Raw genomic sequence first — 45,030 nt, 5'->3', positions numbered from 1 at the left:
CGATGCCAAGCAGGCGGCACCGCAATCGGTTATATCGTGTTGTTTAATGGCTATTTGTTTCATTTGACTTATTTACCGCGTGTTGCTAAAAAAGGATATTATCCGGCGGGGTCGATCCAATCGCTCACGTCGTCATATAGTTAGTAGTTGAAAAAGTGTTCGACGAGCCACCAGAAAGCGGGCCTGGACACCCATCCCCTTCTTAAGCGTGCCTTCGTATCCATTAGGCAGATGCAGTTTTTTGGTATCAAGCTGACATTTGACGAGGAAAACAGGCACCCCATTTTCAGAAATATAAACATCATTGGATATATCGACGATGTTTCCCTGCGCAAAGCCCCAGATATTGTGGTTAAAGGCATCCACCTGGAACCGCGCTTGCATTCCGGTCCGAAGTAATCCGATGTCGCGCGGCGGCACGTGTATTTCTGCTACAAGACCAGAATCCGGGGAAATTTCTCCCAACACTTCGCCCTGGGTTACGAAACTGCCTGGGCGAACACCGCTTAGCTCCCGCACCGTTCCGTCGACTCCAGCGGCTACGGTGTAGAAGGCTTCTTTCCGGTTAGCATCTTGCTGTTGTTGTGCATGGAGTTCACGTATCTTTTCTTCCACCGTATACAAAGCTTCCTGCCAGGCGCTAAGCTGTTCGTCATACAGCAGCTGCAACTGATTCCGGGCATTTCGGAGATCATACCTCGATTGATCGAATTCGGCGGACGAGACAACTTTTTTGTCGAAAAGCTGTTTTTGCCGATTATATCGGGTTTGCTCGTTGGCAAAGGTCAGTTGAGCCTGATCGATCCGCTGACGGTATACATGATATTGTTGCCGGTACAATGGGGTACGTAGACGGGATGCTGCCGGCGTGCCGGTCGTACCGTTCACGGCCGTTGCGTTCGCTAACGTTCCGCCGTCGTATTCGGAAGCTCCTGCAGTTGGCGTGAAAGTGATCGTCAGCAGTTGGCGCAAATCATCTGCCTGCTGGTCGAGTTCCCGCCGACGCGAGGCAAGATAATCCAATTGCTGTTCCAATTCATCGGCCTGCAACGTGACCAATATATCTCCCGTGGCGACCCGCTGGTTCTCGGTAACAAAAACCTCTTTCACTTGACCGCTAACCGGTGTTTTTACGATGTTGCGTTCGGTTGCAGCGGTCAGCATGCCCATACTGTTTACGCTGACATCCACCTGTATAAAGAACAAAGAAATAAGGCTAGTGATAAAAAATACCAAGACCGTGAGGTAAATGATCTTGCTCGTCGTATGGCGCTGCTGGTAATGCAGCTCCACACTGTATTTCACGATATCCGCAGGAAAGATTCTTTTACTTGTCATTTACGGACCAAGGTAGCGCAATCCCTTCCGGCCATCAATCCCCGAAATCCACCATTTTCCTACCTCTTATAATGATTTGGGAACAGTGTACAAGAATGTGGTGTATGCTAATTTGGAAGTGGAATATGTGCCTTTCATAATTAAAGGCTCTTCACCCATACGTTAGGTTACCAGTTTTTATCATGAAAGCCGACATTATATGGTGGTGTTTGGTTTTGTTTTTTGTTCGAGTGCGTTAAATCAATTGATAATACCGTATCAAAGCGGAGCTTTTCTTCCATTTCTGCAAATTACCGTTGCAAATAAGTGCTATTATTGGTTTTTTTAAACTATTTTTTATATTTGGCACTGTAAATGAAACGCTTATTGCTAAAGCTAGCGTGTATTGTGCCGATGGTTGTTGCAATGAGTGGTCCGCTGGACGCTCAAATCAAAGATATCACCGCACTGAAGGCGCGCATCCCGGCTCTACGTGACAGTGTGGAGCAAGTAGCGATATATGCGCGATTGGGTATGCTGTACTCCAACCGATCGTTGGATTCTTGCTATTACTTCGGCGCACGCGCCCTCGACCTCGCCAAGCGCATCAACGATAAAGCGGGTGAGGCGGAAGCGCTCAATGTCCTCGCCTTCTATTACCAGGAAAAAGCAAACCCTTATCTTGCCTATAAATACATCAACGAGTCCCTAACGATTTTCAAACGGTTGGGAAACAAACCGAAGATCTGTGAAGTGACCATGAATATTGGTGTATTGTTGAGTTATGAAGGCAAGCTCGACCAATCACTCGCGCAGTACCGGAAAGCCTATGAATTGAGTGGCAGCCTTGTACAAGACTCAATCAGGCCGCTGGTGCTGCTAAACCTTGCGCTGGCCCAGTCTTTCACGCCGCAGCCACCGGACGTAACGCCCTTGATCGATGAAGCGGAAGGGTTGGCTGAAAAGCAGGGAAACCAGCGTTTTCTGATCATCGCGCGGCTAGCGCGTAATGCCACGCGCTTCCGAAGCGGGATACCTGCCCGTGAGATCATCCCGCGGCAACACGCCGTCATCGCGGAAACGAAAGAGGCGGGCTATGAATATTTTACAGCGCTGGCATATATGGAGCTGGCCAATATGTTCCTACCCATGGCTGTCGATAGTGCCATCCATTACTTTGATCAGGCTATCGAACTGGCCGACAGGACGGGTTATGAGGGCCTGCATTTCCAAACCATGGCCCAAGCCTACCAGGTATTGTCGCAGGTGCAGCCTTTACCGGTCCAGGCTAATGTGTATAGCCGGAAACTATTGGAGCTTCGCCGGGATAAGGAGCTCGAAAACCAAAAGACGGGAATGGATTTTCTCCAGCTGGCCCTTAAGGAACAGGAGGTAGCCGCAGATGAAGCACGGTTGCGATCCCGTAGGACGCTGGGTATATCATTGGGGGTGATCTGTCTGCTGGCCGTGGGCTTTTCATTGCTCGTGTTCCGCTTATATCGCAATAAACGCCGATTGGCTAAGCGCCAAAGGGAAATCAACGCCCGACTCGAAGAACAATATAAGCAACTTGAAGACAATAATGCCTTCCACCAAAAACTCATTTCCATCATTTCGCACGACCTCCGGCAGCCGCTATCATCGATGCTGATGCTCGGTGAGGCTGGTATGGTTGATCAGATGAGCGATTCCCAGCGACAATACGTGTTCGATCAGGTGAGTCTTAATGCCCGTACGAGTCTGCAGGCAATGGATGGGTTGGTGCACTGGATGAAATTGAACACCGTGGGTCTGGCCTATACGCCATCAACGGTGAACTTAAAGGAAGTTATATTGGGTGCCCTTGCATACAATCAATTGGTGGCCGACCAGAAAGGTATCGTGGTAATGGATTTCATCCCGGCGGCGATGGATGTCCTTGCCCAAAGTGAAATGCTTTTGTTTGTCAACCGTAACATTCTCAGCAATGCACTACGCCATACACCCAATGGGGGGCGGATCGTGATTTCCGTTGTCAAAGAGGAAGAGAGTAATCATGCGATGGTGCGCGTTGCAGATTCGGGAAGTGGGATCCCGCCAAACTTATTGCCCCGCTTATTCGATAAGGAGCAGTCCGAACGGGCAACTGGTGGCTCCGGTCTGGCGTTGATTATCTGCCATGAAATGATCGAAAGGATGAACGGCCGGATATGGGCGACGAATAACCCCGAGGGTGGTGCTTCGTTTTGCTATAGCCTGCCGTTGGCGGCCCCGCCGATTGTAGATGCCCCTCCATCGCCCCGCATTAGCAAAAACTTGAACGCAATCGATTGATTGATGGTAAAAATGCTATTTTTGCCCCGTTGCTTAACCAGCGGTAGTACCTCTTAGGTGCTCGCCGATGCATGGGCACATAAGCATATAAATAAGTTGCCGACAATGACACCGAGACGAAAATCACTACATACCTTGGGGTATGACTTTATTCCAGTCGAATACCTGCCGGAAGGGAAAGATGAGTATGATTTACGCGACCAGCAGCAGTTGACCAGCTACGCCTACCGACCGCTCAATGCCCCCGAGATCGATTTACTTGTGCGTAACGGAAACTATGCGCCCAATTGGGCGGATGTATGGGTAACCGACCGATTTATTCCGGAGCAGGTACAGTGGTCTAAGTTTTACGGGCGTGTACGTATCGGCGACATGGAAGCTAGTTTTCTCGACTATCGCGATCTGCATCTCCCCATTGGCATCTACAATAGTGTGGTAGTGAGTAGCGACATCGGTGGATATAACGCTATCCATAATGTACATTATATGGCGCACTTTATCCTAGGTGACGAAGTTGTTTTATTCAACATCAATGAAATGGAGACCAGCAGCAATGCTAAATTCGGCAACGGGATCCTCAAGGATGGTGACCCCGAGAGCAGCCTCATTGCATTGGAACTCTGCAATGAGAACGGTGGCCGCGCCGTGCTTCCATTTGATGGGATGCAGGCTTCGGATGTGTATCTATGGACACGAAATCGACATGACGGGCAACTCCAAAAGCGGTTCCGTGAAATGACACTCGCCCGGTTTGATACCCGCCGTGGGTATTACAGTACCATCGGCCACCGTACGGTGGTTAAGAACTCAGATACCCTCAAGGATGTCAGGATCGGGACGGATGCCTACATCAAGGGCGTGAATAAGCTGAAAAATGTGACCGTCAATTCCATCGCCGGGGCTTATACACAGATCGGTGAAGGCTGTGAACTGGTGAATGGGATTGTGGGCCATGGATGCCGCATCTTCTATGGGGTGAAGGCGGTGCGGTTTATACTCTCTGCCTTTTCGCAGTTGAAGTATGGTGCGCGACTCATCAATTCATTTTTGGGCGACAATAGTACTATCTCCTGTTGTGAGGTGCTCAACTCACTCATCTTCCCGGCGCATGAGCAGCACCACAACAATTCTTTCTTATGCGCCGCATTGGTGATGGGACAGAGTAATATGGCCGCGGGCGCTACCGTAGGGTCGAACCACAACTCGCGGGCTGCCGACGGCGAGATCGTAGCCGGCCGGGGCTTCTGGCCTGGCCTCTGCGTGAGCCTCAAACACAATTCGCGTTTCGCTTCGTATACACTCATTGCCAAAGGCGATTTCATGCACGAATTGGATATCAGGCTACCCTTTGCCATGGTAAGTAACGATGTGACGAATGATCGGCTAGTCGTTTTACCTGCCTACTGGTTTCTATACAACATGTATGCGCTGATGCGCAACAACACCAAGTTTCTGAACCGTGACCGCCGCTCGCTGAAGAACCAATATTTCGAATATGCCGTGTTGGCACCCGACACCGTTAATGAGATGTTCGCTGCCCTGCGCGAAATAGAATTGGCCGTCGGCCAATCGTTCTTTCCGGAGATTGCGGAAACGGAGGAGTGTATCCAGCGTGGCCGTGAAATACTCGGTGATGACAGCATTGATTTACACGCCCATGAAATTAACTTGTCAGGGGTGGAAAATTCCAAACGCCGTGTTGTGCTTATCAAAGTACGCGAGGGCTACCAAATCTACCGGCGGATGATTGTCTATTATGGGGCTACGCAGCTGAAGCGATATTTCGATGCGCACACATTTGCCCAATTCAATGAGGAATACCCTGTGGACGACCCGCTTTGCCGGCGGGAGCAATTTGAAGATGTGGGTGGGCAGCTTGTCCGAAAGCACGATCTGTATGTGCTGCTCGACGAAATCCGCGCGGGTAAACTGAACGACTGGGGAGCGGTGCATCAATGCTACCATCGGCTAAGCAGCCATTACCCGGCCCATAAGTTTGGACATGCATTGGCGTCGCTGCTTGAGATAAAGGGTATGCAACGCAGCGATGTAACACCTGTGTTCGCCCAACAAGTGATTGACGAAAGTGTCTTGACAAAGCAGTGGATTTGTGAAGAGATCTATAAAACGCGGGCGAAGGACTACCAGAACAGGTTCCGCCGGATGGTTTATGAAAATGAGGCGGAGCGCGATGCGGTGGTAGGCTCATTGTTAGGCAACACTTTCATCCACCAGCAGCAGGCGGAATACGAGCAGTATGCCGTATCCATCCCCACCGTAAAATAGACACCCTCATTTTCAACCCGCGGGTATCATTTTTTTGTGTTTATTTGTGGTGATGAATACTGTACGCGTGCGTTATCTGATCTTGTTTTCCATTACGCTGGGCTTGTCGTTGTTTTTCACCGCTTGTCAGTTTACGGATGGTGGGGAGCTTGGTGGAGCGGTGGCCCCACGGCCGTCGGCGGACGACTCCGTGGCACATAACGATGGAGCCCCCCTCCAACGCGTAGCAGAGGGCGAGGCGGCTTACAGGTCGAAACTCCTCGCGCTTGCCGAAGGCGATACAACGGGACGCTGGCCCGTAGCCAACCAGCCAATGCCGTTGCCTGGGGCCATTTTACCATACAAACGGATCGTCGCCTTTTATGGCAATCTTTATTCGGCTAGAATGGGTATTTTGGGAGAACTGCCGCCGGACAGCATGTTGGGCAGGCTCGACGAGGAGGTGGCCAACTGGAATGCCGCTGATACAACCACGGAAGCTATTCCGGCGTTGCATTATATTGCGGTTACCGCACAGGGAAATGCCGGCCGTGACGGTAAGTACCGCGCACGCATGCCGTTCAGCCAGATCGACTCCATCCTTCGGATTGCGGAAAAGCGCGACGCACTCGTATTCCTCGATATCCAAGTGGGATTCAGCACCTTGGAGGCCGAACTTCCGCGCTTAGACACGTTTCTGCGTATGTCGCATGTGCATTTGGGCATAGACCCCGAGTTTTCTATGAAGGATGATGTGCCCCCCGGCAAACGCATAGGCCACTTCACGGCAGCTGATATCAATGCTGCTGCGACACACCTTGCCGAACTGGTACGCGCACACAACCTGCCACCGAAGGTGCTCGTGGTACACCGGTTTACACAGGGGATGATAAAAGATTACAACCAGATTAAACTGCATCCTGAAGTACAGCTGCTCATCCACATGGACGGTTGGGGGGCACCGGCCTTGAAGAAAGACACCTATCGGCGCTATGTCTCCAACGAACCGGTCCAATTTACCGGGTTTAAATTTTTCTATAAAAACGACTTGAAGCCTCCGCCCCACCGCATGATGACATTGGCCGAAGTGTTAGCGCTTACGCCGAAGCCGATATATATCCAATATCAATAGTTAAGGTAAAGGTTATAAAGCACGCAGATATCGTCCTCTGTTAGTATGGCATTCACCTCGTGTTGGATGAAGTGTAGCTTAAACGCCCGTATAGCCGCATCGAGGTTGCTGGTGTCATAGCCGATAATACGCAACGCGTCCACCGGGTTGAAGTGCTCGGGCGGTACGGCCAATGAATCGCCCGGCCAGTAGCCGAAACCATGTTCTGCCAGCCGTTTCCAGGGGAACAAGGCGCTGGGATCGACCTTCCGTGTGGGAGCAATATCCGAATGGCCGATGAAGTTAGCTGTGGGGATATTGTATTTCTTTTTCAGCGTATCGAGTACATGGAGCAGGCTATGGATCTGCGCTTCGGAAAATGGTTCACTTCCGTTGTTGTCGAGCTCGATGCCCAACGACACCGAGTTCAAGTCGGTTACACTGCCCCATTTCCCGCTCCCAGCGTGCCAACCCCTTACGTAATCGTTGAGCATCTGGTACACCTCACCATCACGCCCGATGACATAGTGGGAACTCACTTGGGCGTGTGGCACCGTAAATGTACGCAAGGTTTGCTGGAGGCTATCTTGGGCTGTGTGGTGGATAATCACATAGTTGGGCTTGCGTAGATTGAAATGGATGGCTCCTACCCAGCTCGAACGTTCTTCCGTTGCCCCGGGGTCTTCCGATACCACGGGCATTCCCATGCTATCGTATGTGGTAATCAGACGGGGCGTAGCATAGGGCAATGGTTCCCGCATTTGCTTGGTGAGTGTTTTCAATTGTTTTTGATATACGCGGTTGGTCTTCGCGTACCGGTTGGTACCGCACGTCGATAGCATAAAGGCCAGCCCGGTGAGCAGCACAATCGTTAAGCTGTGTGTGCGCAAGTGCATTGTTCGCATGGGTTATCTCGGTAACTTATAAAGCAAGCCCAATGCCAGCGTTTGGCTCGTTTGGATATTTTCATGCAGCCGGCTGTCATACAGTAATATGCCGCTGAGCGTTACGTTGATTAGCCGGGTAACGGAGGCGGTAAGGGTAGCATCCAACCGATGAGAAGGATCGCCGAGCTCTTCGTAATTGGCAAATAGGTTGTAGCGACTTTTGAGGTTAAGGTTGCGTGCGATGTTACGGTCCAAGTTTGCCGTGATCTGAAAAGCGAGGTCGTTGCGGAAACGTCGATCGGATTCTACACCAAAACGTGTTTCGCCATTTCGGGGTATCAATTGCTCGTCCAAAATGAAAGTTTGACGGGCGGTACCGGTACCGATCCTTAACGAAAATGTATTGTCGGGCTTATATTCAATCCCCAGTGACTCGGTTAAGTAACCGGGGGCCATGAAGTTGGAAACGGTATCCGTGATCTCATTGTCATTGCCGTACTTTAAACCCATGTCAAATTGACTTTCGAAAGTAAGCGACATGAACAGCGACCAATTGTTGGATACTTTTAACGAAAGCTTGTTGTCCCAAAACATACGGTCGTTGTTTTTACGGGGCTGTTGGTCTTTGTTTTTCTGCTTCCCATATTGCAGCATCAGCTCGGTAACAAAATTCGTGTTGTCGCGCGTAAAGTCCGATTTGTGGTTGAGCAAAAGACCGACCGAAATGGAATTGACCCCCCCCCCGGTCCAGTTATCGCTGAATGACGATTGATTGGCATTGATACCGAATGACGACCAGTGCCGCCAATAGATGACCCTTAAGTCCAATGCAGACATGGGCAACTTAACCGGTTGGATTTCGAGCTCGGGTATTTCCACCTTCAAGCTGTTGGAGTCGGGCTTGCGCCGCAACTCATCGATATCATAGGTCTGGGCACCTGCCCACGACGCCCAACCCAATAGGGTAATCACGAAAAAGTAAAACTGTGGTCTCATAGCTGGCGCTAAATTAACAAATATCATGCTGTTTTTACTTAAGCGTGCTTATTTCTCGACAGTTGGCAATGGAGGGAGCCTACGAGCGGCCGGGTTTTGTCGATAGCGCACTAACGAAGAACGAATGTAAAATGCCAGGTTATAATCGTTCGAGCTTAGTATAAAGAAATATGAGGGGCGGTACTGCCGCATGAAATCGATAAGGATTTCGCCGCGCAGACCGGTTACACTACTCACCAATTCGGGGGTGAACCGATAATCGATCACAGACTCCCGGTAGTCGCGCTCGATGATTTCTTGGAGTCTGCGTGAGTTTTTTCCTTCGCGGCTGATCAACTTATACAATGCATCGATACTCAACCCCGCCCCCGTGGGGCCTGTTGAGAAAATAGAGCCCGCGTTGCCTTTCATATATGCGGTACTATATTCGCGCTTGTTCGCTTCGAGGCGCTCCTCGGGGCTGCGCCGGGCAATCACAGAGACCTCATCAAGCCATATCGTCGAACGAGCCATATGGAAGAGGACAACCTTCTTGTCGGATACAACCAGCGTGTCAGGATAATACCCTTTGGCGGCAGCGATCAGGATATCGCCGGGCGATGCATCCATGCGGAATTCGCCCCGTGTATTATTGTACGCCCCGTAGTCGTTTGCCGTATTGTAAATGTATACCTGCGAAATGCGCTGTTGGGTATGGGTGTCAAATACAATCCCTTCAATGGTTGTTTGCGCGGTTGCAAAATGGGCCAAAGTACATAGCAGTAGTCCGCAGAAATAAACACCTACACTTTTCACTGTCGTAAAACTACAGCTAAGTTTGCACTCGGCGAAAAATTTAACATCATTTAGCAAGTGCGAAACGTTATTGTGACACCAAGATAAGCTGGCCGATGAAGAGCGATTCCGTTTTGAGGCCGTTGAGATCCATCAGCTCTGCCGTTTCCATTCCGTATTTTCGGGCGATAGCGGCCAGCGTATCCCCTTGTTTGACTTCATGGATATCAATGCGTACCGAGGCCTTGGTTTCGGTTGCCGCTGTTTCCCCAGCCTTATTTTCAACGATTTCCGTTTGCACGATGGCCTCTCTGTGGCTTTTCTGGTCCTTTGTTTCCGGGCGGTCATACTGATACAGCTGATACCGCTCAATCAGGCTAATCAACAAATCCGCATACCGCGGGTTGGTGGCATAGCCCGCAGCTTTAAGCCCGCGTGCCCACCCCTTGTAGTCGTCCTTGTCGAGCTCAAACAAGGCAGCGTAGCGTTTCCGTAAGAGGAACTGCGAGTGGTCATGGAAAGAATCCTCAGGCCGTTTGTACACACGGAAACAATCATTGCGCCGGTCATCGTCATGATAGGTTGTCCCGCCCGTCCACTCGGGCGTACATTTGATGCCGAAATGGTTGTTGGCTTCGCGGGCAAGCGTACTATTGCCATTGCCCGATTCAAGCAGGGCCTGGGCAAGCTTGATACTGGCTGGGATACCATATTCTTCCATCTCGGCAATGGCGATATCTTTGTACCGTTCAATATACGCCAAACCCGATAGGCTGGTAGCGGGTTTGGTTGCTTTTGGGGTCCCGTTACCAGGTTTCGTGGCTTGTGGTGGTTTATGCGGACGATGCACGGGCTGCCCCCGCTTGGCTACGCGTGGTTTTTGGAGAACATCCTGCTTGGAAAGGCACGAGGTAAGTGATAATATGGCCAATAATGCGTATAAGTACTGCTTCATTATAGCATCAATTGTTGGCCGATGCGCAACCGCGATCCGGTGAGTCCGTTTTCTCGTTGGATAGTACGTACGGTGGTACCATGCTCGCGCGCAAGGTCATATAACGTATCCCCCTCTTTTACCGTATACCAAGTAACATCATCCCCCGCCTCGGCGGCAGCCACCACTACCCCTCCTTCAGGTTTTTTGTCCAGTTCGTGTAGGCGGTATTTACGGATCATGCCGATGACCTTCGATGACCACGAGGTGCTTTGGGCGTAGCCCGACCGCGCGATGCCCTGTACCCATTTCCGATACTCGTGCGGCTCGTATAGATCGAATAGCTCTTTGGTACTCTTCCTCCGCTGGAGGAAATCGATAAAATCCCGGTACGACTCTTCCACCGATCCATACCCTTTGTATGCCGAGCGGATTTCCGTACTGTTGTTGGGGCCTTTGATCCCGAAGTGGTTGTTAAGGTACCGGGCGATTTTGCTGTTTCCATGGGCACTTTCGTGCATGGCGACGGCAAGGATGATGCTGGCGGGGCACCCATATTCTTCCATATACTGGATAGCGGCAGCCTTATGTTGTTCGATATACGCCTGGGGCGTGATTCGTTGGGCAATGGTTTTCACCGTCGAAACGGCGATCAGCAAGGAGGTTAGGCATAGGGCGATTGCAGTGGTATTGTTCGGTACGCTCATTCCTCATTTTTTTGTCCTTCATCGTTTACGCAACAGGAAAAGCCCGTCGCGAACGGGGAGGATTAGTTTTTCTATGCGTTCATCGTTGGCAAGTTGATGGTTTAGCGTTGTAATTTGTTGGGTTTGGCTGTCGTTGGCCTCCGAAACGACTTTTCCCTTCCAAAGCACATTATCGATAAGGATTAACCCACCGCGCCGGCTTTTCTCAAGGGCAAGTTCGTAGTAGGTGCCATTGTTTTTCTTGTCGGCATCGATAAAGACCAAATCGAGTGGCCCGGCAATCGTCGGGATGATGGCCGCCGCATCGCCTATGTGATAATGGATATTAGTGTTATAAGCGGACTGGCCGAAGTATTCACGTACCCGGTCTTCCAGCTCGATGTTATTATCAATGGTATGGATTTCGCCCCCTTGGGCAAGACCTTCCGCTAAGCACAACGTGGCATAGCCGGTAAAAGTACCCACTTCAAGGATTCTGGTGGGCGATACCAATTTACTCAGGAAAGCCAATAACCGACCTTGAAAATGACCCGAGAGCATATGTGGGGAGGTTTCCTTTAAATAGGTCTCCCTATTGATGTGCTGTAACAGGGCAGGCTCCCGATCGCAAGTCTTTTCCAGGTACGCCGTTAATAGGTCATCAAACATATCCATTGCCGACAAAAGTACGGAACATGCACCAAAGTGCAAAACCCCCGGTTTCGTCCCGCGATTGGGCGCTTTCGTCCCTAATTGTCGTCAGCTCATCCCACTCCACTTATTTTTGTGGCCATGGCAAGGCGATGCGTAACAATTTGGCTTTCAGGTTGTCTTAAGCTTATATAGCGAAATTGGGGGAGCAAATGGAAAAACTGACGCAATTTTTCTGGTGGTGTAGTGGAGCACATCAGTCCGTATTGGCCAAATACCCTGCCGAGCATAACAAATATGTAGGCATTGGCGCAACGATTTTTTTCACCGGGCTTTTTGCCGCCCTATCGGGTGGGTATGCCCTGTATTTCGTATTCAGCGGCGATGGCGGTGCCATCGGATATGCCGTACTTTTCGGGCTGCTGTGGGGGCTGGCCATCTTCAATATGGACCGTTATATTGTCTCGAGTATCAACAAGAACGCATCCGGGGTCAGACAATTCCTGCAAGCCACCCCGCGTATTCTATTAGCGGTCCTTATCGGTATCGTTATCGCCCGTCCGTTGGAGATCAAAGTGCTCGATAAGGAAATCCGCGACCAGTTGAGGATTACCTATCTCAATCGGCAGCGTGCCGGTATCGATACGCTCAACCGTGCCTTTGATAGCAAATACGCTATTGAAATGGCCAAGATTACCGAATTGAAAACGGAGCGGGACTCGGTGGAGGCCACGCTCAAGGCGGACCGTGTAAAGCTCAAAATGGAAACTTTCGGTGAAAAGAGTGTGGAAACCTCAGGGATTGTCGGGTATGGCCCTTACGCCAAGCAGCGACAGGCCGACTTGGATAAACAGGAGCAGTACCTCGATACATTGCGCTCGACTATTGCGGCGCAGGAGGCGTTCATCCAGCAACGCAAGCAATTCGAAGGGTTGATGGATGCGCAATTATTGACCGGAGCACAAATGGATAGCGTAGTAAACAGGGCAGGGTTTGCAGACCGGAACGCAGCCTTGGGCGACCTGAAGTATTATCCCGATGGTCGCGTGAATAGTTCCAATTATTGGTCAATCACGTTCATCATGTTGCTTTTCATTTTCTTCGAATGCCTGCCCGTGTTTGTCAAGTTGATGAGCGACCGTGATGCTTACGACATGGCTTTGAAAGATCAACAATCCGTAGATATCTACCGTTCAGGGAAGGACCGCGATGCGGAAATCGCTATAGTTGATGGCGTATATGGCACCAAAGTAAGCGAGGGCATCGACCGGCAAAAGGCTAGTCTTTGGGACTAAAAGAAGCGTGGGTTGAGCAATATTGTATAAATCTGCTTAATTTGGGCGATTATTTTATTGTTCATTTAATGATTTTTCAATGAGAGCCGGTTTATTATTGTCAATTGCTATTTGTTTGTGCATAGGGTCGGCCCAAGCCCGCGATTTTTATCAACTGAAAATATACCATCTTGCGAATACCCAACAGTCTATCCAGTTGGATGAGTTCTTACGAGATGCGTACCTGCCTGCCCTGCATCGCGCAGGTATCCCAAATGTCGGTGTATTCAAGCCGATTGTTGACTCACAAAGCAATGACAAACAGCAGGTTTATGTATTTATTCCCTATGCTTCCTACGATCAATTTTCGGCATTGGATGGGGTGTTAGCACGGGATAAGTTGTATCAAAAGGCAGGCGAAGCCTACATAAGGGCACTCTACGACACCCCGCCTTACGAGCGGATAGAAACGATTTTATTGAATGCGTTTATTGGTAGCCCCCATGCCCAGCTTCCCAATCTTACTTCCCCTAAATCCGAGCGGGTATATGAACTCAGGAGTTACGAAGGCCCCACCGAATCTTATTATCGCAATAAAGTGGATATGTTCAATAGCGGTGACGAAGTCGGCCTGTTTAAGCGTCTGGGGTTTAACGCTATCTTTTATGGAGAGGTCATCGCCGGGAGCCGTATGCCGAACTTGATGTACCTTACCACCTTTGAAAATAGGAAGTCACGGGATGAACATTGGGAGGCATTCGGAAAGGACGACTATTGGAAAACACTCTCGGCGAAACCCGAATACCAAAATAATGTGTCGCGCAACCAGCAGATTTTCCTATACCCCACGGAATATTCAGATTTTTAACGGCTCGACCTATAGTAAGCTGCGGATTTCATCACAGCAGTCGGCTATTTCACCCCATTTGATTGCTAGCCTTTGAATGATTGGCGTGTTTTGCTGGAAAATAATTCGTTATGAAGCTGAATCGTATTGAAACCATCTTGGCCACGGGCATTTACCTCTTTGCGCTCGTGCTCATCTTTAGCAATCAGGGACGTGCCGGGGTTACCCGTAACGTCGTTTCGTTGATCGGGTATGCTACTGTAATCTATGGCGGGTACCTCGCATTTGCGCAATGGGTTTCGCCCGTATTTTTCAAGGAACGCAAAATCGATCTGGGCATTGCCTTTACCCTATTGCTCTTCTTTCTGGTTTGGTTGGGCCTCACGATGTGCATATGGGTGCGCGATTACCATTGGGAAGACGGCCATTTTGTTGTCCATCTCACACGCGGCGGGGCGTTGGGAGGTGCATTGCTCGTGTTCTTGCTATTATTTGTCTATGAAGGTATTAAGCGGCTGATCCGTTACTTGCAGCAAACGCAGAATACCCTGGCCATTCGTATTGCCAAGGAAAGCCTCGTGGTTTTAGGCGGAGGGACGGTGATATTTTTCCTGCTGTTGGCCGTTGGCCTATCATTGGCGAATGATGAGACTGTTGCGTTAGTTTGGCTGAGTACGGCCCCCTATAACTACCTTATCTTCGCGTTGAATGTGTACTGGTTATTGCCCATGAAGGAGAAAAGGGGGTATACGTTCATCTCGTATTTGCTTATCGCCATCGGATTAGGTTTTGTTGCTTTTATTCCGTTCGGCTTGTTTTTTTTAAGCGTTGCAGGTTTTGCAGGGCCTTTGTATTTCGTGCTATGGATTTGTACCAACCTCATCATGCTGCCACTTGCCAATTTCGTATACCAGCGGCAAAAAGAACGTATTGGTCAACTGGTAAATCTCCAAACGGAACTGGGACAGACGTCAGCTGGATTGAGTTTCCTGCGCTCGCAGATCAACCCGCATTTCTTGTTCAACATCCTGAACACCCTGTATGGCACTGCGTTGCAGGAAGATGCAGAGCGCACATCCGCAGGTATCCAGAAATTGGGCGACATGATGCGTTTCATGCTTCATGAAAACAACCAAGACAGCATCTTATTGGCCCGGGAGATTGAATACCTCCGCAATTATATCGACCTGCAGCTGCTACGTACCGCCACCTCTCCTGATATTAATGTAGAATGTGATATCAAAGATGCATTGGAAAGCACCTATATTGCTCCGATGCTGCTTATCCCATTCGTGGAGAACGCATTCAAACACGGCATCAGTTTGAACGAGCGGTCGTGGATAAAAGTGAGCCTCTATGAAGCGGATGGGGGGCTGTACTTCGATGTCCACAACAGCATCCACCGCAAGCCGGAGACCGATCCGGAACAGCGTCATTCGGGCATTGGGCTGGACAATGTGAAGCAGCGCCTGGCGATGCTTTACCCCAACCGACACGAACTGGTCATCCGCGAAACTACCCAAGAGTATTTTGTACACTTGACGGTACAGTTGTAAGCGACAACATTTTTCCTATCTTTGGATGAAGGGTGTATTGAAGATGATTACAGCCATTGCCGTAGACGATGAACCGATAGCACTTGATGTGGTGCGTAGCCATGCTACCAAGGTGCCTTTCCTGGACCTACAGGCTTCGTTTACCAACGCTTTTGAGGCGATGGACTACCTGCGGCAGCATCCGGTGGACCTTCTATTTCTCGACATCAAGATGCCTGATATTTCGGGTATCGAGTTTTTCAGAAGTCTGAGCAAGAAACCGCTTGTTGTTTTTACCACTGCTTACTCCGAACATGCCGTAGCGGGCTTTGAACTGGACGCCGTGGATTACCTACTCAAACCATTCTCGTTGCCGCGGTTCCTCAAAGCCTGCAATAAAGCCCAGGAGTGGTTGGAGTTGCGGGGCAAGGACGCCAAACCGACGTATATTTTCGTCAAAACCGGATATGATCAAGTGAAGGTGGATTTCGACGCCATCGATTACCTCGAGGCTACCGGGAATTACGTAAACTTTGTGCTGGGCAATAACCATGTACTGAGCCGGATGACGATTACCGAATGCGAGGCATTATTGCCTGCCGATCGTTTCGTGCGCATCCACCGCTCATTTATGGCAGCTATCGGCAAGGTGGAGAAAATCGAACGGCACCAACTTGCCATCAACGGCAGCATACTACCCATCGGTGCATCGTACATGGCCGCAGTGAAAAAGCTCGCTCCACAATAATATGCTACCAACTGTAGGTCTTTCGGGGCATTATCCGTTTTTTGGTGTCGACAACTGTCCGTTTCCGAACACCCACTGCCCGAAAACGAACAATACCTGTCATTTCAGCTTTTGCAACCTCTTAGTAGCCAGTTGATTGCGTTTTTGGCGTAAACTATGATAATGTTGTGCCAAAACGAAAAAAGACATGTTGTTAACGATACGTTATATCGTCTGTTTATTTACGGCATTTGGTGTGATTTCGGCACCGGCCGTTGCTCAGGAAATGCTTATTCCCGATACCCTGACCTTGGAAGGCAGCATCGCATTGGCTCTAGAATTTAACCGCGATGTACAGCAAAGCCGCATCCGAACGGGAGGCGAAGCCATCAACCTGCGGCAGGCAAAGCAGAATCTATTGCCATCCCTGGAAGCAGGCATGAGCCACAGTTATAGCCAAGGGCGCTTCATTAACCCTACCACCAACCAATATGTGGAAGAGAATTTCATATCCGGAGACCAACGTGTTAGTGGTTCCCTGATTTTATTTGACGGGTTGCGGATGTTCCGCAACATTACGCAGCAAGCCCATGCCTACCGCGCTACGCAATTGGAAGAACAGTTGATGGAAGAGCAGGTAGCGCTGGATGTTACGGCAGCCTATATCAATGTGCTTACGGCAACGGATATGGTGGCACAGATCGACAGCCAAGTGGCGGTGACCCAACGGCAGGTGGAGCGCAGCACGGTACTTTTCGATGAAGGAGCTATCGCCCCGGGCGACTATTACGACCTCAAGGGACAATATGCTAGCGACCTCAACAGCCTGAACACAGCGAAGAATACCCTGAACGAGAATTTACTGGGTCTATTCCGGTTGCTGAACCTGCCGTATAACGAAAGCGTATCCATCATGCCGCTTCAAGCATTGCCCTTCCCGAAGGCACCCGTTTCGGGTGCGGACGCCCTCTACCAAACGGCCGCGGAACGACTGGGTGTCATCAAAGCTGTGGACCATTGGCAAAAGCAGGCCGAGTTTTCACTGAAGGCTGCCCGTTCATCGTATTTCCCCACCTTATCATTGGGCGCAGGGTTGTCCAGCAACTACTCAAAAGATGGCATGGGCAGTTATTATGACCAAGTGCAGAACAACCTGGGGCGCTCATTGGCCTTTTCACTCTCTATCCCTATTTTCTCACGGTTTCAGCTGCGGAATAACGTAGCCCGGGCCAAACTCAATGTTTTGGATGCAGCACAGGCGGCCCAGAGCCGCCGCAACGAATTGCAACAGACTACCCATCAAGTGCTGTTTAACCTGGAAGCGGCCAAGGAGCGGTATAAGAACCTCGTGGAACAGGTTGCCCATTACGAAGAGTCGTTCCGCATCGCCGAAGTGCGGTTCAATGCCGGGGCGATCAATTCCGTGGACTTTCTGATTGCGAAGAATAAAATGGATAATGCGCACGCCAACCTCGTCATCGCCCGCTACCAATGGCACCTCCGGCAGCGGATTGTAGACTATTACAACGGGGAACTGCTGGTCGGTCAGGAATGACCGGGGAGCGGGTGGAAACGGTCGACGCTGATGTCCACGGACATGCCTTTTTCGAGGTCTGGCTTGGTGTCTACGATACCGTGTAATGTGATTGCACGATGTTGTACGGTGATCAGCCGATAGAAACCCTTGAACTGGATGTCTTGCACCGTAAAGCGCCCATGCTTATTCTCGGCGATCGACAACCACTCGGGGTGGATAGCTACCGGCGTTTCGGTATCGATACCCAATAGCCGGGCCTCGGCCGCTTCGACGATGTTGCTTTTCGCCAGCAGTCGTGCCGTATACGCGTTCGGTGGTTGCTGGTATAGGTATGCCGGCTGGCCGGTTGCCTTCAGCCTACCGCTTTTCAACACGATTAATTCGTCGGCCATCGAAAGCACTTCGGCAGGATCGTGCGATACGAGCACCACGGTAAGTCCCGTTTCCTCCACAATGTTGCGGATGTCCCGCTGGAGGGTTTCCCGGAAAGCGGCGTCCACCTGATTGAAGGGTTCGTCCATCAGCAGCACTTCGGGATTATTGACGAGGGCACGGGCCAGTGCTACGCGCTGCTTCTCGCCGCCGCTCAGGTCGGCAATGCGCTGCTTGGCCAAATGGCCGATGCGTAGGCGGCGCAGACTGGCCTCTGTTTCCCGGTATTTACCTTCGAGATCGGTATTGGATAGCTGGGAGGCCACATTGTCCCATACATTCGCGTAGGTGTTTAAGTCGTCAAACCCTTGCGATACCATACGCATGGCATCATGGCCAGGGATCAGTTTTTCGCGGGGATTGGGCACCTTCCAGCCACGGTAGCGGACTTCCCCTTGGTCAGGCTCCACCAAGCCATAGATGAGCTTCAGCAGCGTACTCTTGCCACTGCCACTCTCGCCGATGACGGCAGTGATCTTCCCCTCAGAGATACCGAACGAGAGGTCACTGATCGCTACGATGGGCTCCTTCCCTGCGAAAGCACGGCTCACCCGCTCTCCATGGATAAGTGGCAGGCCGGTGCGCTGTACGTCATCCGGTACCGAACAAGAAGGGGCATTTGCAGTGAGTATTGCCATAAATGAAGCCGCCCCGGTTATCGGGGCGGCACAAAATTACGAAATATAACGCAATGATTTAAAATCCGAGCATCAGGCCGAAAGCCATGGTCTGCAGACCATCCTGGTTCGGACTGTTTTCAAACAGGTCGTTGAAGTAATATTTAGCATAGATGCCGAAGGAACCTACCCCAAAGCGTGCGAATGCCCCATAACGGAATTGGGTGAAGTTATAATCGTCTTTGAACTTCTGCTTACCGAGTTCGTCACTCTTGAACCGCTGCGTCCCTTTAAGTAAAAAACCACCTTCGGGCCCGAAAGCAAACCGTAGCCGGCCGAGGCCACTGTAATGCCTGCTCCGCAGCTCAAACGTGAGCGGCAACCGCAGGTAGGTAGCGGTGAGCTTGTTTTTGGAGTAGTTAATCTCATTCCGGTCAATATAATCCCAGTCCAATGGCGTGGTATTTTCTTTGAAATCGATGTTTTCCCGCAAGCGGATGTAAGTCCAGTCGAATCCTGCGGAGAGGAACAGCCGGAAATTGTCATTGAAGCGATAGCCTGCCTGCAACAGGTCAAACCCGAAATTGACCGTTTTGCCGGGGCGGTATTTGAAATCGCGGTTATTGTCGGACAGGGTGAAACTGCCGTTATCGATTAGTTTGGCCAAGCCGAGGTCGATCCGCGAGAAGGTGATGTCGTAGATGGGCGCTGCACCACGTCGGCGCTCAACGGTTATTTTTTCATCATCGCTGGCACCGTCGTCTCTTTTATATTCATAGGTCTTCTCCGATTTTTCGATGGTAATGACTCCATCATCTTTGCCGGGGATAGTGATCCGTACCTTCCGCCGCTCGCCGGTTTCCACGTCTTCCATGATGACCGTATCCATCGCGCCCTTATGATTGATGCGGATCGTATCCGTTTTCTTTTTTTCCTGTGCCGTTGCCGTCAGTAGGGCGGCACAGCATAATAGGGTGAGGCTCATGTATTTCATGTTGATTTGATATTAAAGGGTGTTTACTTTATCCGTTTTTTCTTGTTTTTTGCCAAGCTGAAGTTAAAGTCGAGCTTCAGCGTGCCTTCGCTATCGTTGGAGAACGTAACCAGCTTTTCCTCACGCTGGTCTACGGCACCTACCACATAGTTGAGGATGTTGCTGACCCCGAAAGGTTGTTTGGATGCTTCTGTCGAGGCCAATAATGTTTCTTCCTCGTCTTCCAACACTACGGGGGGTTGGATGTCGGGCACGGTTGCGGCCACTGCTTCCCCGATAGGTGTTTGGTCCACAGATATCGGAGTAGCCGGATCATCATTTTTCGCTAATGCCTGCGCAGGTGGAATCGCGTTTTCGACGATTACTGACTGATTATCGATGGTGCCTGCAGTCCGGTCAGACAACGGGGTTTCAGGTACTTGTATTTCCTGCTGGTTTTCGTTTTTGGACTTGCGGTTCCGTTTGGCGAATAACCGCTTCAGCCGGTCGATATCCAACGGTTCTACTTCTGGAGCGGGCACTGTAACTGGCTTTTCGACTGCGGGGGTTTCCGGTTTTTCCAGATGGGCCACCGGGTTTTGAAGGTAGGTTACCGTGACCGGACGGTTAAACCAATACACGATGGCACATACCACCGACACACTCGCAGCAACCGATATCCACCAAGTGGGGAACCGACGACGTTGCTTTATCGGGATGGTGCTATCCTGCTGCTCCTGCTGGTCGAGTTTGGAGGCTATCTTACCCCACAGGTCACGGGGTACTTCGGGCCTGAAGTTGTCGAACTTACCTGCCAGTTGCTTGTCAAACTCCTTATTTTTATCTGGATTCATGGATACCTCCTTCTACTAATTTTATCCGTTGTTTCAGCCACGTTCGTGCCCTTGACAATTGCGATTTGGACGCGCTTTCACTGATTTGTAGCGATTCTGCTATTTCCTTGTGTGAGAACCCCTCGACCGCATACATGTTGAATACCAAACGGTAACCATCGGGAAGTTCCTGTATAAGGCGGAGTAGATCCTCGCATTCCAGGCTATCCATCGCGAACGTCTGTTGGGCATCATCGTACACCTCGTTCAGCTCCACTTGTTGCCCACCCCGCATATTCCGGCGGTACGTTTCTATCGCCGTGTTAACGATGACCCGCCGTATCCACCCTTCAAAAGAGCCCTCGCCACGGTAACTGCCCAGATTGCCGAAGACCTTGATGAAACCGGCTTGCAACATGTCCTCCGCTTCAAAAGTGCTGGTGGCGTAGCGCATGCACACCCCCAATAGTTTTGATGCCAACGCGTTGTACAGCTGCTCTTGTGCCTGACGGCTGCCGCCTTTGCAGCCTTCATACAAACTTTCTATCGTAACCGTTCGCTCCAATTTGGGGTGTGTTTATTACTATGATGTTAAGATACGTAAAAAGGTTGCACGGCAGGCGCGATTTTTTTTGACAATGCCGGTTGGGGTATCACGCCTTTATTTTTGCTTTTACTGCCCCCTCGGCAATCACGATGTTCCCTTCCTCCACAAGTCGAGTTATAGTAATACCGGGGTGGCCGTCGGCATGGAGATGTTCAATCTCCTTGTCAAATGATGGTTTGCCGCGATGAAGATAAACGCCCGGCATTTCCCAAACGACGTCGTCGGTTAAACACGATCGTATTTTATCGTGGTCAGAAGCACGGAAGCCATCCATGTATTTTTCCACGATTTGTTTTTGTCCGTTCATAACGTTGGCTGTTTCGATTTATTCTACGGCAGCCATAGCCCAATAAAAGAGGTTGTCTTAAAAGTAAAATTGAACCTCTGAGAATTGAATATTTGAAAGTGCCCCTGTAGGGGGACACAGGTAAAAATGACAAAAAAAGAGGCTGCCTCGACTTATGAGACAGCCTCTCAAATATTGTTGTTGTTCTTTCCTTACGCCAGTAAACGTACGGGCTCTTCCAGCAGTGACTTCAGCGTTTGCAGGAATGCCGCTCCCGTTGCCCCGTCAACCACGCGGTGATCGCACGTAAGTGTTACCTTCATGATGTTGCCCGGAACGATCTGCCCATCTTTCACTACAGGCACTTGGTCGATGCCTCCGATGGCCAGAATACATGAATCCGGTGCATTGATGATGGCGGTAAACTCATCGATACCGAACATGCCCAGGTTTGACACCGTAAAGGTGGAACCTTCCCAGTCTGCCGGCTGCAATTTCTTGGCCTTGGCCCGTTGTGCGAACTCTTTCACTTCCGCCGAAATGTGCGAGAGGGATTTGCCGTCTGCAAACCGTACCACGGGTACCAGTAGCCCTTCGTCGACAGCTACCGCAACGCCGATATTGACGTGCTCGTTGTAGCGGATGGTGTCGCCTTGCCAAGAAGCATTGATGGCTGGATGCTGCTTCAGGGCGACGGCGGCCGCTTTGATGACCAAATCATTGAAGGATACCTTCACGGGGGCCACTTCGTTGATTTTGGCGCGCGCCGGGATGACATTATCCATGTTGATTTTGATGGTGAGGTAGAAATGCGGCACGAGGAACGACTCGGAGAGTCTCCTGCTGATGGTTTTCCGCATTTGCGTAACCGGTTTTTCGGTATAACGCTCCTCGCCCACGTACTGCGGGATATTGACGGTCGTTGTTGCACCTTCGCTTGCCGGCACTGCGGCCGCTGCGGGTGCCGCTGGCTGTGCGGCGGGTGTATATGATTCGACATCCTTTTTGATGATGCGGCCACCGTCGCCCGTTCCTTTCACATTAGTAAGGCTTATCCCTTTATCTTTGGCAATTTTGCGGGCCAAGGGAGAGGCTTTTATGCGGGCGTCATCATCGTGGGTTGCTTGTTTTTCTGCTTCAACTTCTTTCGGCTGTTCCGAAACGGGAGCCTTGACACTCGTATCGTCCGCTTTGGGGGCTGAACCGGATTTTTTTCCAGGTTTTTGTTTAAGGAGGGGTGTTATGTCGGTGCCTTCCTCGCCTACGATGGCAATGATATCATTTACCTTCGCGGCCTGCCCTTTTTCGACGCCGATATACAACAGCGTTCCATCGGCATAAGCGGTCACTTCCATGGTGGCCTTGTCGGTTTCCACGTCGGCAATCACATCGTCACTTTTGATGGTATCACCCACTTTGAAATGCCATTCGGCGATGACCCCTTCGGTCATCGTATCGCTGAGCAGGGGCATGGTGATGACCTCTGCGTTGATATCTTCGGTACTCACGTCCGTATCGTCACTTTCCGAGGGCTCTTCCTCTGTTTTAGCTTCCTCTTTATCCAAATCGGTATCGGCTTTGCTGCTGCCACCTTCGCTGAGCAACGCCTGATAGTCTTCTCCTTCTTCACCCAACACCGCAATAACCGCATCGATGGGAACCGCTTCGCCTTCTTTCGGGCCAATATACAATAACGTTCCCTCCTGGTACGATTCGAAGTCCATCGTGGCTTTGTCAGTTTCCACTTCCGCGATCAAATCGCCAGAACTGACTTTGTCGCCCACTTTTTTGTGCCATTTGGCGATAACCCCTTCGGTCATGGTATCGCTCATTTTCGGCATTTTAACTACTTCAGCCATGTTATATTGCGGTTAATCCTATTCTTAAACTAATTAGCTATCTTCAAATACTTCAATCCAGGATATATGGGTAATCGTCCTGCACATACACGTCTTTATACAGTTCGTCCACTTCGGGGTATGGTGACTCCTCGGCAAACTTAACAGACTCCTCGACCGTCTTTTTCACATCGGCCTCCACCTCGGCAAACCATTCCTCATTCGCATATTTCTTGTCGAGGATGGTCGCCTTGATTACAATCAGTGGGTCGCGGCCTTTATATTCTTCCAGTTCTTCCTTGGTACGGTATTTCGCGGGGTCAGACATGGAGTGCCCTTTGTACCGGTAGGTGCGCATTTCGAGAAATGTGGGTCCGTCGCCACTCCGTGCGCGCTGCACGGCTTCGTCCATCGCATTGTGTACGGCTACCACATCCATACCATCTACAGGTGCGCTTGGCATGTCGAAACCCAGCCCCATCTTATAGATATCCACCATGTTCGTTGTACGGCCTACCGATGTACCCATGGCGTAGCCGTTGTTTTCGCATACGAAGATAACGGGCAGTTTCCACAGCATCGCCATGTTGAGGGTTTCGTTGAACGCACCTTGCCTTACTGCCCCGTCGCCCATGTAACACACATTGACTTGGTCCACTCCGTTATACTTTTCCGCAAACGCGATACCTGCGCCGAGTGCAATCTGGCCGCCCACAATACCGTGCCCACCCATGAATTTATGTTCTTTGCTGAAAAGGTGCATAGACCCCCCCTTGCCTTTGGAGCATCCGGTAGCTTTGCCGAAAAGCTCAGCCATAACCGCATTCGCTGTTACACCTTTGGCAATGGCATGTGCGTGGCAGCGGTAGGCCGTGATCATGGAATCTTCGGGCCGTAACACCGACATGGCGCCCGCTACTACGGCCTCTTGGCCGATATAGAGGTGACAAAAACCACGAATTTTCTGCTGTCCGTACAACTGACCGGCCTTCTCTTCAAATTTGCGCATGAGCAGCATGGATTTATACCACTCCAAATACGTTTCTTTTTTTATCGGTGTCGAACTCATTTCAACGTCTGTTTGCTTATCCAATTTTTGGAAGGCAAACTTAGATAAAAATGTTGTGATATGCAATTGACTACCCGCACGGTTTCATCACTTTGTCCTTTTCAACTTCTTTTTCCGGAAAGCCGGTGGACCCACCAGTGGAACCCGCTCAACGGTGACAAAGCTGGAATCGAGGCCAAAACCACGCTCTTCGGAAAGGCTGAATGTTTTTAACAGGTTGTAGATATCCAATACGATCCGCTCCGCAAAGCGGAATGCCGATGTATTGAATAAAACGCGTTCAAGCACGATGAAACGAAAGTCGCCATCCATATCGTATTTGCGGAGCGTATCAAAGTTGCTTTTTATATCCACTTCACCATTGGCGACAAGGTTTTCTACCATTTCACGGAATAAAATACTAATCCGCTGCTCGTCACGGAATCCCAACCGAAAATCCACCCGGATTAACCGGCCTGGCACTAATTGGGTGATTTCGTATTCGCCGGTATGGGGCGAGTCAGTAACGTCCACGTGCACCAACCAGTATACATCCGCCCTTTTTGGTTTCTTCCTGATCATGGAATAGATAATGCTTTCTTCGATTTCCGAGTCGAAATTGGCACTGGTGAGGTAGACCAATTGCGATGCATACAGTGGGATGGATTTATCCTGCCCGACCTCCGAGATAATAGGGATGTATTCGGCGATGTCCACAAATCGGGTGTGTCTGTTTTTAATTTTCCTGGCCCACCACCAGCAAAGCATCATGGAAAAAATAACAGTCGTTATCAAGAGCGTTAGCCATCCACCATGCGCGAATTTGGATACATTGCCAACGAAAAAGGTAGACTCGATAATGAGGTATATGGTAAGGAAACTAATAGCTAATACTTTCGGGATACGCTTTTGTAAAAGGAAAACGGTCATGAGTGTTGTCGTGACCATAAAGCTGATGTTTATGGCCAACCCATACGCCGCTTCCATCTGTGCAGATTCGCGGAACACCAGGATGACGATGATGCAGCCGATGAATAAAATCCAGTTAGCCGACGGTACGTAAAGCTGGCCTTTGAGTAAGTTGGGGTGCACAATGCGTACCTTGGGCCAGAGGTTGAGCCGCACGGCCTCGGCTACTAGGGTAAAGGCACCTGAAATCATCGCTTGACTGGCAATCACCGCCGCTATGGTAGCTATCGAAATGCCATATGGAACAAACCATGTAGGCATGACCATATAAAACGGATTGCTACCGGCGAGCAATGCGCCATCGTGTCCAAGCAACCACGCTCCTTGCCCGAAGTAATTGAATAGTAAGCAGGTTTTCACGAATATCCAGGAAACCCGGATGTTCTTGAGCCCGCAATGGCCTAAATCGGAGTATAGTGCTTCCGCACCGGTGGTACATAGAAAGACCGCGCCGATAATCAAAAGGGCATTGGGGTGGTTAATAATGGTTTGGATGGCATAGTGGGGACTCACTGCTTTAAGTATGGCCGGATTGCCAACCAGTTGGGCAAAACCCAGTATCGCCAACATGGAAAACCAGATCAGCATGACCGGCCCGAATAGACGGCCCACTACGGCCGTGCCGAACCTCTGGAGAGAAAAAAGCACCGCAACGATGACCAACACGATTGGAACGGTTTGCAATTGCGGATAGAAGATCACCAGCCCTTCTATGGCGGACGAAATGGTGATGGCGGGTGTAATCATGCCATCGGCCAATAGTGCTGCGCCGCCGAGCATGGCGGGGAATACGACCCATTTCCCGTTTTTCCTCACCAAGGAAAAAAGGGAAAGGATACCACCCTCCCCTTTATTGTCCGCACGTAAGGTGATGATGACGTATTTAACGGTCGTTTGCAGCGTGAGCGTCCAAAAAACACACGATAGGCCGCCATATACGAGGGCGGGATTGATCGTGTCTTGTCCAACAATGGCTTTAAAAACATATAAAGGGGACGTGCCGATATCGCCATAAATGATACCTAGGGCGATGAGGATGCCGGCAGCGGTAAGGGGATGTTTAGACAATTGCTGGCGCATTGATCTTAGCGTTATTCGCCTGCAAACATACTGTTTATCGGGTTAATAACACGAAGAAAATATCAAGATACTAATTTGTTGTATTCGTCATTCCCCTATCGCATAATACTGGAAGCCGATGCTTGGGAGGTCGTTTCCACCCAGTAGTTTGCGGCCGTCGAACACGAAAGCGGGCTTCATCATGTGGTCCTTGATGCGGTGCCAGTCGTACGCTTTGAACTCATCCCATTCGGTGAGCACGGCAATGGCGTGTGCGCGGTCGGCCGCATCGTAGGGGTCGGTGACCACCTCCACCAGTTTGCGGTTTTCCCCGGGGCTGCGCGTGCCCAGGTAATCCAGGTCGGCATACACCTGCTCGGCGGAGACCTTGGGGTCGTATACGACGATATTGGCCTCCTCGTTGAGCAGTGCGTCGGCCACGTAGATGGCCGCCGACTCGCGGGTGTCGTTGGTGTCCTTTTTGAAGGCCCACCCCAGGAAGGCGATCTTCTTGCCCGAGACGGTATTGTACATGGCCTGCACGATGTTGTCGGCGAAGCGCCGCTTCTGGTGGTCGTTCATGGCGATGACCTGCTCCCAGTAGTGGGCCACCTCGTGCAGGCCGTAGCTGCGGGCGATGTACACCAGGTTGAGGATGTCCTTCTGGAAGCAGGACCCCCCGAAGCCCACGGAGGCCTTGAGGAATTTGGGTCCGATGCGGCTGTCGGTGCCGATGGCACGGGCCACCTCGTCCACGTTGGCGCCGGTTTTCTCGCAGAGCTCGGAGATGGCGTTGATGGAGGACACCCGCTGGGCCAGGAAGGCGTTGGCCGTGAGCTTGGACAGCTCCGAGGACCACAGGTTGGTGGTGAGTATCCGCTCACGGGGCACCCAGGCCGCGTAGACATCCACCAGCGCCTGCACGGCTTCGGGGTTCTCCCCGCCGATGAGCACCCGGTCGGGCTTGTGCAGGTCGGCGATGGCCGTCCCCTCGGCCAGGAACTCGGGGTTGGACAGGATGTGGAACCCCACACCGTTGCCCGTATTGTGCAGGATGCTCTTGAGCGTCTCGGCGGTGCGTACGGGCAGGGTCGACTTCTCCACCACGATCTTGTCGCCGGTGGCCACCGCGGCGATCTGCCGGGCGCAGAGCTCGATGTATTTCAGGTCGGCCGCCATGCCCTTGCCCTTGCCGTAGGTCTTGGTGGGCGTGTTCACCGAGATGAAGATCATGTCGGCCGCGGCGATGGCTGCCTCCACATCGGTGGAGAAGAACAGGTTGCGCCCCCGGGCCTCGGCCACCACCGCGTCGAGCCCCGGCTCGTATACCGGAAGCTTCGAAAGGTCCCCGGCGTTCCAGGCGGCGATGCGCTCGGCATTGATGTCCACGATCGTTACGGTAATCTCCGGGCATTGCTGGGCAATCACCGACATGGTGGGGCCGCCAACGTAGCCGGCTCCGATACAGCATATGTTTTTTATCTTCATCGTGTTTCCAAATTAATCTCCACGTAGGAAAAGATGCTTCTTCTCTCGCGTGGCAAAAATAGGAAATAAACTAAGTAACGGCTTGCTTTGATGTGGCCTGTTTACTACAAAGCGCAATATTTTCAGGATATTCTTGGTAGTTCTTCCTTATTCATTAATTTTACCCTACCAAATAGTGGCGTGTGATTAAGCAAGAAGTGGTTGATAAAATATTGGACGCTGCCCGGGTCGAAGAGGTGGTCGGCGACTTCGTGGACCTCAAAAAGCGGGGCACGTCATTGATTGGGTTATGTCCCTTCCACAATGAGAAGACACCCTCATTCAACGTCTCAGTAAGCAAAGGAATTTATAAGTGTTTCGGCTGTGGGGCGGGCGGCGATTCGGTACGGTTCGTCATGGAGCACGAGAAGTACTCCTATCCGGAAGCACTGAAGTACCTCGCCCAGAAATATCACATCGACGTTGAGGAAACCGAGCGTACCCCCGAGCAGGTTGCCGCACAGGATAAGCGCGAGAGCCTCTTTATTGTAACCAATTGGGCGGGGAAATTCTTCAAGGAGACCTTGTGGGATACGGAAGATGGCCGCACCATTGGGCTCAATTATTTCCGCGAGCGAGGATACCGGGATGACATTATACAGAAGTTTGAATTGGGCTATTCGCCGGAAGGATGGACGGCCCTGTATGATCGGGCGAAAGCGGAGGGGTATAAAGATGAGTTCATGGAGGCAACAGGCCTCATCATCCGCAAAGACGATGGCGGTGTGTACGACCGTTTCCGCGGTCGCGTGATGTTTCCCATACACAACCTCACGGGGCGAATATTGGGTTTTGGCGGACGTACGCTGAAAACAGATAAGAAAACCCCTAAGTATGTCAACTCGCCGGAAAGTGAGGTTTACCACAAATCGGATGTCTTATATGGCCTTTACCTTGCCAAGAAGCCCATCCTCGACGCGGACAATTGTTACCTAGTGGAAGGCTATGCCGATGTTTTGTCCATGCATCAGGCAGGGGTGGAAAACGTGGTTTCGTCATCCGGCACTTCACTTACCAGTGGACAGGTGAGGTTGATTTCACGGTATACCAAGAACGTGACTATTCTCTATGATGGCGATGAGGCCGGCATCAAGGCGTCGCTACGTGGTACGGATATGCTGTTGGAGGAAGGTCTCAACGTAAAAGTATTGCTCTTCCCGGATGGTAATGACCCCGATTCGTATGTACAGCAATTCGGCTCCACAGCGTTCAAGCAATACATTGCTGAGCATCAGCAGGACTTTATCTTCTATAAAACCCATGTGCTGCTGCGTGATGCGGCGAATGATCCGATAAAGCGCGCCGGCGTCATCCACGATGTGGTGGAAAGCATCGCCCTCATCCCGGATGCCATCAAGGCTTCCGTGTTTATCCGCGAATGCAGTGTGCTACTCGACATCGAGGAACGCCTGCTCATCGCTGAGCTGAACAAACTCCGGATAGGCCGCGCGAAGAAAACCGACCGCAACGTGGAACCGTTGCCTACGCCACGGTCCGCAGAAACCATTGCCGCGGACGCCCCCCCGGCGCCACTGCCGGTTGAAACCGTTTCGTCCGACGTGCTGCATGAACGCGAAATCGTACGGATATTGCTTCACTATGGTAGCCGGCCCGCGTCATGGGAAGAAGGCGACGTGCCCATTGCGCCACTGCTGCTGAGCGGCTTGAACGACGTGTCGTTCGATGACCCCGCCTGCCTCGCCGTTATGGGCATTTACCGTGAATTTATCAACCGCGGTGAGCTTCCGGATGAGCGGACATTTGTTGCCCATCGCAATCGCGCCATCGCGGACCTGGCAATCGATCTGCTTGCCACCAAGTACAGCCTGAGCCCCAATTGGAATGATGAAAAACGTAAAATTTACGTGTCGCATGAGTCGGAGCGGCTGGAAGACCTCGTTTACGGGGCGATTTACCGGATCAAAAAGCGAAAGGTGGAACAGCAGATCTTACGACTACGGGAAGATTTGAAAGATGAAACAGATACCACTAATATGGAAATCATGCTAGCGAACTACCAGAAATTGAAAGATGTGTCGAAAATCATTGCCGAAAAATTAGGCACCATCGTGGTCAAGTGAATGAATACGCGTCAGAAAGGCAAACAGGGAGAAGACGCGGCAGTAACATTGCTGCTACAGCGGGGGTACCGGATCAGGCACCAAAACTGGCGGTATAAAAATCTAGAAGTCGATATCATTGCCGATGACGGGGATATACTGGTTTTTGTGGAAGTGAAAACCCGGGCCAGCCATGTCTTTGGGATGCCTTATGAATTTGTCGACTATGCGAAGCAAGCCAAACTCACGCGCGCCGCGAACCAATATATCGCGGCCATGAAATACGGCGGGGAAATCCGGTTTGATGTGGTTTCCATCTTATATTCGAAAAAAAATAACACCTATAATATGCGATTGATCCGCGACGCGTTTTGGCCAGACTAAAATCGTGGCGGTCGTTCGCAAAGAAAAATAATTAAGTTTGTCCGCATGAACAGATTAATCTTCTATATACCGTTGATGTTGTTCGTTTTTGTCACTGCTTGCCAGACGAAGAAAAAAGCATCCAAGTTCCGGTTCGATACGCCGGAGGCCGGCACACTGGTTCCATTGGGCGAATCGGTGCCCATGAAGTTGGTGTTTCCCGAAGATGTGTCGGCATTCGATTCCGTGGTATACACCATGGATGGCAAGGTGATGGCACGTAAGACCGACAGCACGGTGGTGAGCCTCAGTACCGAAAACGCTGCTTTCGGTAGCCGGACGCTCAGCGCCAAGCTTTATCACGATGGCGAAGAGCGGGTGGCGTATAGCAACATCGTGGTGGTGCCGCCGACCCCGGAACGGTACAGCTTCAAGGTCGTTGCCGAATACCCCCATGATGTTAACGCATACACCCAGGGCCTTGAATTTGACGGAAGCGGTGCGTTATACGAAAGTACAGGTTTTGAAAGTACAGGGCAGAGTGGTAAATCGTCGCTCCGCAAAGTGAATTACCAGAACGGTGAGGTGCTTCAGAAAATCGAACTGGATACGCGGTATTTCGGCGAAGGGTTAACCTTGGTCGATGATAAAATCATCCAGCTGACGTGGCGGAGCAACGTGGGGTTCGTGTACAATAAAAACACATTCGCCAGGACCGGTGAATTTACCTACGGACAAAGCAAGGAAGGATGGGGGCTGTGTTATGACGGTGCGCGGCTGATCAAATCGGACGGCACCAGCCGCCTTTACTTTCTCAACAAAGACACCTATGCCGAAGAGGGGTTCGTCGAAGTGTACGATGACAAAGGGCCGCTGGATAGCCTAAACGAGCTGGAATACATCGATGGTAAGATCTATGCCAATGTGTATACGAAAGACATCATCGTTATTATCGACCCCAAAACCGGCGCCGTGGAAGGGGAAATCAACTTAATCGGTATTTATCCCGACAAAGCGGATTACAACAACGAACTTAATGGGATAGCTTACGATCGCAATGGAGACAGGCTGTTTGTAACCGGTAAGCTTTGGAGCAAGCTGTACCACATCGAGCTCATCGAGCGCTAAACGCGTTGCTATGCTAAGCCGCATCAAGTATATTTTTAAATATCAGGAAAAGACGGTAGACCGGGTGATGCTTTATGTCAGCTTGGTGTGCGCTCTGGTCGTGCTGTTCCACTTAGGATACAATACAGACAAAGCGATGGCGCGGCAGTTTGCGCTCATCATCAGGTGGTTGTTTTACGGATTGTTTTTCCTTGGCACGGTCCGCATGGGTTGTTCCATTTTGGCAGATCGTAAAGTGAGTGTTGCCCATTATGGGGGCTTGGTGCTATCACTGTATTTCTTGACGGTTATTTTAGCTAGGATAACCGGAGAACCGCATCTTTCCTTTCTTCAGAACGATGAGTGGCTCTACCTGGGTATATTTGCCATCTTTCTTACGGAATTGTCTAAAAGCAGCCTCTTTTTCGACAACTTTTATTTCAACCCGACCATCTTGTTTGTCATCAGCTTTTTGGTGCTGATTCTTGTGGGGACGCTCTTGCTGATGCTGCCCCGAACCACACCGGACCAACCGTTGAAGTTTGTGGATGCGTTGTTCATGGCTACCAGCGCGGTCTGCATCACCGGCCTCTCAGTCATCGATGTGTCTACCCAGTTAACGGGATTTGGACAAACCGTATTGGTGGTACTCGTACAGTTGGGCGGCTTGGGTATCATGACTTTCACAGGGTTTTTCGGCTATTTTTTTTCGGGCGGATTTTCGTATAAGAACCAACTGATGTACAGTGAGATCCTCGGACATAATAAAGTGGGATCGGTTATAAACACATTGTTTAAGATTGTGTTTATAACCTTGTTTTTCGAGGCCATAGGAGCGACATTGATTTACTTCAGCATGGAACCTGCCGACTTTGAGTCCAAAGGTGAGCGTCTGTTTTTCTCGATTTTTCATGCCGTTTCTGCTTTCTGCAATGCAGGTTTCTCAACCGTAAACGACGGCATCCATAATCCTTTACTACGGTTCAATTACAACCTACAGCTTGTTATCGCGGCATTGTTTATTTTGGGAGGGCTGGGATTCGCTATTGTGCTCAATGTCTATACATTCATCAAGCGTTGGGCAATCAATGTGGTTAAGCGCGTGGCTTACGGGAGGCCGTTCAGCTATCGGGCTTGGGTCATCAGTTTCAATTCGCGGTTGGTTGGATGGACCACTTTTTTTCTTATCGTCCTCGGTACATTAGGTACGTTTCTTTTGGAATATAACCAAACACTTGTGGAGCACCAGACGCTATGGGGGAAGTTCGTATCGGCCTTTTTTATGGGAACGACCGTCCGGACCGCCGGATTCAATGCATCGGATATGGCAGCCCTTACGTTTCCAACGGTCACATTGATGATGTTTTTGATGTGGATCGGTGCCTCTCCAGGTTCGACGGGAGGAGGTATCAAAACCACGACATTTGCGGTGGCATGTCTCAACATTATCGGTTTGGCAAGGGGAAAGGACGACTTGGAGATTTTCAGGCGTAAAATTTCAAACGATGCGGTCAGCAAAGCCTTTGCGGTTATTGCGTTATCTTTGGTAACCATTGGCACCGCCGTTTTTATATTAACGATTACCGATGGCGATAAAGGGTTGTTAAATATTGCTTTTGAGTGTTTTTCAGCTTACGCCACTTGCGGACTCACGTTGGGTATTACACCCGAACTCAGTGATGGGGGGAAAGTGGTTATCGCATGCACCATGTTTATTGGTCGCGTTGGGTTGCTGACACTGCTGGTGGCTTTAATCAAGAATACAGGGAATCGGAATTTCAAGTATCCACAAGAAAAAGTATTGTTCTAAAACACATCTTATGAAGTATATCGTATTGGGCCTTGGTAATTTTGGAAAATCGCTGGCTATCCGGCTTACCGAACTGGGCCATGAGGTGATCGGCGTGGATAACCGCATGGCAAAGGTGGAACAGTTAAAAGAAAAAATCACGCATACGGTCTGCTTGGATAGTACAGATATAGATGCTGTTAGCGCACTGCCCCTGAAAGACGCCCACGGCGTAATTGTAGCCATCGGTGAAGACGAAGGGGCGTCATTATTGACGACAGCGCTCTTGAAACAACTTCAAGTGAAACGGATTATCGGCCGCGTCGTTTCCGACCTACAGAAAAAGGTAATGGAAGCCATGGATATCGATGAATATATCATGCCGGAAGAGGAGTCTGCGGCGCGGTTGGCTATGCGATTGGACAATACCGATATCGTGGATTCGTTCAAGATATCCGAGCGGTACAGCATCATTGAAACCAAGGTGCCTACTCGATACGTCGGAATGACGTTGAAAGAAGCGAACCTGACCAATAAATTCAAAGTCATTGTACTTACAACGATTAAATCGACCGAAACGCTGGAAGGAGGCAAAATGAAGGTGAGCACCGAAGCCACGGGCATCGCACAGTCGGATACGGTGCTGGCCGGGGATGATATCCTGGTACTGTTTGGTGAGTTGAAAGACATCAACCGACTCATCCAAAAAGGCGAGTAGGTGGGCGATGATATTTTTATTGAGCGGAGCGCGTGAATACCGCGCATTTTATCTAAGTTTGGCGTTTATTCGAAAAGTAAGTTACCCTAATTGAAACCATTGAATGAAACCTGCATAAATTGCCATAAATAAGGGAACATGAAAATTTATGCGGGCTTCATTGTCGTTAAAGAGACAAATTATTCTAATGAAAACTTGGTTCAACAATAACTCAATCCACTTGGCGATGATCGGTATTTTTATCGCGATCACGTTTATCTATTTCCCGCCCGCGTGGCAGGGTAAGGTATTGTACCAGCACGACGTATTGCAGGCACAGGCGGGACAGCAAGAAATACTGAATATCAAGGCGCGCGATGGCGATATGCCGCTATGGACAAACTCCATGTTTAGCGGGATGCCGTCCTATCAGGTATTGATGGAGTTGCCCAGTAACATCACCACGTACCTCATGCATGGTTTCAAAGGGGTGTTTCCACACCCCATCGATGTGGTGCTGCTTTATTTGCTGGGTGCTTACCTTTTGTTTAGCGTACTCCGGGTGAAACCCTGGCTCGCGGCTGTTGGTGCGATTGCATTCGCCTTTTCGTCATACAACTTCATCTATATCGAGGCGGGCCATGCCAATAAGACGTATGCGATTGCGTTCATGGCGCCGATATTGGCTGGTATCCTGTTGGCTTTCCGTGGTAAATACCTGTGGGGTGCGGTGTTGTTGGCGTTGGCCATGGCGCTCGAGATCCGTGTCAATCATATCCAAGTAACGTATTACCTGTTTCTGGCAGCCTTGATTTTGGTGGGCATAGAAGCCTACGGAGCCATCCGCGAGAAACGCCTGCTGGCTTTTGGCAGGGCCATCGCTTACCAGGTGGCAGCAGTGGTGGTTGCCATCGCGGTAAACGCTTCGCTCTTGTGGCCCACTTATGAATACAGCAAAGAAACGCTGAGGGGAAAAGCGAACCTGAAAACCGAGAACACACAACGGGCAGACAACGGCGTGAGCCGCGATTATGCCTATCATTGGAGCCAAGGCGTAGGCGAAAGTGTGACATTCTTAATACCTAACGCGTATGGTGGTGGCATGTCCACGCGGTTAGACGGCCAATCAAATGTAGCTAGGCTAGTCGTAGGCAAAGGTGCCGATCCTAACCAAGCAGCGCAGTTTGTGGCCAACCTACCCACTTACTGGGGTGAAAAGCCGGGTACATCCGGGCCTTGGTATTTCGGCGCCGGTATCATGTTTCTGTTTGTTCTGGGCTTGATTATCGTGCCGGGCCGCATCAAATGGTGGCTGGCGGGTGCTACCGCACTGGTATTGCTGCTGTCATTCGGACGGCATTTCCCGTTGGTTTCCGACTTGTTCTTCTACTACTTTCCGATGTACAATAAGTTCAGGGCGGTAGAGTCTATCTTGATTATTGCCACCCTTTTGGTTCCCGTGTTGGCTGTGCTTTCCATCAACGAGCTCATAAAAAATGGAACGGTTATCAAAAAACTGGATAAGAAAGCATTATACGTGTTTTATGGCGTAGGTGGTATTGCCTTGCTGATTGCCGCACTACCCGATCTGTTTTTGAGTTTCAAAAGCTCCAACCACCAAGCCATGACTGCGCAGTACGGCCAGCAGCTGCAAGACAATACCTTTGCCAATGAGTTGATGGCGGCGTTGGTGAAAGACCGGGTATCATTGGCACGGGCCGATGCATTTCGCTCGTTCCTTTTTGTGGCGGCAACATTTGCGTTGGTATGGTTGCTAATTAAAAACAAGTTGGAGGCGCGGGTAGCGGTGGTGCTGCTGGGCATAGTAACGCTGATCGATCTTTGGGGGGTTGATAAACGTTATCTGAATGACGACCGGTTTGCAGACAAGCTGCAACTGACTCGGCAGTTTAATCCGGAGCGGGAAGTGGACAAGCTCATTTTAATGGACAAAGACCCCAATTACCGGGTGCTCGATATGACAACAAACCCGTTTGCCGATGCACGCACCTCCTATTTCCATAAGTCCATCGGTGGTTACCATGCGGCCAAACTGATGCGTTATCAGGAATTGATTGAACACCAATTTTCGCGCGCGATAAATGAGGATGTGCTGGACATGCTAAACACCCGCTACCTGATTACAGCCGATAACGAGAACAACGAGCGCATCCAACGGCGCAATACCGCGGCGGGGAACGCTTGGTTTGTGGAAAAAGTGACGATGGTGGCAAGCAACGAAGAAGAAATGGAGGCCATCAATGCATTCGATCCATCGAAAGAAGCATTTATCCATGAAGCGTTCAAACCGTTGTTGGATGAAAGCCGGCTGAGCCTACCGGAAAATGCATCGATAAAGCTCACATCATATCGGCCGGATCATTTGGTCTATGAGTATTCCACCCCGCGCGACGCCTTGGCGGTATTTTCGGAAATTTGGTATGACAAAGGCTGGAAAGCCTTCGTTGATGGCAAAGAACTTCCTATCCTTCGGGCCAATTATGTGTTGCGCGCTTTGCAATTACCGGGAGGGAACCATCAGGTGGAGTTTAAGTTTGAGCCGAGGTCCTATCACTTGGGGGAAACCATTTCATTAATCGGATCGATTTTGCTGGTATTGGGGCTGATTGCCGCGGTGTGGTTCGAATTCCGGCGGAAAGGCGGACTACCCGGCCAGCCGCGTTAATGCCCGGGCAGCGGCGTAAAGGTGAACATCCACTTCACCGGGTTTTGCCAGTCGCTTCCACGGAAACTGGCGACCGGCAGTTTGACGACAACCGTGTTCCAGCCCTTTTCCAGCAAGATAAGCGTGGGTTCCCGGAAAGAATAGCCCTCGTCTACCATCGGCTTTTCTAAGTTGCCTTTCATGCCGGCTTGTCGCCAGGAAGGCGCGGGTATCAACGACCCATTTACCCGAATCTGGCTGCCCCGGTTGTCCCAGGTGCCCGCCAAAGGCGAATCCGATGCATACGACCGCGAAAAATTGTCAAAACCGATCCAAAAAGGAGTCTCCCCTCCTGCTTCGCTCCATATGCGCGTGACCGCGTACCAGGTCGTGTTTTCACGGGCGCTGTCAATCAATCCATGGATAATATCGGACCACCAATGCCTTAGGATTAAGGTCGCACCGACAGCGCCGAAGGCCGGTTCGTGTTTCTGGGAAGCGAAGCCTTCCGTCTCCGGAACGAACGATTTCGCCAAGTCGCCGCCGTTGGGAAAGGGCCCGTAAAACTTCCATTCCAATGTTGATTGCCGTACATACGGAAAGGGTTTGTTGGCGAAATAGCGTTCTTTGTGGTCCATTAGCCGTTCTTCATAAGCGGCGAATTCGGCAATCCGTTCAGGCTCCGTTGTCCGTCCGACGTTCGCTCGCCACCCCCTATGCCCTCCGCCCCGCCAGCTGCGTTCTCCGAAGGTGACCAAGCCCGGGTAAATGGCGTTTTGCCAAAGGGTGTGCCGTTCGTCGGCAACGGCCCGGTCGGGCCAGGAACAAACGATGCCGCCCAAAAGGGAGCGATGCCCTGCCTGCTGCCCGCCGATTTGCCGATAGAAAATCGTCGGCACCGTTTCTAGCGGGTCCATGTGATTGAGGTATAAGTGCTTGGAGTCGATGTAAAGGGAAGAGGCGGTATCCGGTATGGATTTTTCGCCCCCCATCCAGCACTGGCGGATGGTACTTTTAGGAAGATTGCCGCCCGGATCCCAGCCAACCGTTCGTTTGCCGCGGCTTTCCAGATAGGCCACCATTTCGGGAAGGAATCGATCGTTAGTGATTTCCACTTCGTCACCTCCGATGTGGATATACGTGAATTCGTAGGTGTCGCAAAACTCCTCGAGAATGCTTTTGATGGCGACCATTCCTTCTTCATGCTGCATATCCACGCCCAGGGCCCGCCGGAAGGCGGCGCTATGGCCGGGCATATCGATTTCGGGCAGCAACATGATGTGCCGCTCTTTGCAGTAGCTGATCAGTTCGTGCAGGTCCGCTTCCGTATAATATGCGCCCGGGTTGCGCAACATGTTTTCGGGAGCCGTGAGGGCCGGGTAACGTTTGGACTGTAAACGCCATGCGATGTCCTCCGTAAAATGGAAATGGAAAACATTAAGCTTATAGGCGGCCATCACGTCAATCTGCTCCTTAAGTAGTTCCATAGACTGGAAGTTCCTCCCCACGTCGACGAGGTAGCCGCGCCAGGCGAACGCCGGCCAATCGGTGATTTCGCATGCCGGGATGTTGCCGCCCTGCTTTAGTTGCCGCAAAGTTTGGATGGCGTAAAAGATCCCTTTTCTGGTGTTTGCCTTGACATGGATGCGTAGGGGCGAGACAACCAGGGAATAAGCCTCGTCCGGTTGCAGGGGCGCTGTGACCTCCGCCACCTCAAGCACAATGGAAGGTCCGTCGCCCGGCTGGGCCGCGATACGCGTTCCTTGGAGTTTCAGTGCGTGATGGAGGTGTTCTGCCTCGGGCCGTAAAGCGCGGTCAAGGATGGCGATCGCACCGCACGCGGCTAGGTCGAACCCACCGCTACGCCATGTCAATTGTTGCGGCAGTGGTATTAACCGGGGCTTTTCCGATTCGGTTGGTTTGCCGATGCCTGACGTCGTCGCACCCAACAGTAGCCAAATCCAGATAATTCGTTTCATGGGTGCTATTTCCAATCGATATCCCTGAATACAATCTGTTTATAACCATCCTTTTCAAAAAGGACGCCGAGGCGGCTATGGCCAGTCTTCACGATGTCGGAATACGCCGCATAGGCACCGCGGTATCCTTCGGGTGCTTTGGCGATGCTTTGGTTGAAAAACCAGGTTTTGCCTCCGTCCCTGCTGATGCGCAGCGTGAGGTTATCCCTGCGCGCCGTATCGGCGGTGTTGCAGAATGCCAGCAGCCGGCTGCCGTCTTGACCGTTGAACGCGAGCAGGCTCCCTTGGTTAACCGGATCGGGCAATTGCCGGTCGTAATAGGTCGTGTCCCAGGTAGCCCCCCCGTCGCTGCTTAACGAGATAATGCGGCTACGTACATGCCCCTGTTGGTTGCGTGAGTTCATCAGTAACGTGTCGCCGTGGATAAGCGCGGCCATGGATTCATTGCTGCCCTCGAACGGGACAACCTCGCTCAGGTGGAAGGTTTGACCGTGGTCGTCGGTGTAATAACCGTGCGCGTTGTAATCCCTGAACGCTTTTTGCGGCGTGCCCGACGAATGGTTGGCGGCGATGTATATGCGTCCCCTGAACTGGCCCTGGTCAAACTGCATGCCCTGGCCGGGTGTATTGGCATAGCTCCGCCAATCTTCCGTGAAGCGATAGGCCGGGTTGGTATCGGGATGGTTGGGCCGGTGTACCTGTGTGGTGATGTTGGTGGCTTCGGACCAGGTGTGGCCACCATCGGTCGATGTGATGAACCAGACCTCACGCAAGCCAAGCCCTTTCCGAACTTCCCCTTCGTGGTTATTGCCCGTATTGTAAAAGAGAAAAATCCGCCCCTCGGGGTACGATGGGTCCAGGAGGTCGACCACCGGTGCGGGATTACCGGCTTGGAGGGTGTCGTAATCGACCACCCGGTGGAGGGGGCTCCACGTTTCCCCATTGTCGCTACTCCGTTTCAACACGATGTCGATATCCCCGAAGTCGCCCGCACCGTGTACCCGCCCTTCGCAAAACGCAAGGAGGTCGCCATTGGGCGCACGGATGATGGCGGGGATACGGTAACTTTCATACCCGTCGTTGCCCGAAAGGAATACGGGGATGTCGTTGTCGGTTTGCGCGCAACCGATCCAGGCAAAAGCCATGGCCAGGAGGACCAACGCGTTTCTTTTTGAATATGTTTTTTTCATGCCGTTTGCTGTTTGTGTTTTTTTAATGAATCCATACCGGTAACTAAATATACTTATTTTAGAAATTCCTCCAAGAGCTGGTAGCAGTACCACTCTTGCCGCGGCAAGTGGAACGGCCCTTTGAACAGGTTGCCTTTTGCAGGCTGCGATACCCGCCCGTCCCGATGCAGGTAACCAAACCACTCGCCGTGCAGCTTGTCGTGGAAATGTGCGTAGGCATAGTTATGTATCAGTTGATGCCACCGCGCGTACTTTTTGTCGCCGGTAAGCGTATAGGCCAGCAGCGTTGCGATGATCGCTTCGTTTTGCGGCCACCAGAATTTCATGTCATGCCAGTATTCCTGCACGGGTTTGCCGTAAACATCCGTAAAATAGCGGATCCCGCCATGTTCGGCATCCCAGCCACGTGCCCACATGTAATCGAGCATGTTACACCCAAGCTTGATCAATCGGGCGTCGTTGCCGCGGGCTTTTGCTTCATGCAGCACGAACCAAGCCCCTTCGATGGCATGGCCGGGGTTGAGTGTCCGGCCATCGATGTGGTCGATGATATCGCCGTCGGGGGCGACCTGCTCCATCACACAGCGGATGTCGTCTTTTACGAAGTGCGTCGCGATCGTGTCGATCCAGTCGGTGATGGCCGTGTCGCAACGGTCATCGCCGATGGTTTGCCGCAGTTGTTGGGCGGTGTTGATCAAGATCATCGGCACACCGATGCCGCGCGTAGGACGGGTGTCGGTAAATTTGGGGGGAAGTGCGGTTTTGCCCGCAGCATGGTCCATGCAGCGGCCGAACAACTCCCGTGCCCGGCGGGCGGCATCTGGATCGCCGCTGGCTCGCGCATAGGCTGCGAAGGCGATGACGGCAAACGTTTCGGAGAAGAAATAACGCCGCTTCCGGATCGGTTTTCCGTCGCGGGCGACATGGAAGAACATACGCCCGTCGTCATCGAAACAATGGTTTACGAGAAAGTCATATCCCAATTTCGCCCCTTCCAGCCATTCCGGGCGCTGCTCCACGGTAAGGTACAACGTTGCCAATAACCACGTTGCCCGCCCCTGTATCCATACGGCCTTGTCGTCGTCGATGAGGCTGCCATCGGCGTCTCGCATGAACAGGAAGCCCCCGTGTTCATGGTCGTACGAACGTGGAAACCAAAAGGGTACGGTATCTTCGAGCAGTTGCGCTCGGTAAAAATCCCGTAATGCGGTTAATTCATTGCGTGTGTACACGTTTATATCAGTTAATGGTTTTGTAAAATGTGGATACCGGAACCCCGTAGGCACTTTCTAAGTTGGCCCGTGTGAACGGTTGCCAAGCATAACGCACGGCGTGGATCGCGACGCCTTGTGGAAGAGGCAAGAATACTTTGTTACCGCTAATTCGTCCCTGTATGGTGATGGCGACACCAAGTTTTGTCACGTATTCGAAGCCGACTAGCGGTTTCCCACCGCGTGTAGTGAGGCTATCCGTGTTGCTAAATATCAGTACGAGCTCCCCATTTTGCCACTTGATGTCACTTACCTCTGCCGTAGCCGCTGGGATGTCCCGATGGTAGGTGTGCGAAAGGGCCAAATCCGCCAGCCGCTTGCCGATGGGCAGTTTGTGGCGTGGGTGCACATCAAGCGAATCGCCCAAATCGGAACTTACTGCCATCCATACGTTGGGAATCGCGTGTTGCAATTGCCGTTGCATATTCCGGAAGCGGGGCCACGAAGAGCGGTCGATGCTAGACAGTTGTACGTAATAGAAGGGCAGTGAATCGCCCCATCGTCGCCGCCAGCTTTCTACAAGGGCGGCGAACAGGGACGGGTACAATTCCGAGTTCTGCGCATTGCTCTCGCCTTGATACCACAGCACGCCGCTGATGGACATGCCTGCAAGATGTGCGATCCCCGCTTCGAAGTTGTAGGCCGGTTCGTAGGGGTGGCGTTGCTTGGGCCGGGTGGCGTGCGCGAGATTTACCGCTGCGCGCTCCCGGCACCACGGCATAAGAAAATCGGACGTCCGCCAACCATTGAGCATGTCTATCAGTAACGGGTCATGCTCCAGTGTGTAACGGTCTACCCACGATTCTATGCCCGAGCCACCGACAGCGACTTGGATGAGCCCTATGGGTACGTTTGTTTCGTGTAAGACGCGGGTGCCGAAGGCATAAGCCACGGCCGAAAAGTCACGAGCGGTAGTAGGTGAAGCGACCGTCCAGTCACCGGAAAAATAGTTCAATTCATTTACCTGCTGAAGTGTCCCCGCATCCCAAGCTTCATTGTTCGTTTCTTTCAATGGCTGGAATCGGGCCAGCCGCAGTTGCCCGTGGGCGCTGGTTATGGCCGCTAGACTGTCTCCGCCTGTGGCGGCGCGCAGGGGGAAGGCCATATTGGATTGGCCGCTACATAGCCATACATCGCCGATAAGAATGTCATGCAGCGCGATGGATTGATGCGCATCGCGGATGGTAAGCCGGTGGGGACCGCCTGCTTCCATAGGGTCGAAGATGACAGCCCACTGGCCATCTGTATCGGTTTGGACAACTTGTACGTGGCCAGCGAATTCCACTTCGACGGTTTCGGCGGCATCAGCTGTACCGTATATACGGATGGGCTTGTTGCGTTGGATGACCATGTGGTTAGCAAAAATGGGGGGTAGTTGCAATCCGCCGAAATCGCCCGTGAGCTTGGCATACACCGTTCGAGCGATAATGCTCGCGCCGGTGGCGTCGGGGTGAAGGTTGTCGTCGAAAAGGTCAGGCCGGTGGTACAGCGGAGTATGTAGATCAATGAGTCCAACCTGGTAATGCTCGGCAATTTCGGGTAAGCGTGCCTGGATTTGCCAATACCATTCGCGTGTGCTGGATTTGAATCGAGGGTGTCCGCTGAAAATCGGCGTAAGTCGACATATAAAGACATGCATCGCGGGATTGACGGTTCTGAGTGTATCCACGAGCCAGCCATAGTCAGCCACAAAGTCGTCCCGATAGTTCGGCCAATTCCGGGGGTCGGTATCGTTTAGGCCGAGATGGATAATAGCAATGTCAGGGGCAAAGGCGACGGCTCGCGAAAAAGCCGCTGTCCGTTCATAGGGGTTGTGGCCGTGGCGCAGCAGTGTTGCCCCGCTATGGCCGAAGTTTGCCACGCTGTAGCCACCGCCCAATAGCGACTGTAACTGCGCGGGGTATGCGCTTGTAGCGGTATCTTGCAAACCCCATCCTGCCGTTACCGAGTTGCCGATGCAGGCCACCTTGATGGGCTTCCCGAGCGCAACCGCTTGCGTAGCTAAGCAGGCAACGCACAAAAGGATGTACCCCATCGCACCACGTGTCGTTCGTTATCAGGTATTCGCTGCCATCGTATCGTCATAATCATTTGCTTTTGGTCTGAGGAGTGCCAACTGGATGATTACTGCCACCAACACGGTGCCGGCAAGTAAGGCAAAATCGCGCCCAAGATGACCTGCGTCCGCCGATTTGCCCAGCAAGTTGGTGATGAACGCACCAGAAAATACACCCACCATGTTCATGATCCCATAACCTGTAGCGCGGTATTTCGCCGGAACGAACTGGCATAATATGGGCATGTTGTTGGCGTCGAACATACCGAAGCCCACTCCGAAGCAAACGGCGGCACCGACAATGTGCATCGTGGAATGCCCAAACCCGATCAGCATGATGGCGGGGATGGTCAGGCAGATACCGATGGCACTGGTGTACACCCGTCCGCGCACATTGCGTTGCACCCAGCGGTCGGACAGGATGCCTCCGATAATGACGCCGATAAACGACGATACCGCGATGGTAATTGTCGACAAGGGTCCGGCGGTAGCCATATCGATACCCAGGTTATCAGCAAAAAGTGTTGGGAGCCAGTTTTTGGTGGCCCACCCCGGTAAGCTGGGAATGGCAAAGTAGAGGAGGATAACCCAAAAAGCCATGTTGGAGAACAACACGGCGAAACCTTTGAATAGCGGAGGTCTTTTTTGTGCGGGAGCGGTGGGTATATGAGTTTTCTCACGCAGGAGGAAAGCCAGCAAAACGGCATAGCACACACCGATTAAGCCAAAGGCATGGAAGGCCGATTGCCATGAGTAGGCTGCGGCGACGGTTGCTCCGAATCCGCCCATTGCCTGGCCCATATAAAGTCCCGTCATGTGAATACCCACCGCCAACGATCGTGTTTTGGAAGGATGGAAATCGGAAATCAGTGCCAGACCTGCCGGAATGTACAGGGCCTCGCTAACGCCCATAACGGCACGCAGCCAATACAGTTGCTGGAAACTGTTGGCATGGCCCATGGCAAAGGTAACGCCCGACCATACAAAGAGACTGGTTACGATGAGCCATTTGCGGTTAACCTTGTCGGCAACCATGCCGGCCGCCGGACTCATAAGTCCGTAGACCCAAAGGAAAACCGCCATTAACCGACCGAAATTTGCAGCCGTCTGCAGCTCGGTGATGTCGCCTTCCATGGCTGGCCGCATAGTGGATAGCATTTGCCTGTCCATATAATTCAGTAGGGCTACCACCCATAGCAGACCGACTACCACCCACGGATATAGTTGTTTTTTTGTCATGGTCTGATGGGTTGATTTGTTGGGTTGGCGGTGTTTTTACGAATCCAAACATTGGGTGTCCTTATGCCTGCCCTGATTTCACCACTGGGTAAGTATAGGTTGCCGTGCCACCAAACAGCGGTGGTGGTTACCGGCGCAGTCGGCGCGATTTCACTATCGGCATGCCACGTATCATCTTGGGTATCGTACCGCAGTACCGCACCACCAAACCCCGGATGGTTTTCGAGCAATGCGATTTTCTGTTGCGTCAGGCCGACTTGCCGCGTGGTGTCTGTTTCTTGGGTAACGGCCGCTATGGTGCGTTCCACCTGGCGGAACGTGCCACCATCATCGCCCCCCATGAAAAGGATGTCATCATCGCCCATGGCGACGGCGGTAGCAGCGGATAACGGTTCCGGTAAGGGTGATCGTGCGGTCCACCTATCCGTAGCCACCTCGTAGCGCCACACCCCGTCGTAAAATTCGCTAACTCCCCCGGAGTTCCGCTTTCGTCCGCCCATGAGGTAGAGGTTGTGCTGGTGGGCTACCAAGCACGCGTGCGAAACAGCGTAGGGTAAGCCGCCCACAGTCT

At 51.6% G+C, this 45,030-nt stretch carries 36 protein-coding genes; 14 read left to right on the top strand and 22 right to left on the bottom strand.

What is annotated here, in order from left to right; translation table 11 throughout:
• Positions 1-132 precede the first annotated feature (132 nt).
• Positions 133-1,338 (bottom strand): HlyD family secretion protein, encoded by a 1,206-nt coding sequence (locus tag ACO1NT_RS07580; protein WP_449047914.1) that lies wholly within the window; start codon positions 1,336-1,338, stop codon positions 133-135.
• 354 nt (positions 1,339-1,692) lie between these two features.
• Here ACO1NT_RS07580 and ACO1NT_RS07575 point away from each other — a divergent pair, with 354 nt between their 5' ends.
• From ACO1NT_RS07575 to ACO1NT_RS07565, 3 genes are all read left to right on the top strand, one after another.
• On the top strand, positions 1,693-3,630 hold the full coding sequence (locus ACO1NT_RS07575; RefSeq protein WP_449047913.1) for an ATP-binding protein: 1,938 nt from the start codon (positions 1,693-1,695) through the stop codon (positions 3,628-3,630).
• A gap of 105 nt (positions 3,631-3,735) precedes the next feature.
• Entirely contained in the window at positions 3,736-5,916 is a 2,181-nt protein-coding gene (locus ACO1NT_RS07570; protein ID WP_449047912.1) for a DUF4954 family protein, read from the top strand.
• 52 nt (positions 5,917-5,968) lie between these two features.
• Positions 5,969-7,027, top strand: coding sequence for a hypothetical protein (locus ACO1NT_RS07565; RefSeq protein WP_449047911.1), 1,059 nt, complete (start codon positions 5,969-5,971; stop codon positions 7,025-7,027).
• Here the strand turns inward: ACO1NT_RS07565 and ACO1NT_RS07560 are convergent.
• The 6 genes from ACO1NT_RS07560 to ACO1NT_RS07535 form a co-directional block, all read right to left on the bottom strand.
• Entirely contained in the window at positions 7,021-7,911 is an 891-nt protein-coding gene (locus ACO1NT_RS07560) for an N-acetylmuramoyl-L-alanine amidase (protein ID WP_449047910.1), read from the bottom strand. The genes ACO1NT_RS07565 and ACO1NT_RS07560 overlap by 7 nt on opposite strands.
• A gap of 3 nt (positions 7,912-7,914) precedes the next feature.
• Positions 7,915-8,889, bottom strand: a complete 975-nt coding sequence (locus ACO1NT_RS07555) for a DUF3078 domain-containing protein (RefSeq protein WP_449047909.1) — start codon at positions 8,887-8,889, stop codon at positions 7,915-7,917.
• Positions 8,890-8,937: 48 nt separating this feature from the next.
• Entirely contained in the window at positions 8,938-9,684 is a 747-nt protein-coding gene (locus ACO1NT_RS07550; RefSeq protein WP_449047908.1) for a hypothetical protein, read from the bottom strand.
• Between the two features lie 67 nt (positions 9,685-9,751).
• Positions 9,752-10,618 carry a glucosaminidase domain-containing protein gene (locus ACO1NT_RS07545; protein ID WP_449047906.1) on the bottom strand — a complete coding sequence of 289 codons (867 nt, stop codon included), beginning with the start codon at positions 10,616-10,618 and terminating at the stop codon, positions 9,752-9,754.
• Positions 10,618-11,304, bottom strand: coding sequence for a glucosaminidase domain-containing protein (locus ACO1NT_RS07540; RefSeq protein ID WP_449047904.1), 687 nt, complete (start codon positions 11,302-11,304; stop codon positions 10,618-10,620). The genes ACO1NT_RS07545 and ACO1NT_RS07540 overlap by 1 nt, the downstream gene beginning before the upstream one ends.
• Positions 11,305-11,322: 18 nt before the next feature.
• The gene (locus tag ACO1NT_RS07535) at positions 11,323-11,958 is read right to left on the bottom strand and encodes an O-methyltransferase (protein WP_449047903.1); all 636 of its coding nucleotides are present in this window, start codon (positions 11,956-11,958) and stop codon (positions 11,323-11,325) included.
• 188 nt (positions 11,959-12,146) lie between these two features.
• On the opposite strand from ACO1NT_RS07535, the gene ACO1NT_RS07530 reads away from it, so the two are divergent.
• From ACO1NT_RS07530 to ACO1NT_RS07510, 5 genes are all read left to right on the top strand, one after another.
• Positions 12,147-13,229 carry a DUF4407 domain-containing protein gene (locus tag ACO1NT_RS07530; RefSeq protein ID WP_449047902.1) on the top strand — a complete coding sequence of 361 codons (1,083 nt, stop codon included), beginning with the start codon at positions 12,147-12,149 and terminating at the stop codon, positions 13,227-13,229.
• 79 nt (positions 13,230-13,308) lie between these two features.
• Entirely contained in the window at positions 13,309-14,076 is a 768-nt protein-coding gene (locus ACO1NT_RS07525) for an NIPSNAP family protein (protein ID WP_449047901.1), read from the top strand.
• 110 nt (positions 14,077-14,186) lie between these two features.
• Positions 14,187-15,611 carry a sensor histidine kinase gene (locus ACO1NT_RS07520; RefSeq protein WP_449047900.1) on the top strand — a complete coding sequence of 475 codons (1,425 nt, stop codon included), beginning with the start codon at positions 14,187-14,189 and terminating at the stop codon, positions 15,609-15,611.
• 25 nt (positions 15,612-15,636) lie between these two features.
• Positions 15,637-16,338: a LytR/AlgR family response regulator transcription factor gene (locus ACO1NT_RS07515; protein ID WP_449047899.1), complete on the top strand. Its 702-nt coding sequence runs from the start codon at positions 15,637-15,639 to the stop codon at positions 16,336-16,338.
• Positions 16,339-16,525: 187 nt separating this feature from the next.
• Entirely contained in the window at positions 16,526-17,872 is a 1,347-nt protein-coding gene (locus tag ACO1NT_RS07510) for a TolC family protein (protein ID WP_449047898.1), read from the top strand.
• Here the strand turns inward: ACO1NT_RS07510 and ACO1NT_RS07505 are convergent.
• The 9 genes from ACO1NT_RS07505 to ACO1NT_RS07465 form a co-directional block, all read right to left on the bottom strand.
• Complete coding sequence (locus ACO1NT_RS07505; RefSeq protein WP_449047897.1) at positions 17,863-18,924, bottom strand: ABC transporter ATP-binding protein; 1,062 nt, start codon at positions 18,922-18,924, stop codon at positions 17,863-17,865. The two genes, ACO1NT_RS07510 and ACO1NT_RS07505, sit on opposite strands and share 10 nt — an antisense overlap.
• A gap of 58 nt (positions 18,925-18,982) precedes the next feature.
• Complete coding sequence (locus ACO1NT_RS07500; RefSeq protein ID WP_449047895.1) at positions 18,983-19,897, bottom strand: outer membrane beta-barrel protein; 915 nt, start codon at positions 19,895-19,897, stop codon at positions 18,983-18,985.
• Positions 19,898-19,920: 23 nt separating this feature from the next.
• Entirely contained in the window at positions 19,921-20,730 is an 810-nt protein-coding gene (locus tag ACO1NT_RS07495) for a hypothetical protein (protein WP_449047894.1), read from the bottom strand.
• Positions 20,717-21,274, bottom strand: a complete 558-nt coding sequence (locus tag ACO1NT_RS07490) for an RNA polymerase sigma factor (protein ID WP_449047893.1) — start codon at positions 21,272-21,274, stop codon at positions 20,717-20,719. The genes ACO1NT_RS07495 and ACO1NT_RS07490 overlap by 14 nt, the downstream gene beginning before the upstream one ends.
• Before the next feature lie 88 nt (positions 21,275-21,362).
• Positions 21,363-21,623, bottom strand: coding sequence for a nuclear transport factor 2 family protein (locus tag ACO1NT_RS07485; protein WP_449047892.1), 261 nt, complete (start codon positions 21,621-21,623; stop codon positions 21,363-21,365).
• Between the two features lie 191 nt (positions 21,624-21,814).
• Complete coding sequence (locus ACO1NT_RS07480; RefSeq protein ID WP_449047890.1) at positions 21,815-23,461, bottom strand: pyruvate dehydrogenase complex dihydrolipoamide acetyltransferase; 1,647 nt, start codon at positions 23,459-23,461, stop codon at positions 21,815-21,817.
• Positions 23,462-23,513: 52 nt separating this feature from the next.
• On the bottom strand, positions 23,514-24,509 hold the full coding sequence (pdhA, locus tag ACO1NT_RS07475) for a pyruvate dehydrogenase (acetyl-transferring) E1 component subunit alpha (protein WP_449047889.1): 996 nt from the start codon (positions 24,507-24,509) through the stop codon (positions 23,514-23,516).
• 87 nt (positions 24,510-24,596) lie between these two features.
• On the bottom strand, positions 24,597-26,537 hold the full coding sequence (locus ACO1NT_RS07470; protein ID WP_449047888.1) for a KUP/HAK/KT family potassium transporter: 1,941 nt from the start codon (positions 26,535-26,537) through the stop codon (positions 24,597-24,599).
• Positions 26,538-26,624: 87 nt separating this feature from the next.
• Positions 26,625-28,004, bottom strand: a complete 1,380-nt coding sequence (locus tag ACO1NT_RS07465; RefSeq protein WP_449047887.1) for a nucleotide sugar dehydrogenase — start codon at positions 28,002-28,004, stop codon at positions 26,625-26,627.
• Between the two features lie 182 nt (positions 28,005-28,186).
• On the opposite strand from ACO1NT_RS07465, the gene dnaG reads away from it, so the two are divergent.
• From dnaG to ACO1NT_RS07435, 6 genes are all read left to right on the top strand, one after another.
• A complete protein-coding gene (gene dnaG / locus ACO1NT_RS07460; protein WP_449047886.1) occupies positions 28,187-30,124 on the top strand; it encodes a DNA primase in 1,938 nt (645 codons plus the stop codon).
• Positions 30,125-30,487 (top strand): YraN family protein, encoded by a 363-nt coding sequence (locus tag ACO1NT_RS07455; protein ID WP_449047885.1) that lies wholly within the window; start codon positions 30,125-30,127, stop codon positions 30,485-30,487.
• Between the two features lie 45 nt (positions 30,488-30,532).
• Positions 30,533-31,594 (top strand): glutaminyl-peptide cyclotransferase, encoded by a 1,062-nt coding sequence (locus ACO1NT_RS07450; RefSeq protein ID WP_449047883.1) that lies wholly within the window; start codon positions 30,533-30,535, stop codon positions 31,592-31,594.
• A 10-nt stretch (positions 31,595-31,604) separates the two neighbouring features.
• Positions 31,605-33,383: a TrkH family potassium uptake protein gene (locus ACO1NT_RS07445; protein ID WP_449047882.1), complete on the top strand. Its 1,779-nt coding sequence runs from the start codon at positions 31,605-31,607 to the stop codon at positions 33,381-33,383.
• Between the two features lie 10 nt (positions 33,384-33,393).
• The gene (locus tag ACO1NT_RS07440; RefSeq protein ID WP_449047880.1) at positions 33,394-34,080 is read left to right on the top strand and encodes a potassium channel family protein; all 687 of its coding nucleotides are present in this window, start codon (positions 33,394-33,396) and stop codon (positions 34,078-34,080) included.
• A gap of 187 nt (positions 34,081-34,267) precedes the next feature.
• Positions 34,268-36,745 (top strand): YfhO family protein, encoded by a 2,478-nt coding sequence (locus tag ACO1NT_RS07435; RefSeq protein WP_449047879.1) that lies wholly within the window; start codon positions 34,268-34,270, stop codon positions 36,743-36,745.
• Here ACO1NT_RS07435 and ACO1NT_RS07430 read toward each other — a convergent pair.
• The 6 genes from ACO1NT_RS07430 to ACO1NT_RS07405 all read right to left on the bottom strand — a co-directional run.
• The gene (locus ACO1NT_RS07430; protein WP_449047877.1) at positions 36,742-38,703 is read right to left on the bottom strand and encodes a family 20 glycosylhydrolase; all 1,962 of its coding nucleotides are present in this window, start codon (positions 38,701-38,703) and stop codon (positions 36,742-36,744) included. The genes ACO1NT_RS07435 and ACO1NT_RS07430 overlap by 4 nt on opposite strands.
• Before the next feature lie 5 nt (positions 38,704-38,708).
• Positions 38,709-39,893 carry a sialidase family protein gene (locus ACO1NT_RS07425; RefSeq protein WP_449047876.1) on the bottom strand — a complete coding sequence of 395 codons (1,185 nt, stop codon included), beginning with the start codon at positions 39,891-39,893 and terminating at the stop codon, positions 38,709-38,711.
• Positions 39,894-39,946: 53 nt separating this feature from the next.
• Positions 39,947-41,125, bottom strand: coding sequence for an AGE family epimerase/isomerase (locus ACO1NT_RS07420; protein ID WP_449047875.1), 1,179 nt, complete (start codon positions 41,123-41,125; stop codon positions 39,947-39,949).
• 7 nt (positions 41,126-41,132) lie between these two features.
• A complete protein-coding gene (locus tag ACO1NT_RS07415; RefSeq protein WP_449047874.1) occupies positions 41,133-43,199 on the bottom strand; it encodes a GDSL-type esterase/lipase family protein in 2,067 nt (688 codons plus the stop codon).
• A gap of 21 nt (positions 43,200-43,220) precedes the next feature.
• On the bottom strand, positions 43,221-44,459 hold the full coding sequence (locus ACO1NT_RS07410; protein ID WP_449047872.1) for an MFS transporter: 1,239 nt from the start codon (positions 44,457-44,459) through the stop codon (positions 43,221-43,223).
• The coding region (locus ACO1NT_RS07405) for a kelch repeat-containing protein (RefSeq protein ID WP_449047871.1) at positions 44,456-45,030 on the bottom strand (575 nt) is incomplete at its 5' end. The genes ACO1NT_RS07405 and ACO1NT_RS07410, both read right to left, overlap by 4 nt.

Source organism: Parapedobacter sp., from assembly GCF_053550995.1.
This window is presented reverse-complemented; position numbering and strand designations above follow the sequence as displayed.

Excerpts from the sequence above, each read along its gene's own strand:
- ACO1NT_RS07580 (WP_449047914.1), bottom strand. The coding sequence starts at position 1,338 with ATGACAAGTAAAAGAATCTTTCCTGCGGATATCGTGAAATACAGTGTG.
- ACO1NT_RS07575 (WP_449047913.1), top strand. The coding sequence starts at position 1,693 with ATGAAACGCTTATTGCTAAAGCTAGCGTGTATTGTGCCGATGGTTGTT.
- ACO1NT_RS07570 (WP_449047912.1), top strand. The coding sequence starts at position 3,736 with ATGACACCGAGACGAAAATCACTACATACCTTGGGGTATGACTTTATT.
- ACO1NT_RS07565 (WP_449047911.1), top strand. The coding sequence starts at position 5,969 with ATGAATACTGTACGCGTGCGTTATCTGATCTTGTTTTCCATTACGCTG.
- ACO1NT_RS07560 (WP_449047910.1), bottom strand. The coding sequence starts at position 7,911 with ATGCGAACAATGCACTTGCGCACACACAGCTTAACGATTGTGCTGCTC.
- ACO1NT_RS07555 (WP_449047909.1), bottom strand. The coding sequence starts at position 8,889 with ATGAGACCACAGTTTTACTTTTTCGTGATTACCCTATTGGGTTGGGCG.
- ACO1NT_RS07545 (WP_449047906.1), bottom strand. The coding sequence starts at position 10,618 with ATGAAGCAGTACTTATACGCATTATTGGCCATATTATCACTTACCTCG.
- ACO1NT_RS07540 (WP_449047904.1), bottom strand. The coding sequence starts at position 11,304 with ATGAGCGTACCGAACAATACCACTGCAATCGCCCTATGCCTAACCTCC.
- ACO1NT_RS07535 (WP_449047903.1), bottom strand. The coding sequence starts at position 11,958 with ATGGATATGTTTGATGACCTATTAACGGCGTACCTGGAAAAGACTTGC.
- ACO1NT_RS07530 (WP_449047902.1), top strand. The coding sequence starts at position 12,147 with ATGGAAAAACTGACGCAATTTTTCTGGTGGTGTAGTGGAGCACATCAG.
- ACO1NT_RS07525 (WP_449047901.1), top strand. The coding sequence starts at position 13,309 with ATGAGAGCCGGTTTATTATTGTCAATTGCTATTTGTTTGTGCATAGGG.
- ACO1NT_RS07520 (WP_449047900.1), top strand. The coding sequence starts at position 14,187 with ATGAAGCTGAATCGTATTGAAACCATCTTGGCCACGGGCATTTACCTC.
- ACO1NT_RS07515 (WP_449047899.1), top strand. The coding sequence starts at position 15,637 with ATGAAGGGTGTATTGAAGATGATTACAGCCATTGCCGTAGACGATGAA.
- ACO1NT_RS07510 (WP_449047898.1), top strand. The coding sequence starts at position 16,526 with ATGTTGTTAACGATACGTTATATCGTCTGTTTATTTACGGCATTTGGT.
- ACO1NT_RS07505 (WP_449047897.1), bottom strand. The coding sequence starts at position 18,924 with ATGGCAATACTCACTGCAAATGCCCCTTCTTGTTCGGTACCGGATGAC.
- ACO1NT_RS07500 (WP_449047895.1), bottom strand. The coding sequence starts at position 19,897 with ATGAAATACATGAGCCTCACCCTATTATGCTGTGCCGCCCTACTGACG.
- ACO1NT_RS07495 (WP_449047894.1), bottom strand. The coding sequence starts at position 20,730 with ATGAATCCAGATAAAAATAAGGAGTTTGACAAGCAACTGGCAGGTAAG.
- ACO1NT_RS07485 (WP_449047892.1), bottom strand. The coding sequence starts at position 21,623 with ATGAACGGACAAAAACAAATCGTGGAAAAATACATGGATGGCTTCCGT.
- ACO1NT_RS07480 (WP_449047890.1), bottom strand. The coding sequence starts at position 23,461 with ATGGCTGAAGTAGTTAAAATGCCGAAAATGAGCGATACCATGACCGAA.
- pdhA (WP_449047889.1), bottom strand. The coding sequence starts at position 24,509 with ATGAGTTCGACACCGATAAAAAAAGAAACGTATTTGGAGTGGTATAAA.
- ACO1NT_RS07470 (WP_449047888.1), bottom strand. The coding sequence starts at position 26,537 with ATGCGCCAGCAATTGTCTAAACATCCCCTTACCGCTGCCGGCATCCTC.
- ACO1NT_RS07465 (WP_449047887.1), bottom strand. The coding sequence starts at position 28,004 with ATGAAGATAAAAAACATATGCTGTATCGGAGCCGGCTACGTTGGCGGC.
- ACO1NT_RS07455 (WP_449047885.1), top strand. The coding sequence starts at position 30,125 with ATGAATACGCGTCAGAAAGGCAAACAGGGAGAAGACGCGGCAGTAACA.
- ACO1NT_RS07450 (WP_449047883.1), top strand. The coding sequence starts at position 30,533 with ATGAACAGATTAATCTTCTATATACCGTTGATGTTGTTCGTTTTTGTC.
- ACO1NT_RS07445 (WP_449047882.1), top strand. The coding sequence starts at position 31,605 with ATGCTAAGCCGCATCAAGTATATTTTTAAATATCAGGAAAAGACGGTA.
- ACO1NT_RS07440 (WP_449047880.1), top strand. The coding sequence starts at position 33,394 with ATGAAGTATATCGTATTGGGCCTTGGTAATTTTGGAAAATCGCTGGCT.
- ACO1NT_RS07435 (WP_449047879.1), top strand. The coding sequence starts at position 34,268 with ATGAAAACTTGGTTCAACAATAACTCAATCCACTTGGCGATGATCGGT.
- ACO1NT_RS07430 (WP_449047877.1), bottom strand. The coding sequence starts at position 38,703 with ATGAAACGAATTATCTGGATTTGGCTACTGTTGGGTGCGACGACGTCA.
- ACO1NT_RS07425 (WP_449047876.1), bottom strand. The coding sequence starts at position 39,893 with ATGAAAAAAACATATTCAAAAAGAAACGCGTTGGTCCTCCTGGCCATG.
- ACO1NT_RS07415 (WP_449047874.1), bottom strand. The coding sequence starts at position 43,199 with ATGGGGTACATCCTTTTGTGCGTTGCCTGCTTAGCTACGCAAGCGGTT.
- ACO1NT_RS07410 (WP_449047872.1), bottom strand. The coding sequence starts at position 44,459 with ATGACAAAAAAACAACTATATCCGTGGGTGGTAGTCGGTCTGCTATGG.